Source organism: Kitasatospora sp. NPDC097643, from assembly GCF_040302625.1.
Classification (GTDB): Bacteria; Actinomycetota; Actinomycetes; order Streptomycetales; family Streptomycetaceae; genus Kitasatospora.
Genome location: NZ_JBEOSA010000015.1, coordinates 1 through 57,303, shown reverse-complemented (window position 1 = coordinate 57,303; position 57,303 = coordinate 1). Strand labels below are relative to the sequence as shown.

Genomic DNA, 57,303 nt, shown 5'->3' with positions numbered 1-57,303 from the left:
GGGGTGGTGCCGGGGGTCGCCGAGCCCGGGCCGCTCGCCCTGCGGGCGGGGCCCGGGTGCGCCCCGGCGGCGGGGGAGCGGCCCACCCGGGGCCTGCGGCTCGGCCGGGCGTCGGCCTGCGCACCGGTCGGCGGCCGGGCCGCCGCGGGATCCCGCCGGTGCCGGGGCGTCCGAAAGCCGGCTCGGGGAGGCCGTCATGCGCGCTGAGCTCCTGGGGCTCCGGGCGAGGGCGGCCGGGTGCCCGGTCGCCCCGCCCGGCCCGGGCCGGCTACACCTCGCCGTGCGCCATCTTGATCAGGCGGTCGAGCACCTTGCCGCCGCTCACCCGCAGGCCGTCGTGCTCCCACTCGTTGGTGATCCAGGTCCGCAGACCGCGCACCGCGCGGGCGGTCGCCAGCGAGTCCTCGGTGTCCACGTACATGTCGTCGTGGTAGACCGCGGCCACGACGGGCACGGCGTTGGCGGCCAGCCGCGCCGGGTCGTAGAGGTCGGGCCAGTCGGTGCGGGCGGCCAGCAGGTCCGTGGTCTCCTTCAGCGGACGCAGCGCCGGATCGGTGTCGAACATCCAGGGGTAGATCATCTCCCCGGTGAACAGCACCGGCGCACCCGAGTCCAGCGCGGCCCGGGCGTCGAACTCCGGGAACTCCTTGCGGACCCGCTCGGCCGACCAGGCGGTGCCGCCCTGGTCCACCGAGCGCTGGCCGTAGATCGACTCGTGCAGGACGGCGTAGAGCGGTCCCTCGGCGAAGGAGAGCTTGGCCTGGACGCCGGCCAGGAAGGTGTCGGAGAGCTCGGGTCCGGCCACGCCCTCCACCCAGGCCTCCTCCAGCAGGTAGTGCAGGCTCCCGGAGCCGCTGCCGCCGCCGAGCATCAGCCCGAGCGACTGGAACGCCTCGAGGGTGAGCAGGCCGCCGCCGGGCAGGGTGGCCGGGGTGTCCGCGAGGTGCGCGGCGATCCGCCGGACCGCCTCGACGTCCTGCGGGAACCGGGCGTAGTGGTCCTCGTTCTTGCGGACCACCCGCGGGTAGGCGGCCCGGTAGACGTCGTCCGCCGAACTGCCGAGGCCGGACAGGCCACCGGTGATGAAGGCCTCGGTCAGTCCCTCGGGAGCGAACGAGAGGTAGGTGAGGGTGCAGAAGCCGCCGAAGCTCTGTCCGAGCACGCTCCAGCGGCGGTCCGCGCCGAGCAGGCGGTGGCGGATCAGTTCGGCGTCCCGGACGATCGAGTCCGCCCGGAAGTGCGCCAGGTAGTCCGCCTGCTCCTGGGCGCCGCCCCGCCGGGCGAGGCTCTGCCGGGTCGCGGGCGTGGACCGCCCGGTGCCGCGCTGGTCGAGCAGGAGTACCCGGTAGTCGTCCAGGGCCCGGTCCAGCCAGGCGTCGCGGCCGAGCGGGCGGGCAGCCTTGCCGCCGGGGCCGCCCTGGAGGAACAGCAGCCAGGGCAGGTCGTCCTGCTCGCGGCCGCAGGCCACCACCTCGCGGGCGTACACCTCGATCTGCTCGCCCTGCGGAGCGGCGTGGTCGAGGGGGAGCTGGAACAGGTGGTCGGTCGTGACAATCCCGGGCAGCCGGCTGGCGGTGGACATACAACTCCTCGGTTTCTGCTGGTCACAGGGGTCACGTCGCGGTTCACGGGGTCACCGGGTGCGGGGGCCGCGACCCCCGCACCGTATCCTGGCGGCGTTCGGCCACCAGATCGACGGCTGACGTCCACCTGATCCGCACACCGCACCGGCCGCCGCAGGCCCGGTCGGCCCGAGGTGAACGGGCCATCACGGGGCCGGGCGCGAGGTCGAAGCGGGGCCGGGCGCGGCGCCGCCGACCTGGGGAACGGTCGGCCGACGGCTCGACAGCTCGACGGTTCGACGGGAGGCGTCACGACCGGCCGACGGGCGGGGTGTGACGGGTCGTGGCCACCAGGGGGCGTGACCTGAGGGTGGTGCGCGGCGTTCACCCCGGGGGCCCTGCGCCCGGGCGGTGCCCGCCGCCGGGCGGGGCGCCGGACCGTGCGGCGGCCGACCGCCAACCGCGCGCGGCACCGCGTCCGGCCACCGACGGGGCGCCGCCGGACCGCCCGGACGGCCCGACCCGGCATCCGGCGTCGGCCCGGCCCGGCCCGGCCAGGCGTCGGCCGACGGGGCGGGGCGCCGGACCCGAGGACGTGCCGGGCACAGCGGTGTGCCCGACGCAACGGCGCGGCGCGCCGGTACCGGCCCGGTACCGCGCACCGCATGGCACGACCCGGCACCGGGTACGGCCAGACACGGCACACCTGCCGACGGGTAACCCCGTCGGCCCGGCACCATCAGCACGCGAACGAGCATGCTCGCGGCCCACCGGCCTGACCCGGCCACCGGACCGCCGAGGGGAGGAGAGTCCGGTGACCGCCATGAGGCCGCCACAGGCCATGCCGGCCGAGAGCGTGGTCGGCGCGCCGAGACCGGTCGGCCGCCCCGACCAGGTCCCGGCGGGCGGACCCACGGGTGCGCCCGCCGGCCCGGGGCGGCCGGTGGCCCCGCCGCGCCCGCAGCCCCCGGCCGTCCACCAAGCGGTGCTCTGCGTCAACGCCCCCGCGATGGCCGCCTCCGGACCGGACGGACAGCTGCGCGGCCACGGGCTGCACGGCTTCTACCGCAACGGCGTCCGGGTGCTGGCCCGGATGGAGCTGCGCCTCGGCGGCATGGAGCCGCTGCCGCTCCAGGGCACCTCGACCAGCGCGGCGCAGGCCCGGTTCCTCGGGGCCGTCCGGCTGCCCGGCGACCTCGACCCCGATCCGGCGCTCACCGTCGAACGGCTGCGGCACGCGGACGGCGTGGAGACCGTCATCGTCCGCAACACCGGCAGCCGGCCCGCCCGGCTGCCGCTGGAGATGGCCGTCGGCACCGACCTCGGTCCGGTCGCCGAGATCGCCGCCGGGCACCGCCCGCCCGACCTGCCGGGCCAGGTGCAGTCCGCCGGGCTGCGCTGGGCCGGCCCGGCACACAGCGCCACGGTCAGCGCCAAGCCCTCACCGCACGCCGTCCTGGCCGGCGCCGGGGTGCTCCGCTGGGACCTGGAGGTCCAGCCCGGCGCCCGCTGGTCGGTCGAGCTGCGCACCGAGCTGGAGAGCACCGCCCCCGGCCCGCGCCCGCCGGGCGGCCGGGGCACCGGTGTGCCGCTGCCCTGGGCCGAGCCCGAGGTGCGCTGCGACGACGCCCGGGCCGGACTGCTGGTCACCCGTTCCCTGGACGCCCTCGGCGGGCTGCTGTTCGCCGACCCGGACCGCCCGACCGACCTCTACCCCGCCTCCGGCGCGCCCTGGCGCTTCGGCCTCGCCCCGGCCGACGCGCTCTGGGCCGCCCGGCTGACCCTGCCGCTCGGCACCAGGCTCGCCGCCGGCACCCTCCGGGCGCTGGCCCGCCGCCAGCAGCTCACCCCCGCCCCCGGCCGGACCGAGGGGCTGCTGCCCGGCGCGCTGCGGCACGGCGGGCCGGAGCTGCCGCCCACCTGCACGGCCACCGAGGCCACCCTGCTGTTCGTCACGGTGCTGGCCGAGGCCTGGCGCTGGGGCCTGCCCAGTGCGGAGGTCGCCGAGCTGCTCCCGGCCGCCGAGCGGGCCCTGGCCGCCCTCCGCGACGGCCTGACCGACGGCTTCGTCACCGACCTGAGCCGCCCGGTGGAGGAGCGGGCCGCCCATCCGGTGGCCGCCCGCGCCGAGGTCCAGGCCCAGGCCCACCGCGCCGCCCTGCACGGCGCCGAGCTGCTGGCGGCGTTCGGCCGCCCGGGCGCCGAGGAGTGGCGCGACTGGGCCGCCGGCCTGCGCGGCCGCTTCCGCGAGCGGTTCTGGATCGACGACCTCTCCGGCGGCCGGCCTGCGGCCGGTCTGGCCCCCGGCGGTCAGCCGCTGCCGGCCGTCGCCTGCTCGCTGGTCCACCTGCTCGACACCGGGCTGTCCGCCGACGGCGGCCGGCACGAGAACCTGCTGGACCGCGAGCAGACCCGGCTGCTCGCCCAGCGGCTGGTCGCGCCGGAGCTGGACAGCGGCTGGGGCCTGCGCACGCTCAGCGCCAAGTCCCCCCGGTTCAACCCGCTGGGCCACCGCGGCGGCGCGGTGCGGGTCCACGAGACCGCCCTGGCGATCGCCGGACTGGCCGAAGCCGGACACGAGAACGAGGCCGGCACGCTGCTGGAGGGCTTGCTGGCCGCGGCCGCCCACTTCGAGGGGCGGCTGCCCGAGATGTACGCGGGGGAGCAGCGCATCCCCGGCAGCCCGCCGGTGCCGCACCCGGCCGCCTGCCGTCCGGCGGCGGTGTCGGCGGCCGGGGCCGTGCACGCCGTGTTCGCCCTGGCCGGGGTCCGGCCGGACGTTCCCGGTGGCCGGGTGCTGGTCCGCCCGGCCAGCACGGCGCCGCTCGGCGAGCTGGAGCTGACCGGCCTGCGGGTCGCCGGCGAACCCTTCTCGGTCCGGGTGAGCCGGATCGGGGTGGCCATGGTCGAGGAGGCCTCCGCGCACCTGCAACTCGTCGCCCGCTGACCGGCCGCCCGGCGGCGCCCGGCGGCCGGGGCCCGGTCCGTGCCCGGGCCTGTGCTTATCGTCAGAGAGACGACTATGATCGTCGCCATGTCGCGCTACGATCCGTCGGCCTTCCCCCCGTTCGCAGTCACGGTTGACCTGGTGGTGCTGACGGTGCGCGACCATGCGCTCTGCGCCCTGTTGGTCAGACGGGGTGAGCCGCCGTTCCAGGGGTACTGGGCCCTGCCCGGCGGCTTCGTCCGCCCGGACGAGGGCCTGGCCGAGGCGGCCTCCCGGGAGCTGGCCGAGGAGACCGGCCTGCGCGCACACTCCGCCCCCGGCCACGAAGCGGTCGGTCCCGGTGCGGCCGGCGCCCACCTGGAACAGCTCGCGACCTACGGCCACCCGCAGCGCGACCCCCGGATGCGGGTGGTCAGCGTCGCCTACCTGGTGCTCGCGCCCGACCTGCCGACGCCCCGGGCCGGCGGCGACGCCAGCAGCGCCCGCTGGGCCCCGGTCGGTGAACTGCTCGGCCAGAGCCCGGCCGACGGCGTCCCGCTCGCCTTCGACCACGGACTGATCCTCGCCGACGGTGTGGAGCGTGCCCGCTCCAAGATCGAGTACTCCTCCCTCGCCACCGCCTTCTGCCCGACCGAGTTCACCGTCGGCGAGCTGCGCCGGGTCTACGAGGCGGTCTGGGGCGTGGTGCTGGACCCGCGCAACTTCCACCGGAAGGTCACCGGCACGCCCGGTTTCCTGCTGCCCTCCGGCGGGACGACGACCCGTCAGGGCGGTCGCCCGGCCCAGCTGTTCACCGCCGGCGGGGCGACCGTGCTCAACCCGCCGATGCTGCGTCCGGAGTCCTGACCCGGCGCGACCCGCCGAATGGCCCAGGCCCGCTGCGGGGCCGACGGCGCCGACGCAGAGTGTCGCTGGACGCTTCGGCCGCCGGGGCCGAAGGCCTCCGGACCCCTGGGAGTCGCGTGATGGTCAACGAAACGGACTGCGAGCACCAGCTCTTCGGCATCAAGCAGGACGCGGACCGCTACCGGCAGGTCGAGGCCGGGATCGCCGCCACGCAGAAGGAGCTGGACCGGTTGACGGCCATGCACGCGCCGGCCGCCGAGATCGCCTTCGTGCAGGGTGAACTGTCCGACCAGCTCGACCAGTTGGAGCAGATCTCCCGTGAGGGCCAGGCCGCGGTCGACGAGTTCAGAGGCGAGTGCGGGGGGCATCACCTCCCGGTGCTCCCCTGGGAGTAGGCGCGCCGGCCGGCCCCCGTTCCACCCCGTCCCGCGAATCGCAGGATCGGATTGTCCCCTGATCGGGTGAGGTGGGCGGGCGGCGGGCCGCGCCGTTCCCGTAATGCCCGGAATCACCGCCACTGCCCCCTAATGTGCTGGCGCGGGTCCGTGCGGCCGTGGTCCCGCTCCGCGTCGAGCAGCCGGGCCGAGGGCATGGGAGCAGGCAGCGATGATCCAGATCACCGGACTGACCAAGGTCTATCGCAAGGGCGCCCCGCCCGCCGTCCTCGATCTGACCTTCGACGCCCGGCCCGGCATGGTGACGGCCCTGCTCGGCCCCGAGGAGTCGGGCAAGTCCACCGCGCTGCGGCTGATGCTCGAACTCGAACGCGGCCAGGGCGTCACCCTCTTCGGCGGCCGCACCTACCGCCGCATCCGCCGCCCCGAACGCGAGATCGGCGTGCTGCTGCCCGGCCCGGGGGAAGGGGCGGTCACCGTGGCGGGCCACCCGGGGCGGAGGGCCGACAGCCATCTGCGGATGCTCGCGGCTGCGGTCGGCGCCCCCCTCCGGCGGGCCGACGAACTGCTCGAGCAGACCCGGCTGGCGGCCGTCGCCGGACAGCGGCTGCGGAGCTTCTCGCCCGGCATGCACCGCCGGCTGGCCCTGGCCGCCGCCCTGCTCGGCGATCCCGGCACGCTGCTGCTGGACGCGCCGACCGAGGGCCTGTCGCCCCGCAACGTCGAGTGGTTCCACTCCTTCCTGCGCTCCTTCGGCGTGGCCGGCGGAACGGTCCTGGTCACCACCCGCACCCCGCAGGAGGCCGCGCAGCTGGCCGACCGGGTCGTCACGCTGGACCGGGGCCGACTGGTGGCCGACCAGCCGGTCACGGAGTTCCGCCGGACCCGGCTCAGCCCCGAAGTGGCCGTCCGCGGGCCGCAGATGGCACGGCTGGCCGACCTGCTGGTCGGCCAGGGCGCCGAGGTGCGGCGGGACGGCGGCGCCGGTCTCGCGGTGGCGGGCATCGAGCGCACCGAGATCGGTGAACTCGCCTACCGCCACGGAATCCTGTTGCACGAGCTGGCGGACCGGGTGGTCGAGCAGCCGGCGCCCCGGGCCGCCCTGCCGGTCGCCTCGGGCCGCTCCGGCCACCTCCGCGTCCAGCCGCCGCCCGCCGCCCACCCCGGCCCCGAGCCGACCCCCGAACCCGCCGCCGTCACCGCTCCCAGGCCCCCCGAGGACGCGGCGCCGCCCACCGTGGCGCTGCCCGTCGTCGAGGGGGTCGCCGTCACCGCCCCCAGGCCCGCCGAGGACGCGGCGCCGACCGTGGGCCTGCCCGTCGCCGGGGTGGCGGACGCGCCGCGCGTTCGGGCCAGGGGACCCCGGCGGGCGGAGCCCGTCGAGGACGCGCCGGTCGTCGCCGTGGACCGGCTCTTCCGGGACGGGTACGGGGACAGGGACGGCATCGGCCCGGTCCGGGCCGATGCCGTCCCCGCCGCCACGCGCCCGGCGGAGGGCGCCGCCGGCCTGCTGAGCGACGACACCGTCCGCCTCGGTCGCCTCAACTCCGCTGCGACCACCCCCGCCACCTCCGCCACCCCCGACGACCACCGGAGCGAGTGAACCGTGCGTGCCCTGGCCTACGAGCTGCGCCGCCTGCGCGGCCTGCGTTCCACCTGGCTGCTCCTTGCCGTCGTGCTGCTCGGCGACGCCGTCGTGGCCGCCGTCCTGGCGAGCCAGGCGCCGCCCGGTCCGCTCGGCGGCCCGGCCGCGGTGCGGCTGCTGACCGCCACCGTCCCGCTGATCCCGCTGCCGTTCGCAGCGCTCGGGGCCGGGGTGCTGGGCGCCCTCGCGTACGGGCACGAGGTGCGCCACCCGGGCCTGTCGGCCGTCCTGGTGTCGTACCCGCGCCGGGTGCGGCTGCTGCTGGCCAAGCTGCTGGTGGTGGCCCCCCTCGCGGCGGTGCTGGCGCTGGCCGGCCTGGTGATCGACGCGGTGGCGGTGCGCCTCGCGCTGCCGGACGGGGTGACGGTGGCCGCCTGGGCCGAGCCCTCGGCGCTGTCGGACCGGGTGTCCGGGCTGCTGGGCGCCGTCGGGCTGTCCGGGCTCGCCGACCTGCCGGGCGGGTTCGCCCCGGTGGCGCTGGTGGCCGGCCACGGGGTGCCGGCCGCCCTGCTGGCGTTCGTCCTGGTGACCGTCGTGGCGGGCTGGACCGGGGTGCTGACCGCCGCGCTGACCCGCAGCGCGGCGGCCGGGGTGCTGGTGCTGTGCGCGCTCCCGCCGCTGCTGGAGTCCGGCGTGGCGCTGGTGCTGCGGCAGACCGGCACGCCGTGGCCGGTGCGGGCGGCCGAGCTGCTGCCCTTCCAGTCCGGCATCGAGTGGGCGTACGGCTGGGTGTACCGCGGGGGCGGCGAGGTGGCGGTCGGGGGCGCGGCGTTGACGGATCCGGCCCTGCTCGCGGCCGTGGTGGCGCCCGCGGTGGTCCTGCTGCTCGCGGCCCTGCTGGTCCAGGCCCGCCGCCGCGCGCTCTGAACGGGTGCCCGGGGCGACTCCGCGCGGCCCCAGTTCACCGGCGGGCGTCCCGAACTCGCCCCGGATCCGCCCCGGATCCGCCCCGAACCACCAAGATCGACCAGCAGTGACCGTAATGCACTGTTCTTCCTGATATGAAGTCAATTATCCAGTCACGGCCGATCACCCTTTCGTGTGCTTTTCACGAGAATTCTCAAGCTGCGCCTGCCGATCGCCGACAAAGGAGCTGTGAGTACCCTTGCGCACCCCACCATGACCCCCGCCCGTTCCGCCGAAGGGCCCATCCACGGCTCCGGCGATCTGGACCGCTTCTCGTACGCCGACCGGCCGACGCCGCCGGCGCCCCGCTGGGAGGGCGCCGAGTCCGAGCTCTCCCGGGTCGGCCGCAAGACCACCAGCAGCCGCGGTCGCGGTCTGCACGGCCAGCTGGTCCAGCAGCTCGGCCAGATGATCGTCTCCGGCGACCTCGGGGCCGACCGGCCGCTCGTGCCCGAGGAGATCGGCCAGCGCTTCGAGGTGTCCCGGACCGTCGTCCGCGAGTCGCTGCGCGTGCTGGAGGCCAAGGGCCTGGTCAGCGCCCGGCCGAACGTCGGCACCAGGGTCCGCCCGGTCGGCGACTGGAACCTGCTGGACCCGGACATCATCGAGTGGCGCGCCTTCGGTCCGCAGCGCGACGAGCAGCGCCGGGAGCTGTTCGAGCTCCGCTGGGCGATCGAGCCGCTGGCCGCCCGGCTCGCCGCCGGCCACGGCCGCGAGGACGTCCAGCAGCGGCTGGTCGAGCTGGTCGAGATCATGGGCCACGCCGCCGCCCAGGCCGATCTCGCCACCTACGCCCGGGCCGACGCCGAGCTGCACGGGCTGGTCCTGCAGATGGCCGGCAACCGGATGCTGGAGCACCTGTCCGGGATCGTCTCCTGCGCGTTGCAGGTGTCGGGCGGCCCGGCGACCGCCTGCGAGCGGCCCTCCGAGTCCTCGGTCAGCCTGCACGCCCGGCTGGTGGACGCGCTGGGCACCGGCGACGGCACCGCGGGGGAGGCCGCGATGCGGGCGCTCCTCACCGTCCACCCCGAGATCGAGCCGTCCGTGCCGGCCCCCCGGGAGCACTGAGCGGTCTGGTTCGCTCCGCCGGCCCACGGCCCTCCGGTTGCACCCCCCCCGGTGCCGCGGGAGGGCCGTCCTGTCGGCCGGGGCGGCCGGGGCAAGGGTGCCCAGGGGCGGCGGTCCGCTCCCGGGTGGCGCGGGTCCGCCCGGGCGGCTCGACGTGTCTCGGCATGTCCATGGCGGCAGACTTCGGGGCGAGTGCGCGATGATGGAGTCCGGCCCGGTGGCCGCGGGCGCCGAGCGGTGTGACCCGCGACACGAAGGCCATGCGTAACACTTGACGAGTAGCAGCGATGTGTCCTGAGCGGAAGCAGCTCCGGAATACACCAACATGTCAGAATGCTGTGTTGGTCCGCGGCGCTGCTGCCGTCCTGCAAACCCAGTCCTCAAGCCCGAGTCGGTCGGAATCGACACCGCGCGTCCGACGCGCGATCTCCTTCCCCGCCCGCTCGGGCGGCCGGTACGGGTTCGAGTCCACTCATCGTCCGAGAGGTTGTTCGTGTCGGCCAGCACATCCCGTTCGCTTCCCCCCGAGATCGCCGAGTCCGCGGCTCTGCTGGCGCTCATCGAGCGGGGCAAGGCCCAGGGGCAGATCGCCGGTGACGACGTGCGCCAGGCGTTCGAGGCGGACCAGATCCCGGTCACCAAGTGGAAGAACGTCATGCGCAGCCTCAACCAGGTGCTGATTGAGGAGGGGGTGGACCTCATGGTCAGCGCGGCCGAACCGGCCGGCGCCAAGCGCAAGAGCGTTGCTGCCAAGAGCCCCACCAAGCGCACCGCCACCAAGGCTGTCACCACCCGGACCCCGGCCGCCCCGTCGGCCCCGACCAAGCCGCCCGTGCGCATCGCGCCCGGCGCGCCCGTGGCGGCTCCCGCCGTCGCGGCCGCCGCCGCGCCGGCCCCCACGGTCTCCGCCGAGATCACCGCCGAGGAGACGGTCGTCGTCGCCGAGGCCAAGGCCGCGCCGGTGAAGAAGGCGGCCCCGGCCAAGAAGGCCGTGGCCAAGAAGGCCGCGGCGCCGGCCAAGAAGACCGCCGCCAAGAAGACCACCTCCGGCAAGGCCGGCAAGGGTGGCGAGGAGGAGCTGCTCGGCGAGGAGGAGCTGCTCGAGGACGTGGCGCTGCCCGGCGACAAGGCCGGTGCCGAGACCGAGGGCGGCCCGGAGGAGGAGTCGGAGGGCTTCGTCCTGTCCGACGAGGACGAGGACGACGCGCCGGCCCAGCAGGTTGCCGTCGCCGGTGCCACCGCCGACCCGGTCAAGGACTACCTGAAGCAGATCGGCAAGGTCCCGCTGCTCAACGCCGAGCAGGAGGTCGAGCTCGCCAAGCGCATCGAGGCCGGCCTGTTCGCCGAGGACAAGCTGTCGGCCGCCGACAAGCTCGCCCCCAAGCTCAAGCGCGAGCTGGAGATCATCGCCGAGGACGGCCGCCGGGCCAAGAACCACCTGCTGGAGGCCAACCTCCGCCTGGTGGTCTCGCTGGCCAAGCGCTACACCGGCCGCGGCATGCTCTTCCTGGACCTGATCCAGGAGGGCAACCTGGGTCTGATCCGTGCGGTCGAGAAGTTCGACTACACCAAGGGCTACAAGTTCTCCACCTACGCCACGTGGTGGATCCGCCAGGCGATCACCCGCGCCATGGCGGACCAGGCCCGCACCATCCGCATCCCGGTGCACATGGTCGAGGTCATCAACAAGCTGGCCCGCGTCCAGCGCCAGATGCTCCAGGACCTGGGCCGCGAGCCCACCCCGGAGGAGCTGGCCAAGGAACTCGACATGACCCCCGAGAAGGTCATCGAGGTCCAGAAGTACGGCCGCGAGCCGATCTCGCTGCACACCCCGCTGGGCGAGGACGGCGACAGCGAGTTCGGTGACCTGATCGAGGACTCCGAGGCGGTCGTCCCGGCCGACGCGGTCTCCTTCACCCTGCTCCAGGAGCAGCTGCACTCGGTGCTGGACACCCTCTCCGAGCGCGAGGCCGGCGTGGTCTCGATGCGCTTCGGCCTGACGGACGGTCAGCCGAAGACGCTCGACGAGATCGGCAAGGTGTACGGGGTCACCCGTGAGCGCATCCGCCAGATCGAGTCGAAGACCATGTCGAAGCTGCGTCACCCGTCGCGTTCCCAGGTGCTGCGCGACTACCTGGACTGATCCGCGGGATCCTCCAGCACTGACGAGGAGGCCCGGAGCCGTTTGGCTCCGGGCCTCCTCGGCTGTCCGCCCCCGGCCGCGTCAGCGTCCGGGTGGTGGTTGTCGCTCGTCCGGGTGGCGGCGCGACCGGAAGCGGTCGCGCCGCGTAGCCGATCACCTACGCTGTGCCGGTTGCCTGCTGCCGAGCCGACTGGAGTCACGGTGCTGCCCAACCCGGACCGCGCTGACCTGCCGACCCCCGCCCCGCCCCCGGCCCGCCCGGCCGTCCGGGGGGCGCGCCGCCGCCGGGCCGCCGCACTGGCGCTGCTGGCCGCCGTCCCCGTCCCGCTGGTCGCGCTCGGGACGGCCGCACCGGCCGAGGCGAAGCGCCGGGTGGTGGGCGGCACCGCCGAGAGCACCGCCGACCACCCGTGGGTGGTGGGCCTGGCCAGCCGCCAGCAGTTCGGCGCCGGCCGCTCCGGCCAGTTCTGCGGGGGAGCGCTGGTCACCCCGACCAAGGTGGTCACGGCCGCGCACTGCTTCTACGACGAGTCCAGGGGCGTCCGGGTGGAGCGGCCCGGCCTCAGGGTGATCCTCGGCCGGGACGACATGCGGGGCTCGGCCGGTCGCGAGGTGCTCGTCCGGACGGTCTGGATCCACCCCGACTACTCCTTCACCGCCAACATGAACGACGTCGCGGTGGTCACCCTCGCCGATCCGCAGGGCTCCCGGCCGGTGATCGACCTGGTCGGCCAGGGCGAGACCGAGCCGTACGCGGCCGGGACCAGGGCGCAGGTCTTCGGCTGGGGCGACACCACCGGGCGGAGCGACTACTCGCCGACGCTGCGTGGCGTGGACGTGCCGGTGATCGCGGACCAGACCTGTGCGCACGCCTACCCGGGCGGTCCGGACGGCAAGTTCGACGCCCGGGGTATGGTCTGCGCGGGCGAGGAGAAGGGTGGCAAGGACGCCTGCCAGGGCGACAGCGGTGGCCCGCTGGTCATCGGCGGACGGCTGGCCGGCCTGGTCTCCTGGGGGACGGGTTGCGCGGAGGCGGCCCACCCGGGGGTCTACACGCGGGTGGCCTCGGTCGCGGACGCGGTGCGCTCGGTGCTCTGAACGCCCGGGCGGGAAGCGCGGTCGGACCCGGCCGGCGCCACGGGTGACGGTCCGGTCACGATCTGACGCGGGATCGGGTCGGGGAGGGGGCGGTTTCCGGCCACCCGGCCCGTTCCGGGATTCCACCACCCCCGGGTACAGCAGAGCCGGGCGACCGGCCCCCGAAGGGGCTGGTCGCCCGGCCCACCGGTCGCACGCGGTGTGCGACCGGACACAGCTCGACGCTGGCTGCTGGTGTGGCGCCCGGACTCAGCGCTCGTCGTCGGCGGCCGTCGTGGTGGTGCTGGTGGTCAGGCGGCCGCTCTCGTCCTGTATCTCCACGGCGATCTTCTTGAGCTCGGGCTCGAACTTCCGGCCGTGGTGGGCGCAGAAGAGCAGCTCTCCGCCGCTGGCGAGCACGACGCGCAGGTAGGCCTGGGCGCCGCAGCGGTCGCAGCGGTCAGCCGCGGTGAGCGGGCTCGCAGGTGTCAGAACAGTAGTCACGTCGCCTCTTCTCTAGCTCGACGAGCTGTCGTACCAGGGTCAACATCCAACCAGGCCGAAAACGTTCCCGCTCGTGGCTTTTCTTCTCTGAGGATTCTGCTGTGTTGATGAGGACGTGCCCCGGGTGGTGGTGGTTCATGCGTACCGAATCCCAGGATGCACCCCTCGCTCGAACGCCCGATCGGTGAACGGGTCCGAGGTCCGCGTAGCATAATCCTCTGCCGGGTTGGAGCATAAGCCCCGTCTCAGGCCCCGGTAGCCTGCATAACGGCAGTTCCGGAGCCTGCGCCGGGCCCCACGATCCGCCAGGACCGGTGGTACCGGGAGGAGATGGCGCCCCGGGGCGCCGGAAACCGGCACGGCCCTTGTTCGCGCAGCGCGTACAAGCTGCGCGGGACCACCCGGTCGTGCTGTGCACCCAGCGGAAGGCCGTGCACACGCTGGGAGACGGATGTCGGTGCGGCGTGCTGCACTGGCGGACGGTCCGGATGCGTCCGGATGTGACCGATGAGACAGAACTTCACCGAGGAGAGTGCCGCGTGAGTGCCGAAACGACCGTGCCGTCCGCACTGCTGGCCGGCGACGACGGTTCCAACTACACCGCTCGGCACCTGCTCGTCCTGGAGGGCCTGGAGGCGGTCCGCAAGCGCCCCGGCATGTACATCGGCTCCACCGACAGCCGCGGCCTGATGCACTGCCTCTGGGAGATCATCGACAACTCCGTCGACGAGGCCCTGGGCGGCTACTGCGACCGCATCGAGGTCGTGCTGCACCCGGACTCCTCCGTCGAGGTCCGCGACAACGGCCGCGGCATCCCGGTCGACGTCGAGCCGAAGACCGGGCTGTCCGGCGTCGAGGTCGTGATGACCAAGCTGCACGCGGGCGGCAAGTTCGGCGGCGGCTCCTACGCGGCCTCCGGCGGTCTGCACGGCGTCGGCGCCTCCGTCGTCAACGCGCTCTCCGCCCGGCTGGACGTCGAGGTCGACCGCGGCGGCCACACCCACGCGATCAGCTTCCGCCGCGGCACCCCCGGCATCTTCACCGAGACCAGCCCGGACGCGCCCTTCGAGCCGGCCAACGGCCTGACGAAGACCCGCAAGGTGGCGAAGGCCCGCACCGGCACCCGCATCCGCTACTGGGCCGACCGGCAGATCTTCCTCAAGGACGCCAAGCTGTCGCTGGAGAACCTGCACAGCCGCGCCCGGCAGACCGCCTTCCTCGTCCCCGGCCTGACCATCCTCGTCCGTGACGAGCGGCTCACCGAGAGCGAGCAGGTCGAGGAGAGCACCTTCCACTACGACGGCGGCATCGCCGAGTTCTGCGAGTTCCTGGCGCCCGACAAGCCGGTCTGCGACGTGCTGCGGCTGCACGGCGAGGGCACCTTCAAGGAGACCGTGCCCGTCCTCGACGAGCTCGGCCACATGACGCCCACCGAGGTCACCCGCCACCTCGGCGTGGACATCGCGCTGCGCTGGGGCACCGGCTACGACACCACCCTGCGCTCCTTCGTCAACATCATCGCCACCCCCAAGGGCGGCACCCACGTCACCGGCTTCGAGCGCTCGCTCGCCAAGACCGTGAACGAGGCGTTGCGCGCCGCCAAGCTGCTGCGCGTCGCCGAGGACGACATCACCAAGGACGACGCCACCGAGGGCCTCACCGCGGTGGTCACCGTCCGGCTCGCCGAGCCGCAGTTCGAGGGCCAGACCAAGGAGGTGCTCGGCACCTCGGCGGCCAACCGGATCGTCGCCGCCGTCGTCGCCAAGGAGCTCAAGGCCTTCCTCACCTCGGCCAAGAAGGACCAGAAGCTCCAGGCCCGGGCCGTCCTGGAGAAGGTCGTCGCGGCCGCCCGCACCCGGGTCGCCGCCCGCCAGCACAAGGAGGCCCAGCGCCGTAAGACCGCGCTGGAGACCAGCTCGCTGCCGGCCAAGCTCGCCGACTGCCGCAGCGACGACGTCGACCGCAGCGAACTCTTCATCGTCGAGGGCGACTCCGCGCTCGGCACCGCCAAGCTCGCCCGCAACTCCGAGTTCCAGGCGCTGCTGCCGATCCGCGGCAAGATCCTCAACGTGCAGAAGGCCTCGGTGAGCGACATGCTCAAGAACGCCGAGTGCGCCGCGATCATCCAGGTGATAGGGGCCGGTTCGGGCCGCACCTTCGACATCGACCAGGCCCGCTACGGCCGGGTCATCTTCATGGCCGACGCCGACGTCGACGGCTCGCACATCCGGACCCTGCTGCTGACCCTCTTCCACCGCTACATGCGGCCGATGGTCGAGCAGGGCCGGGTCTTCGCCGCGGTGCCGCCGCTGCACCGGATCGAGCTCACCAGCCCCAAGCGCGGCCAGGAGAAGTACCACTACACCTACTCCGACGCCGAACTGCGCTCCACCCTGCTGGAGTTCCAGCGCAAGGGGATGCGCTGGAAGGAGCCGGTGCAGCGCTACAAGGGCCTCGGCGAGATGGACGCCGACCAGCTGGCCGAGACCACCATGGACCCGCGCCACCGCACGCTGCGCCGGATCAACCTGGGCGACCTGGAGCAGGCCGAGAAGATCTTCGACCTGCTGATGGGCAACGACGTCGCCCCGCGCAAGGAGTTCATCGTCGACTCGGCGGCGACCCTGGACCGCTCCCGCATCGACGCCTGACGCCCGTCCGCGCGAGGGCCCTCCACCCACGGGTGGAGGGCCCTCGCGTCGTCGTTCCACCCGCGTTCCACCCCGGCTCCGATCAGCCGCGGGCGCCGGATCCGTAGCGTCGGAGAGGTCAGCCCAAGCCTCCCGTCGGGACGGAGAAGTTCGATGAGTGCGTTCGTCAACGTCGTTCTGGTCGTTGCCGTGATGGCCCTGGTGGTCGGCCGCCAGATGCGCGCGCAACGCCTGGACAGCGAGCGCCGCTTCTGGGTGCTGCCGCTGATCCTCGGGGCGCTCGCGCTGCGCGATCCGCAGCTGATCGACCACCGGCACACCGCGTTGTCCGTCACCCTGCTCGCCTGCGGGCTGGTCGCGGTGCTCGCGATGGGCTCCATCTGGGGCTGGACCGTCCGGCTCTGGCGGGCCGAGGACGGCGCGCTCTGGGCCCGGGGCACCAGGGCCACGGTGGCCGCCTGGGCCGGGATGCTCTTCATCCGGTTCAGCATCTACGAGACCGGCGAGGCCCTGCACGTCCACCAGGCGAGCAGCGCGCTGCTGCTGAGCCTGGCGGTGCTGCTGCTGGTCCGCTCGCTCGTGGTGAACTGGAGGGCCCGGACGCTGGAGGCCCCGGAGCCGGCCGCAGAGCTGCGCTGACCCACCGACCTGAGCTTCGAGGAGGCACCCGTGGCCGGGTGGTACTGGACCCGCTGGCCGTCCCGCGAGGGGCTGGAACGCGACGCCGAGAGCCGGCCGCGGCGGATCCTCACCGGGCTCGGCCGGGCCGTCCTGCTGGCCGTCGTCTGCGGGGGAACCTTCGCCGGTGGGAAGTACGCCGGCTGGGCGGTGGTGGCCGCGGCGGCCGGACTGGTCGTGGCCATCGCACTCTATGCGGGGTACCTGCGGGCCACCCGGGAGCAGCGCCCGGCGGCCGCGTACCTGCTGGGCGCCACCCTGGTGGGCGTCGCCTGGCTGGCCAACTGGGGGCTGGCCTACACGCTGGCCGACGTGCTGTGGATCGGGCTGGCCGTGACGGCCCTGATCCGGTTGCCGCCCGCGCCCGCGCTGCTCGCCGCGGCGGTCGCGTTGGGCTCGTACACGGCGGCCTCCCCGGCGGGCTGGTTCAGCAACGCCGCCACCATCGGCGGGACCGTTCTGTTCGGCTTCCTGCTGCGGCTGGACGCCGAGGCGCGCGGCACCGCCCGTCGGCTGCTCGCCCAGGAGCGGGCCGCCCGGGCGGCCGAGGCGGAGAGCGCGGCGCTCGCCGAACGGGCCAGGATCGCCCGGGAGATCCACGACGTGCTCGCCCACAGCCTCTCGGCGCAGCTCGTCCACCTGGAGGCTGCCCGGCTGATGCTGGACGCCGGCACCGACCGGGAACAGATCCGCGAACGGGTCGTCGCCGCCCGGCGGATGGCCCGGGACGGGCTGGCCGAGACCCGGCAGGCACTGTCCGCGCTGCGCGGCGAACTGACCCCGGTCGGGGAGTTCCTGGTCGAGCTGACCGGCCGGGAACGGGCCGCCCTCACCGTCACCGGCACGCCCCGGCCGCTGCCCGCCGAGGCCTCCCTCGCCGTCCGGCGCACCGCGCAGGAGGCGGTGACCAACGTCCGCAAGCACGCGCCGGGCGCCCGGTGCTCCGTCGAACTGCGGTACCTGCCGGACGCGGTGGAGCTGGAGGTGCGCAACACCCGGGCGCCGCGGGGCCAGTCCGCCGCTGAGCTGTCCGCCCCGGAGCTCGCGGGCAGCGGCAGCGGGTACGGTCTGCTCGGGATGCGCGAACGCGCGGAACTGCTCGGCGGCACCCTGCTGGCGGGCCCGGAGGACGGAGGATGGCGCGTGCTGCTGCGGGTGCCGGCATGACGGCGGACACCACCAGGGTGCTGGTCGCGGACGACCAGACGGTGGTGCGCGAGGGCATCGTGATGCTGCTGGGGCTGCTGCCCGGGATCGAGGTGGTCGGCGCGGCGGCGGACGGCGAGGAGGCCGTCGCCCTGGTGGCGCGGCATCACCCGGACGTGGTGCTGATGGACCTGCGGATGCCGCGCTGCGACGGCGTCGAGGCGACCCGGCGGATCCGGGCGGCGCATCCGGAGACCGAGGTCGTGGTGCTCACCACCTACGCCGACGACGACTCGCTGTTCCCGGCGTTGCAGGCCGGGGCGCGCGGCTACCTCACCAAGGACGCGGGCGGCGAGGAGATCGCCCGGGCGATCGCGGACGTCCGCTCGGGTGCGGCCGGGCTCTCGCCGCAGGTCCAACTCAGGTTGCTGGAACGGCTGTCGGAGGCGCCGGGCGGCGCGGCCGGACCGGTCCCCGAGACGCCCCGGGCGTCGACCGCGCCGGCCGGCCGGCCCGCGGAACTGCCCGACGGGCTGACCGCCCGGGAGGCGGAGGTGCTGGCGCTGATCGCCGAGGGGCTCTCCAACGCGGAGATCGCCCAGCGGCTGTTCGTCAGCCAGGCCACCGTGAAGACGCACATCAACAACCTGTTCGCGAAGACCGCCGTCCGGGACCGGGCGCAGGCGGTCGCGTACGCGTTCCGACACGGAATCACCGGTATGCAGCAGTAGTCGCATGAGTGTCTGTCGGATCATCGACCACCTCATCGAGTGAACGTATCTGCAATGGTCAGAGGCGGTGTCCAGCGGCCCCCATCATGGGTCGGGTCAGAGTGCCCGCCGGTCCAGGAGCAGCAGTGCCACAGCAGCAGACGAGCAGTCCCGGGCAGGGGCAGCGATTCGACTGGTGGGCCGCTCCGGCCGCCGCCAACGCCGCCGACCGCCCGGCCACGCCCGGGCGGTCGGCGGGTCCGGCGGGGCCGGCGGTGCCCGCCCAGCCGTCCTCCGTCCGTCCGGTGCAGTCGGCCCAGCCCACCCAGGCCCCGGCCCGGGTCGAGCCGCCGGCCGCGCCCTCCGCCGCCCCGGCGAGGGCCCTGGCGCCGGCCACCGACCGCACCGAGGTGTACCGGACGGTCCAGGCCAGCGAAGCCTTCCAGGACATCCGGCGCAGCTACCGGGCGTTCGTCTTCCCCACCAGCGGTGCCTTCCTCGGCTGGTACCTGATGTACGTCGCCGCGCAGGCCGCCGCCCCCGGCGTGATGCGCAGCCAGGTGGCCGGCCCGCTCAACGTGGCCTGGCTGCTGGGCCTGCTCCAGTTCGCCTCCACCTTCCTGCTCACCTGGCTCTACGCCCGCAACGCCCGCACCAAGCGCGACCGCGCCGCCCTGGGCCTGCGCTGGGACACCCAGGACCAGCTGCGATGACCACCGCGACGGCCACCGCCACCCCGCCCCCCGTCGCCCCCACCGGCGACCACCACGACCTGGCGATCGTGCTGTTCGCCGTCATCGTCCTGGTCACCCTGGCGATCACCCTCTGGGTGGGCCGCCGCGGGAGCGCCGCCGAGGACTTCTACGCCGGCGGCCGCGACTTCACCCCGCTGCAGAACGGCTTCGCGCTCTCCGGCGACTACCTCTCCGCCGCCTCCTTCCTCGGCGTGGCCGGGCTGATCGCGCTGTACGGCTACGACGGCGTGCTCTACAGCATCGGCTTCCTGGTCGCCTGGCTGGTGGTGCTGATGCTGGTCGCCGAACTGGTCCGCAACGCCGGCCGGTACACCCTCGCCGACGTCCTCGCGCTACGGCTGCGCCGCCGCAAGGTCCGGGCCGCGGCGGGCGGCGCCAGCGTCGTGGTCACCCTGCTCTACCTGGTCGCCCAGATGGTCGGCGCCGGCTCGCTGGTGGCCCTGCTGCTCGGCACCAACAGCGCGCAGGCCCGGACCTGGACCATCGTGGCGGTCGGCGGTCTGATGATCGTCTACGTCACGGTGGGCGGAATGCGGGCCACCACCTGGATCCAGATCGTCAAGGCGTTCCTGCTGGTGGCCGGCTCGGTCCTGCTCACCGTGCTGCTGATGGTCCGCTTCCACGGCGACGTGGGCGAGCTGATGCGCCAGGCCGCCCAGCACAGCGGGGCCGGGCGGCGCTACCTCGAACCGGGCCTGAAGTACGGAGCCACCTTCACCAGCCGGCTGGACTTCTTCAGCCTCGGCCTCGCCCTGGTCCTCGGCACCGCCGGGCTGCCGCACATCCTGTCCCGCTTCTACACCGTGCCCACCGCCCGGGCCGCCCGCCGCTCCACGATGTGGGCGATCGGACTGGTCGGCGGCTTCTACCTGATGGCCATCGCGCTGGGGCTCGGCGCGACCGCCCTGGTCGGCTCGGCGGCGGTGAAGCACGCCAACGCGGCCGGGAACACCGCCGTCCCGCTGCTGGCCCTGGTGCTCGGCGGCGGCAACGGCAGCACCGGCGGGGTGGTGCTGTTCGCGGCGATCTCGGCGATCGCCTTCGCCACCATCCTCGCCGTGGTCGCCGGGCTCACCCTGGCCTCCTCCGCGGCCTTCGCCCACGACATCTGGGCCGGCGCCTGGCGCGGCCGGCCGCGCCGCCACCTGCTGCGGCTGCGCGCCGCGCTGCCGGGCGCCCGGCCGGCCGCGGGGCAGTCCGGGGCCGGGAGCGCGGAGTCGGCCGGGGAGGCGAGCGAGCACCAGGAGGTCGGGGTCGCCCGGATCGCCGCGGTCGGGATCGGTGCGGCCGCGATCGCGATCAGTCTGTTCGCGCAGCAGCTGAACGTCGCCTTCCTGGTCGGCCTGGCCTTCGCGGTGGCCGCCTCCGCCAACCTGCCGGTGCTGCTGTACAGCCTGTTCTGGTCCCGCTTCACCGCCCGGGGCGCGGTCTGGTCGGTGTACGGCGGGCTGATCCCGGCGATCGTGCTGGTCACCTTCTCGCCGGTGGTCTCCGGGACGAAGGTCGCGCTGTTCCCCGGCGTCGACTTCCACTGGTTCCCGCTGGAGAACCCCGGCCTGGTCTCCATCCCGCTCGGCTTCCTGGCCGGCTGGATCGGGACGATCACCTCGCCCGAACCGGCCGACCCGGACCGCTTCGCCGAGCTGGAGGTGCGTGCCCTCACCGGTGCGGGCGCGGCCTGAGTGCCGCGCCCGGGGAACCCCGGCGGGCCTGGGGCCGCCGGGGTTCCCCCTTGCCCGGCCCACGCTCCCTTGTCCGGCCCACGCTCCGGCCCGGCCCAGGCTGCGGCCCGGTTCAGCTCCGGACCGCCAGGCCGTACCGGTGCTCCGGGCGGCCGGTGTCGCCGTAGCGCAGGGTCAGCCGCAGCCGGCTGTCGCGCTCCAACTGCTTGAGGTAGCGCTGCGCCGTCGAGCGGCTCAGCCCGGTGGCGTCCGCGACCTCCTGCGCGGACAGCGGCCGGCCCGCCCGCCGCAGCACCCCCAGCACCAGGTCGGTGGTGGGCGCCGAGTGCCCCTTCGGCAGCGCGCCGGCCGGGGCGGCGGCACTGCGCAGCGTCGCGAACAGCCGGTCCACCTCGTCCTGGCCGGCCTCCCGGGCCGCCGGGCCCGCCAGCGCGTGCCGCAGCTGCGCGTACGCCACCAGCTTGTCCCGCAGCCCGGCGAAGGTGAACGGCTTGACCAGGTACTGCAGCGCGCCGTGCTGCATCGCCGCGTGGACGGTCGACACGTCCCGGGCGGCCGTCACCATCATCACGTCGCAGGCCACCTGCCGTTCGCGCAGCCGGCGCACCAGCGCCAGGCCGGTCTCGTCCGGCAGGTGGTGGTCCAGCAGCAGCAGGTCCACCGGGCGGCGCTCCAGGGCGGCCAGCGCCTCCCCGGCCGAGTGCGCGGTGCCCGTCACCCGGAAGCCGGGCACCCGCGCCACGTAGGCGGCGTGCACGTCGGCGACCCGGAAGTCGTCGTCCACCACGAGTACGTCGATCATCACGCCTCCACGAGCCGATGGGTGAGCAGGGCCTCCGGCAGCTCGACGGTGAACCGGGCGCCGCCGAGCGGCCCCGCGTCGAGCACGATCCGGCCGCCGGTCCGTTCGACCAGCCGCCGCACCATCGCCAGGCCCAGCCCGCGCGGACGGTGCGCGGGCGCGTCCTTGCTGGTCCACCCCTCCTCGAAGACCCGCTCGCGCAGCTCCTCCGGCACGCCCGGGCCGCTGTCCGCGACCTGGAGCAGCAGGGTGGAGCCGGACGCCGCCAGCGTCACCGCCACCCGCCCCCCTCCGGCGGGCGCCAACGCGTCCACCGCGTTGTCGATCAGATTGCCGAGCACCGTCACCAGCGCCCGCGGGTCCACCACCGCGTCCGGCAGGTGCGCCGCCGGGGCCAGCGCCAGCCGCACCCCGCGCTCGCCCGCCACCGCCGTCTTGCCCGCCAGCAGCGCGGCCACGTGCGGGTCCTGCACCTGCTCGGCGATCCGGGCGGCGACCACGGCGTGCGAACCGGACTGCTCCGAGATGAACGCCACCGCCTGCTCGTGGCGGCCCAGCTCCAGCAGGCCCAGCAGGGTGTGCATCCGGTTGGCGTGCTCGTGGTCCTGCGCCCGCAGCGCCTCGGTCAGGCTGCGGGTGGTGTCCAGCTCGCGGACCAGCGACTCCAGCTCGGTCCGGTCGCGCAGCGTCACCACCGCGCCGGATCCGGCGGTCGTCATCCGGTTCACCACCAGGACCCGGTCGTCCCGGACGGCGGGCAGGTCGGCGCCGGTGATCCGCCCGGTCAGCACGTCCGCCAGCCGGCCCGGCGGCAGCACCTCGTCGATCGGGCGGCCGGTGCAGTCCGGCGGCAGGCCGAGCAGCCGCAGCGCCTCGTCGTTGGCCAGCCGGATCCGGCCGCGTTCGTCCAGCGCCACCATGCCCTCGCGGATGCCGTGCAGCATCGCCTCCCGCTCCACCAGCAGCGCCGAGATGTCGGCCAGCGCGATGTTGTGGGTGCGGCGCTTCAGCCGCCGGGCCAGCGCGAGCGTGGCGACGGTGCCCGCGGCCAGGCCCGCCGCCGCGCACAGCAGGATCCCGGTGAGCATCTTCAGCAGCCGGCGGCGGATCGAGTCGTCGCTGATGCCCACCGACACCTCGCCGACGATCCGCCCGTCCGCGAGCCGCAGCGGGACCTTGCCGCGCGCGGTGCGGCCCAGCGTGCCCTGCTGGATCGCGGTGACGCTGCGGCCGCTGAGCGCCGGCTCCGGGTCGGTGGAGACCCGGTGGCCGATCCGCCCCGGGTCGGTGTGCGAGAGCCGGATGCCGTCCAGGTCGGTGACCACGACGAAGCTGGCGCCGGTGGCCAGCCGGATCTGTTCGGCGTTGCGCTGCGCGGTCGCCGAGTCCCGGGCGTCGGCGGCCCGGGCGATCACCTCGTCGGTGGCGGTGGCCTGGGCGATCGACAGCGCGCGCTGCATCGCGTCGTGGTCCAGTTCACTGCTGACCGGGGCCAGGAACAGCCCGGCGGTCACCGCGGTGACACCGACGGTGACGACGGTCTGGCTCAGCAGCAGCTGCGCGAAGACCCGGCGGGGCCAGCGGGGGAGCTTCATCCGGGCCTCCTCTCGGCGGCTGCGGCGGTGTTGCGGTGGGGCGGGGCGCTCGGGGCCCGGCAGGTGGAGGTCGGGACACCCTATGTTTCCGGCGTGTTTCTGTCAGCCGCCGTCCCCGAAGTTGTAGCGGAAGCAAAACGAGCAGAACAGCCCTCAACGCGGAGAACCCGCAGTACGCGCAGATGGCTGCCGCGGCGGCCCGGCCCGCTCCTACCTTCCTGGGGCAAGCACTGACCCGGGAGGATCAATGAGCGAGCGCAGCGAGCGAATCATCAAGAGCTGCCAATTGTGCGCAGCGCCTGCCGAGCGAAGCGAGGCGGGGGAATGAGCACAACCCCGGCGATCGAGCTGACCGGCGCGACCAAACGGTTCCGCACCCCCTCCGGGGCCCTGCACACCGCCGTCCGCGATCTCGATCTGACCGTCGCCCAGGGCGAGTTCGTCGCCGTCGTCGGGCCCACCGGCTGCGGCAAGTCCACCACGCTGACCCTGGTCAGCGGCCTGGAGGAGCCCACCGAGGGCGAGGCCCGGGTGTACGGCGAGCCGGTTCGCGGGATCGATCCCCGGGTCGGTTTCGTATTCCAGCAGGACGCCGTGTTCCCCTGGCGCACCGTGCTGTCCAACGTCATGGCCGGCCCCCGCTTCCGGGGCGTGCCCGCCGCCGAGGCCAGGGAACGGGCCCGGGACTGGCTGAACCGGGTCGGCCTCGGCGCCTTCGAGGACCGCTACCCGCACCAGCTCTCCGGCGGCATGCGCAAGCGCGTCGCGCTCGCCCAGACCTTCGTCAACGACCCGGACATCCTGCTGATGGACGAGCCGTTCTCAGCCCTGGACGTGCAGACCCGGGCCCTGATGTCCGACCAGCTGCTGGAGCTGTGGGCCGGCACCGGCTCGTCGGTCGTCTTCGTCACCCACGACCTGGACGAGGCCATCGCGCTCGCCGACCGGGTCGTCGTGATGACGGCCGGACCGGCCACCGTCAAGGAGATCTTCACCGTCGACCTGCCGCGGCCGCGCACCGTGGAGGCCGTCCGGCTGGAGCCGAGGTTCGTCGAGCTGTACCGCGAGATCTGGGCCTCGCTCGGCGAAGAGGTACGCATCACCCGGGAGAGAGGAGCGGGTCGTGCCGCTTGAGACCGCCCCCGCCGCCGGCACCGCCCCGGCCGCCACGACCACCACCAGAACCGCGGCCCGCGAACGGGCCGCCCGCAACCGGAGGTTGAGCGTCTACGGGGCCCGCATCGCGGTCCTGCTCGGCTTCCTCGGGCTCTGGGAGCTGTGCGCCCGCACCGAGGTGATCGACCCGTTCAACTTCTCCCAGCCGTCGAGGATCTGGGACCAGATCTGGCAGTGGGTCACCCACGGCACCGCGCAGGGCTCACTCGGCGAGCAGATCGGCTACACCCTGTACGAGGCGCTCACCGGCTGGGTGATCGGCGTCACCGGCGGTGTGCTGCTCGGCATCGCGCTCGGCCGGATCCGCTTCCTGGCCGACGTGTTCGGGCCCTACATCAAGGTGCTCAACGCCATCCCGCGCATCGTGCTGGCCCCGATCTTCCTGATCTGGTTCGGCCTCGGCCCGGCCTCCAAGGTCGCCTCCGCCGTGGTGCTGGTGTTCTTCCCGGTGTTCTTCAACGCCTTCCAGGGCGCCCGCGAGGTGGACCGCAACCTGGTCGCCAACGCCCGGATCCTCGGCGCGAACAACCGCAAGGTCACCGTGCAGGTCGTCATCCCCGCCGCCACCACCTGGATCTTCACCAGCCTGCACGTCAGCTTCGGCTTCGCACTGATCGGCGCCATCGTCGGCGAGTACATCGGCGCCACCAAGGGCCTCGGCCTGCTGGTCGCCGCCGCCCAGGGCACCTTCAACGCGGCCGGCGTCTACGCCGCCATGACCATCCTCGCCGTCGTCGCGCTGCTCACCGAGGGGCTGCTGACCTTCGCCGAGAAGAAGCTGTTCCGCTGGAAGCCCGCCGACTCCGGCGACGGCCGCTGAAACCCCCCACCCCGCAGAGAGGCACCCCCACCCATGCGCCCGAACTCGACCAGCAGAGCCGCTGCCGTCGCCCTCGCCGCCGCCCTGCTCCTCCCGCTCACCGCCTGTGCCAACGACGCCGCCACGACCACCCACGGCGCCGCCGCCCCGGCCGGGCAGCAGGTGGACGGACCCAAGGTCAAGATCATGGTCGGTGGCCTGGACAAGGTCATCTACCTGCCCGCGATGCTCACCCAGCGGCTCGGCTACTTCGCCGACGCCGGCGTCAACGTCGAGCTGATGAGCGAGCCCGCCGGCGTCAACGCCACCACCGCCCTGCTCGCCGGTGACGTCCAGGGCGCCGTCGGCTTCTACGACCACACCATCGACCTCCAGGCCAAGGGCAAGAACGTCGAGTCAGTCGTCCAGTTCTCGCAGGCCCCCGGAGAGGTCGAGATCGTCTCCACCAAGCAGGCCGACGCCGTCAAGTCCGGCGCCGACTTCAAGGGGAAGAAGCTCGGCGTCACCAGCATCGGCTCCTCCACCGACTTCCTCACCAAGTACCTCGCCGTCAAGAACGGCACCGCCGTCAGCGAGTTCAGCCCGATCGCGGTCGGCGCCGGTCAGACCTTCATCGCCGCGCTCCAGCAGGGCAGCATCGACGCCGGGATGACCACCGACCCCACCGTCGCCAACGTCCTCGACAAGGGCCTCGGCAAGATCCTCTACGACATGCGCACCCCCGAGGGCTCCCGCCAGGCGCTCGGCGGGCTCTACCCCTCGTCGTCGCTCTACATGAACACCGACTGGGTGGCGAAGAACAAGGACACCACCCAGAAGCTCGCCAACGCCTTCGTGAAGACCCTCAAGTGGATGTCCACGCACAGCCCCGAGGAGATCGCCGCGAAGATGCCCGCCGACTACGCGCAGGGCGGCGCCGAGCAGTACGCGGCCGCCATCAAGGCCACCCTGCCGATGTTCACCACCGACGGCGTGATGCCCGCCGACGGCCCCAAGACCGTCCTCGCGGTGCTCGCCGCCTTCCACCCGGACGTCAAGGGCAAGGAGGGGTCGATCGACCTGTCCAAGACGTACACCACGGAGTTCGTCGGCAAGGCCACCGGCTGAGGCCCCGACGCCGCCGCGGTCCCGCGCTCACCCCCACGGGCGCGGGGCCGCTGCGGCGTTCGGATCTCCGGACTTCGGATCCGCCGGACTCCAGACCCCCCGGAGTTCAGACCCTTCGGACGTCAGACCCCTCGGAATTCAGACCCCCCGGACGCTGAGCACGTCCATCCGCGACGGCGTCGCCGCCGCCTTGCCGCAGCTCTCCGGACGCGCCGGCTCGCTCACGCCCTCGATCACGTCCACCTCCCAGGCCCGGCCGTCCTCGTGCAGCACCGCCACCAGCCAGCGGCCCTCGCCGTCCGGCCGCTGCGCCAGCGTCAGCGCGTCCACCCGGGTCTCGCCGATCGCCAGCCGCACCGCGTGCTCGGCCGCCTGACCCGGGCGGTCCCAGCCCGAACAGCCCCGTGACCACTCCGGCACCATGTGCCCCGCCGCCGTCGCCGCCAGCACCTCCTTGGCCGTCTCCGGCGTCAGCCGCCCGTACGCGTAGCCGTACGGCAGCACCAGCATCGTGGGGGAGAACCGGTGCCCGCCCAGGTGCGTGACCTCCCACACCTCGCTGTGCCCGGCCGCCGCCAGCTCCGCCGCCAGCGGGCGGCCCAGCAGCGCGCAGCAGCGGTCCCGGCGCCCGTTCGTGCACACCAACGCCACCGGGCCGCCCACGTGCTCGACCCCGAAACCGCCGTGGTCACCGACGCCCAGCGCGGCGAAGTCCAGCGCCAGCAGCTCCGCCGGATCGGCCACCGCCGTCCGGCGCACCCAGCCCCGGCCCGGCACCGTGTGCGCCACGATCACCTCGTGCCGCGCCGACGGCAGGCAGTCCGCGTGCCGACCCGGCCGCCGGATCAGCGCCACCCGCACGCCCGTCCCCGCCGCGGCCGCCTCCAGCGCCCGGCCCAACGCCACGTCCAGATGGCTCTCGACCAGCGCCTTCGCGCCCCACGGGCCGGCCTGCTCCAGCAACAGCCAGGTGGTCGCCGTCGCGGCCGTGGCGGCCAGCGGCTCCGACAGTTCACGCGACGCGGTCGCACAGGTGCTCACCCGGGCAAGGCTACCCTCACCAAAAACCCGGAGGGGGTGCCACCTGGCACCCCCTCCGGACGGGCTCACCGCTACGCCGGGCCCGCGACCACCGCGATCGGCGTCGTCACCGGCGTCCCCGAACCGTCCCGGCGCGGGTCGCGCTCCGGCAGGACCACCGGCGCGCCCTTCTCCGTCGCCGCCCGGGCCGGCGCCGCACCCGCCCAGGCGAAGGACAGCGCGTCCTCACCGCGCAGGAACCGCTGGCAGCGCACCCCGCCCGTCGCCCGGCCCTTGCGCGGGTACTGCTCGAACGGCGTCACCTTCCACGTCGACTGCTCACCGCCGGACAGCGTCCCCGAAGCGCCGGCCACCGACACCACCACCGCGTCCGCCGCCGGATCCACCGCCGTGAACGACAGCACCCGCGCCCCGTCCGCCAGCTTGATGCCCGCCATGCCACCCGCCGGACGGCCCTGCGGACGCACCTGGCCCGCCGGGTAGCGCAGCAGCTGCGCGTCCGAGGTGATGAAGACCAAGTCCTCCTCGCCGGTGCGCAGTTCGACCGCGCCCACCAGCTCGTCACCCTCCTTGAGGGCGATCACCTCGAACTCGTCCTTGTTCGCCGGCCACTCCGGCACCACCCGCTTCACCACGCCCTGCACGGTGCCCAGCGCCAGCCCCGGCGAGGACTCGTCCAGCGTGGTCAGCGCCAGCACCCGCTCCCCGGCCTCCAACCGCAGGAACTCGCCCACCGCCGCGCCGCCCGCCAGAGTCGGCGACGGCGTCGGCGGCAGCGCCGGCAGATCGATCACCGGCAGCCGCAGCACCCGGCCCACCGACGTCACCACACCCACGTCCGCCCGCGCCGTCGCCGGCACCGCCGACACGATCACGTCGTGCTTCGACCGCTGCTCCGACAGCTCGAACGGCTCGCCGTCCGCCGTCCGCGCCAGCAGACCCGTCGAGGACAGCAGCACCCGGCACGGGTCGTCCGCCACCTCCAGCGGCACCGACAGCGCCGCCGACGGCACCGCCCCCGCCTCCAGCAGCACCGTCCGCCGCTCCGTCCCGAACTGCTTCGCCACCGCGCCCAGTTCGGACGAGACCACACTGCGCAGCCGGGTGTCCGACTCCAGGATCTCGGTCAGCTCCGCGATCTCCGCGGTCAGCTTCGCCTTCTCCTGCTCCAGCTCCACCCGGTCGAACCTGGTCAGCCGCCGCAGCGGCGTGTCCAGGATGTACGCCGTCTGCGTCTCCGACAGCGAGAAGCGCTCCATCAGGCGCTCCTTCGCCTGCGTCGCGTTGTCACTCGACCGGATGATCGCGATGACCTCGTCGATGTCGACCAGCGCCACCAGCAGACCCTCGACCAGGTGCAGCCGCTCCTCGCGCTTGCGCCGACGGAAGTCGCTGCGCCGGCGCACCACGGTGAAGCGGTGGTCGACGTAGACCTCCAGCAGCTCCTTCAGGCCCAGCGTCAGCGGCTGGCCGTCCACCAGCGCCACGTTGTTGATGCCGAAGGTCTCCTCCATCGGCGTCAGCTTGTACAGCTGCTCCAGCAGCGCCTCCGGCACGAAGCCGTTCTTCACCTCGATCACCAGCCGCAGCCCGTGCTCGCGGTCGGTCAGGTCCTTGACGTCCGCGATGCCCTGCAGCTTCTTCGCGTTGACCAGGTCCTTGATCTTCGAGACGACCTTCTCCGGGCCGACGTTGTACGGCAGCTCGGTGACCACGATGCCCTTGCGGCGGGCCGTGACGCTCTCGATCGACGTCGTCGCCCGGATCTTGAACGTGCCACGACCCGACTCGTACGCGTCCCGGATCCCCGACAGGCCCACGATCCGCCCGCCCGTCGGCAGGTCCGGCCCCGGCACGAACCGCATCAGCGTGTCCAGGTCCGCGTTCGGGTGCTTGATCAGGTGCCGGGCCGCCGCCACCACCTCGGACAGGTTGTGCGGCGGCATGTTCGTCGCCATGCCCACCGCGATGCCCGTCGCGCCGTTCACCAGCAGGTTCGGGAACGCGGCCGGCAGTGCCAGCGGCTCCTGCTCACTGCCGTCGTAGTTCGGCCCGAAGTCGACCGTGTCCTCGTGGATCGACTCCACCATCGCCATCGACGCCGCGGTCAGCCGCGACTCCGTGTAGCGCATCGCCGCCGGCGGGTCGTCGTTGCCCAGCGAACCGAAGTTCCCGTGACCGTCGATCAGCGGCAGCCGCATCGAGAACGGCTGCGCCATCCGGACGACCGAGTCGTAGATCGAGGCGTCACCGTGCGGGTGCAGCCGGCCCATCACCTCGCCCACCACACGGGCGCACTTCACGTGCGCGCGGTCCGGCCGCAGGCCCATCTCGTTGGCCTGGTACAGGATCCGCCGGTGCACCGGCTTCAGACCGTCCCGCGCGTCCGGCAGCGCACGCGAGTAGATCACCGAGTAGGCGTACTCCAGGAAGGAGCCCTGCATCTCGTCCACGACGTCGACATCGAGGATCCGCTCCTCGAAGTCTCCGGGCGGCGGGGTCTGCGAACTGCGGCGGGCCATCGCGGCGGGGCTCCCTTACGTGTCGCTTGCTGTGTCTCGGTCGGACTCTGTCGGGCCGTGCGCCGGACCCGTCAACAGGGTGCGGTCAACAGGGCGCGGCGCCCCCATTGTGGACCCTCGCACCGACACACCCGGCCAGCGGCCCTCTTCCGCCCCTGGCGAACGCCGTGTCCGGCCGGACCCAAACACACCCCCCGCGCGTTGCACCACAATGGGGGACGCCACACGAACCCCCGACATCGACGACGGGAAGGACCCGAGCGCATGGCCAACCCGGCCCCCGCCTCCAGCCGAGGCATCGCCATCACCGAGCACCGCCTGGCCAACGGCCTGCGCGTCGTCCTCTCCGAGGACCACCTCACCCCGGTCGCCGCGGTCTGCCTCTGGTACGACGTGGGCTCCCGGCACGAGGTCAAGGGCCGCACCGGCCTCGCCCACCTCTTCGAGCACCTGATGTTCCAGGGCTCCGCCAACGTCTCCAACAACGGACACTTCGAGCTCGTCCAGGGCGCCGGCGGCTCGCTCAACGGCACCACCAGCTTCGAGCGCACCAACTACTTCGAGACCATGCCCGCCCACCAGCTGGAGCTCGCCCTCTGGCTGGAGGCCGACCGCATGGGCTCGCTGCTCGCCGCCCTCGACGAGACGTCCATGGAGAACCAGCGCGACGTCGTCAAGAACGAGCGCCGCCAGCGCTACGACAACGTCCCGTACGGCACCGCCTTCGAGAAGCTCACCGCACTCTCCTTCCCCGACGGCCACCCGTACCACCACACCCCCATCGGCTCCATGGCCGACCTCGACGCCGCCACCCTCGACGACGCCCGCGCGTTCTTCCGCACCTACTACGCGCCCAACAACGCCGTGCTGTCCGTCGTCGGCGACATCGACCCCGAGCAGACCATCGCCTGGGTCGAGAAGTACTTCGGCTCCATCCCCGGCCACGACGGCAAGCAGCCCCCGCGCTCCGGCGAACTCCCCGAGACCATCGGCAGCGAACTGCGCGAGGAGATCCACGAGGACGTCCCCTCCCGCGCCCTGATGGCCGCCTACCGCCTCCCGCACGACGGCACCCGCGAGGCCGACGCCGCCGACCTCGCCCTCACCATCCTCGGCAGCGGCGAATCCAGCCGCCTGTACAACCGCCTCGTCCGCCGCGACCGCACCGCCGTCGCCGCCGGCTTCGGCCTGCTCCGCCTCGCCGGCGCCCCCAGCCTCGGCTGGCTCGACGTCAAGACCTCCGGCGACGCCACCATCCAGCAGATCGAGACCGCCGTCGACGAGGAGCTCGCCCGCTTCGCCGCCGAAGGCCCCACCCCCGCCGAACTCGAACGCGCCCAGGCCCAGATCGAGCGCGAGTGGCTCGACCGGCTCACCACCGTCGCCGGCCGCGCCGACGAACTCTGCCGCTACGCCGTCCTGTTCGGCGACCCCAAGCTGCTCAACGACGCCCTCCCCAAGGTCCTCGACGTCACCGCCGAGGAGGTCCAGGCCGTCGCCAAGGCCCGACTCCACCCCGACAACCGGGCCGTCCTGGTCTACGAGCCGACCGCCGCCGACACCGACGACACCGACGACTCCGACGCTGCTACCGAAGAGGAGGGCGCGGCCGCATGAGCACCGACTACGTCCCCGCCATGACGTTCCACCCCCAGCCCCAGCCCGGCACCCCCAGCCCCTGGGCCTTCCCCGCCCCCGAGCGCACCGCCCTCGGCAACGGCATCACCGTCCTGCACTGCCACCGGCCCGGCCAGCAGCTCGTCGCCGTCGAGGTCCTCCTCGACGCGCCGCTCGCCGCCGAACCCGACGGCCTCGACGGCATCGCCGCCATCCTCGCCCGCGCCTTCAACGAGGGCACCGACACCCTCACCGCCGAGGAGTTCGCCGCCGAACTCGAACGCGCCGGCGCCACCCTCGACGCCCACGCCGACCACCCGTGCATCCGCGTCTCGCTGGAGGTCCCCGCCTCCCGCCTCCAGCGCGGCCTCACCCTGCTCGCCGACGCCCTGCGCGCCCCCGCCCTCCCCGAGGACGAGATCGAGCGGCTGGTCGCCAACCGCCTCGACGAGATCGTCCACGAGCAGGCCAACCCCGCCCGGCGCGCCGCCAAGGCCCTCTACGCCGAGCTCTTCGACGCCGCCGACCGCCTCTCGCGGCCCCGCAGCGGCACCGCCGACACGGTCAAGTCCATCGACCGCGCCGCCGTCAAGGCCTTCTACGACGCCCACGTCCACCCGGCCACCGCCACCGTCGTCGTGGTCGGCGACCTCACCGGCGTCGACCTGTCCGCCCTGCTGGAGAGCACCCTCGGCAGCTGGACCGGCCCGGCCGCCCAGCCCTCCGCGCACGCCCCCGTCACCGCCGACGACCGCGGCCGCGTCGTCATCGTCGACCGGCCCGGCTCCGTCCAGACCCAGCTCCTCATCGGCCGCATCGGCCCCGACCGGCACGACCCCGCCTGGGCCGCCCAGATCCTCGGCACCTACTGCCTCGGCGGCACCCTCACCTCCCGCCTGGACCGCGTCCTGCGCGAGGAGAAGGGTTACACCTACGGCGTCCGCGCCTTCGCCCAGCCGCTGCGCTCCGCCGCCGACGGCAGCGGCCGCTCGCTGCTCGCCATCAGCGGCTCGGTGGACACCGCCTCCACCGCCCCCGCCCTGGCCGACACCTGGACCATCCTGCGCACCCTCGCCGCCGAGGGCCTCACCGACGCCGAGCGCGACGAGGCCGTGCAGTTCCTGGTCGGCGTGGCGCCGCTGAAGTACGAGACGGCCGGCTCGGTCGCCGGGACCCTGGCCGACCAGGTCGAGCAGCACCTGCCCGACGACTACCAGGCCGAGGTCTACCGTCTGCTCGCCGAACTGCCCACCGCGGCCGCCACCGAGGCCGTGGTCGCCGCCTTCCCGCCGGACCGCCTGGTCACCGTGCTGGTCGGCGACGCCGCCGCGATCGCGGACGACGTCCGGGCGCTCGGCATCGGCGAGGTCACGGTCGTCACCACCTGACGCCCGCGGTCCGCGCACGGCCCGGTGGAGCAGCTGCTCCGCCGGGCCGTCGCGTTTTAAATCCGTTGCGGGCCGGGCCGGTTCCGTGGATAGATGGTCCCCGGCACACACGTGCGAACTGCGACAGTTGCGAAGGGAGGCGGTCACCATGCGGGTCGAGCGAGCCATACGACGACGCTCCCCAAGGCCGTACTCCCCCTGTGTCGCCCTGGGCGCCTGAGCCCCACCCCCCGAACTTCCCCGAGCCACGCCGGGATTCCTTTTCGCGTGGCGCCTTCCTTCCTCGAACTCCCCGACCCCTGGAGGTCGTTCACCCATGTCGTACACCGAAGTCCCCGGCGTCCGGGTCCCGATCCGGATGTGGACCGACCCGGCCACCGTCGAGAGCCAGGCCATGGACCAGCTGCGCAACATCAGCTCCCTGCCGTGGCTGCACGGCCTCGCCGTGATGCCCGACGTCCACCTGGGCAAGGGCGCGACCGTCGGCTCCGTCATCGCCATGAAGGGCGCCGTCTGCCCGGCGGCGGTCGGCGTCGACATCGGCTGCGGAATGAGCGCGGTGAAGACCTCGCTCACCGCCAAGGACCTCCCGGACGACCTGTCCGGCCTGCGCAGCAAGATCGAGCAGGCCATCCCGGTCGGCCGCGGCCTGCACACCGACCCGGTCGACCCGACCAAGCTGCACGGCTTCCGCGCGGCGGGGTGGGACGACTTCTGGCACCGCTTCGACGGGGTGGCGGAGGCGGTCAAATGGCGTCGCGAAAGGGCCATGCAGCAGATGGGAACGCTCGGAAGCGGCAACCACTTCTCGGAAGTGTGCCTGGATGAGACCGGTTCTGTTTGGTTGATGTTGCATTCCGGATCGCGCAACATCGGCAAGGAACTGGCGGAGCACCACATGGGCGTCGCCCGTTCGCTGTCGCACAACCAGGGCCTGATCGACCGGGACCTCGCGGTCTTCCTCGCGAAGACCCCGGAGATGGACGCCTACCGGCAGGACCTCTTCTGGGCGCAGGAGTATGCGAAGCACAACCGCGCGGTGATGATGGCTCTCTTCCAGGACGTCGTCCGCCGCGAGTTCGCCAAGACGCAGGTCACCTTCGACGAGGTGATCAGCTGCCACCACAACTACGTGGCGGAGGAGCGGTACGACGGCGTCGACCTGCTCGTCACCCGCAAGGGGGCGATCCGGGCGGGCTCCGGCGACTACGGGATCATCCCGGGCTCGATGGGCACTGGTTCCTACATCGTCCGCGGCCTCGGCAACGCGGCGGCGTTCAACTCGGCGTCGCACGGCGCCGGCCGCAAGATGAGCCGCAACGCCGCGAAGAAGCGGTTCACCACCCGCGACCTGGCCGAGCAGACCAAGGGCGTGGAGTGCCGCAAGGACAGTGGCGTGGTGGACGAGATCCCGGGCGCCTACAAGAACATCGAGAAGGTCATCGAGCAGCAGAAGGACCTGGTCGAGGTGGTCGCCCACCTCAAGCAGGTCGTCTGCGTCAAGGGCTGACGGCCGTCAAGCTCTGACGGCCGTCAGGGGCTGATCAACGCCGACAGGGGTGTGCCAGCACGTGGCACACCCCTGTCGGCCGTCCGCCGGGTTCGCTCAGGCGGCGGCGGGGAGTTCGTCGAGGCCTTCCTGGACGAGCTTGGCGAGGCGGTCGAGGGCCTCGTCGGCGTTGGGGGCGTCGGAGGCGAGGACGATCTCCTCGCCGCCCTGGGCGCCGAGGCCGAGCAGGCCGAGCATGGAGGCGGCGTTGACGGGGCTGCCGCCGGGCTTGGCGATGGTGATCGGCACGCCGGTGGCCGTGACGGCCCGGACGAAGATGGAGGCGGGACGGGCGTGCAGGCCCTCGGCCCAACCGATGGTGACGCGGCGCTCAGCCATGAGACGTGCCTTTCCGGTGAAGCTGGTCACGGCCGTGCTCGGGGAAGCGGCCATGTTGTCTAGACCAGTGTCGCATGCAGGCGGCCCCTTCGAGCGGCTGCGTTCGGGACTTGTGATTGTTTCTTTTCGGGGCATAAGGCCCGGTCGGAGGCCCTGTCCACCCTGCCGTGAGCGCAGGCCAGGCGCCATTCGGCCCGCCGCCGGATAACCTGACGAACGTGGACGACTCCGCGGTGGCGAACCCCGATCAGCCGGACGACCAGCAGGCCGACTATCCGCAGCACTGGGAGGCCGACGTCCTGCTGCGCGACGGTGGGACGGCCCGGATCCGGCCGATCACGCCGGCCGACGCCGGTCGGCTGGTGGAGTTCTACGAGCAGGTCTCGGAGCAGTCGAAGTACTTCCGCTTCTTCGCGCCCTACCCCCGGCTGTCCGACCGGGACGTCCGTCGCTTCACCCACCACGACTTCGTGAACCGGGTCGGCCTCGCGGTGGTGATCCGGGACCGGTTCATCGCCACCGTCCGCTACGACCGGATCGACGCCGACGGCCGTCCGTCCGACACCGGCACGGACGCCGAGGTGGCCTTCCTGGTGCAGGACGCCCACCAGGGGCGCGGGGTGGCGTCCGCGCTGCTGGAGCACATCGCCGCGGTGGCGCGGGAGCGCGGGATCCGCCGGTTCCAGGCCGAGGTGCTGCCGGAGAACCGGAAGATGGTGAAGGTCTTCACCGACGCCGGCTACACCCAGCACCGGAGCTTCGCCGACGGCGTCGTCCACCTGGAGTTCGACCTCGAACAGACCGAGCGGTCGCTGGCGGTGATGCGCGCCCGCGAGCACCGCGCCGAGGCCCGGTCGGTGCAGCGGCTGCTGACCCCGCGGTCGGTGGCGGTGATCGGGGTGTCCCGCAACCCGCAGACGGTGGGCCGGGCCCTGCTGCGGGACCTGCTGGGCAGCTTCGACACCGAGTTCGCGAGCCGGTACGAGGCCGGGGACGCGGTCCGGCCGGTCTACGCCGTCAACCGCAACGCCCCGCCGGGGGCGGAGCTGGACGGCGTCCCGGTGCACCGCTCGATTCTGGACATTCCCGGGCCGGTGGACCTCGCGGTACTCGCGGTGCCCGAGGGCGCCGTCCCGGCCGCCGTCGCCGAGTGCGGGGCGCACGGGGTGCGCGGCCTGGTGGTGGTGACGGCCGGGTACGCGGAGACCGGGCCGGAGGGCCGGGACCGGCAGCGGGCGCTGGTCCGACAGGCCCGGGCGGCCGGGATGCGGGTGATCGGCCCGAACGCGTTCGGCCTGATCAACACCGATCCGGAGCGCCCGTTGAACGCCTCGCTGGCGCCGCACCTGCCGCGGCGCGGCGGATTCGGGATCTTCTGCCAGTCGGGCGCGATCGGGGTGGCGCTGCTGGAGGCGGCCCACAAGCGCGGCCTCGGCGTCTCCTCCTTCGCCTCGGTCGGCAACCGGGCGGACGTCTCCGGCAACGACTTCCTGCAGTACTGGGCGGAGGACGACGCCACCGAGGTGGTGCTGCTCTACCTGGAGTCCTTCGGCAATCCGCGCAAGTTCACCCGGATCGCGCGTCGGCTGGCGGCCGTGAAGCCGGTCGTGGTGGTGAAGGGCGCCCGGCACACCGGCAGCCTGCCGCCCGGCCACGCCGTCCCGGCCACCGCCACCGGTCTGCGCGACGCGACGGTGGACGCACTGTTCGAGCAGGCCGGGGTGACCAGGGTGGAGACGATCACCGAGCTGTACGACACCGGCGAGCTGCTGGCCCTGCAACCACTGCCGCCGGGGGACCGGGTCGCGGTGGTCGGCAACTCGGACTCGCTCGGCCTGCTGACCTACGACGCCTGCCTGAGCGCCGGCCTGCGTCCGCGCACGCCCGTCGACCTGACCACCGCCGCGACCGGCGAGAACTTCCGGATCGCGCTGGACGTCGCGCTCTCCGACTCCGCCGTGGACGCGGTGATCGCGGTGGCGATCCCGCCGATCGGCACCTCCGCGCACGCGTTCATGGGCGGCCGGCTGACCGGCCCGGACGACCCGGAGATGGGCTCGGACGATCCGGAGATCGCCGCCGCCCTGCTCGAAGCGGGCGCGCGAGCCCGGGAGTTGGGCAAGCCGCTGGTGCTGGCCCACCTGGCGCTGACGGACCTGCCGACCCGGCTGCGGCCGGGCCGCATCCCGGCGTTCGCGGCGCCGGAGCGGGCGGTGCGCGCCCTCGCGCACGCCGTGCACTACGCGCGGTGGCGCCGCCGGACGGCCGAGGCGGAGGAGACGGCGCGCGTCCCGGAGCTGGACCGGATCGACGAGCCGGGCGCCCGCGCGCTGGTGGAGGCGGCGCTCGGCACCCGCGCCGCCATAGCCGCCCGCACCCAGCCGGGCGGGGCCCGGATCACCCTGCCGGACGCCGAGGCCCGCGAGCTGCTGGCCCGCTACGGCATCGACGTCGCGCCGACGCTGCCCGCGCCGGACGAGGAGAGCGCCGTCCGGGCGGCCGAACGGCTCGGTTACCCGGTGGCGCTCAAGGCGACCGCCCCGCACCTGCGCCACCGCCCGGACCTGGGCAGCGTGCGGCTGGACCTGACCGGCGAGCCGGGTCTGCGCCGGGCCCACCGGGAGCTGGACGCCCTGCTGGGCGGCGCGGCGCAGGCCGAACTGGTGGTGCAGCGGCTGGCGCCGCGCGGGGTGGACACCGTGATCGGCGCCACCGTGGACCCGGCGGTGGGCGCGATTCTCTCCTTCGGCCTGGCGGGCGCGCCGGCCGAGCTGCTGGGCGACGTCGCGCACCGGCTGGTGCCGGCCACCGACCAGGAGGTGGCGGCGCTGGTGCGGGAGGTGCGGGCGGCGCCGTTGCTGTTCGGCTGGCGGGGCGCGGAGGCGGTGGACACGGACGCCCTGGAGGAGCTGCTGCTGCGGGTGTCGCAGCTGGTGGACGACGTGCCGGAGATCGCCTCGGTGGACCTCGAACCGGTGGTCGTGGCCCCGCACGGGCTGGCGATCCTGGGGGCGCGGGTGCGGATCGCGCCGCTGCCCGTCCGCAGCGATCTGGGCCCGCGCGCCATGAGCACCCTGTAACCTTCCTTGGTTGCGCCCTGTCCGGGGGCGCTGTTGTCCGAAGCTCGGCGCCGCGCCGCCCGCTTCGTCGGCGGACCATGCCAGGATGGAGTTATGGCGAAGACCGGTACCACCACCACTCAGGACCTGCGCTCGGCGATCGAGCGCAGCGGCTACTACCCGGCCCTGGTGTCCGAGGCGGTGGAGTCCGCGGTGGGCCCGGAGCCGATCAGCTCCTACCTGGTGCACCAGGAGACGACCTTCGACGCCAACGAGGTGCGCCGGCACGTGACGGTGCTGGTGCTGACCCCGACCCGGTTCGTGGTGAGCCACACCGACGAGCAGTCCGGGGACGCGGGCACCCCGGCGGTGCCGTTCGCGACGACCTCCACGGAGAGCGTCCGGCTGGACCGGATCGGCTCGGTGGTGGTGAGCCGCATGGTGGCGAACCCGGAGACGTACACGCCGGGGACGCTGCCGCGCGAGGTGGTGCTGACCATCGGCTGGGGCGCGGTGCAGCGGCTGGACCTGGAGCCGGCGGGCTGCTCGGACCCGAACTGCGAGGCGGACCACGGCTACACCGGTTCGGCGACGGCTGACGACCTGTCACTGCGGGTGAGTGAGGCCGGTGACGGCCCGGAGACGGTCGCGCAGGCGCTGGTGTTCGCCCGTGCGCTGTCCGACGCGACGATCAGCAACGGCCCGCGGGTCTGAGCGCGGCCGCCCGAGAAGACGCTACGAATCCGGATCCATGTCCTTCGCACCTGCCGACGGCTACGACGCCTTTGAGGTCCTTGACCCGGCCGAGGCCCCCGCACCCCCGTACGGCGGCGGTTCGCTCTGCGACCTGCTGCCCTCGGTGGCGGCGGGGCTCGGTGTCCCGGGGTTCTCCGCGACGCTGCCGATCGCCCCGGCGGACCGGGTGGTGGTGTTCCTGGTCGACGGGCTCGGCTGGGAGCTGCTGCTGCGCCACCCCGAGTACGCGCCGTTCCTGTCCTCGCTGGCGGGCAGCTCGCTGGGCGGCAGTGGCCGTCCGCTGACGGCGGGCTTCCCGTCCACCACGGCGACCTCGCTGGCCTCGGTCGGTACCGGTACGCCGCCGGGCCTGCACGGGCTGGCGGGGTACACGGTGGCGGTGCCGGGTGCCGGTTACCTGATGAACCAGCTGCGCTGGCAGCCGCACACCGATCCGCAGGTGTGGCAGCCGTACCCGACGGTCTTCGAGCGGACGCAGGACGCGGGGGTGGCGACCGCGCAGGTGTCGTCCCCGCTGTTCGCGCAGACCCCGCTGACCCGGGTGGCGCTGTCCGGCGGCACCTTCATGGGCCGCAGCACCGGCGAGGAGCGGATGGACCAGGCGGCCGCCTGGCTGGCCGAGCACGACCGGGCGCTGGTGTACACCTACGTCAGTGAGCTGGACGGTGCGGGCCACCGGTTCGGGGTGGACTCCGACGAGTGGCGGATGATGCTGGACGCGGTGGACCGCCTGGCGCGGCGCCTGGCCGAGCAGCTGCCGCCGCGCTCGGCGATGTACGTGACGGCCGACCACGGCATGATCGACATCGCGCCGGAGGACCGGATCGACTTCGACGAGGACTGGGAGCTGGGCGCCGGTGTCGCCCTGCTCGGCGGTGAGGGCCGGGCCCGGCACGTGTACGCGGTGCCCGGTGCGGCCGCGGACGTGCACGCGGTCTGGAGCGAGGTGCTGGGCGACCGGATGTGGGTGGCCACCCGGGACCAGGCGATCGCGGCGGGCTGGTTCGGCCCGGTCGTGGACGAGCGGGTGTACGGGCGGATCGGCGACGTGGTCGCGGCGGCGCGGGACGACATCGCGGTGATCGCCTCCCGCAACGAGCCCGGCGAGTCCGCGATGATCGGTCTGCACGGTTCGATGACCCCGGTCGAGCAGTTCGTGCCGCTGCTCGAAGTGCGCGGCTGAGCCCGGTCTCCGTCCTCCTCCGTGCCCGAACCCCCTTGATGTGAAAGGCCTTTGCTCCACCCATGGCTGAACTGGTGTTCTTCTCGGGCACGATGGACTGCGGTAAGTCAACGTTGGCGCTGCAGATGGACCACAACCACGCCGCGCGTGGCCGGCAGGGGATCATCCTGACCCGGCACGACCGGGCCGGTGCGGCGACCATCTCCAGCCGGCTGGGCCTGCGTGCCGACGCGGTCGAGGTGACGGACGACTTCGACTTCCACGCCCACGTGGTGCACCGGCTCTCGGCCGGCGGCCGGGTGGACTACCTGATCTGTGACGAGGCGCAGTTCTTCGCCGCCGAGCAGGTCGACCAGTTGGCCCGGGTGGTGGACGAACTGGACATCGACGTCTACACGTTCGGCATCACCACGGACTTCCGGACCCGGCTGTTCCCGGGCTCGCAGCGGTTGATCGAGCTGGCCGACCGGGTCGAGGTGCTCCAGGTCGAGGCGCTGTGCTGGTGCGGCGCGCGGGCCACCCACAACGCCCGGACGGTGGGCGGGGTGATGGTGGTCGAGGGCGCCCAGGTGGTGATCGGCGACATCGCGGTGAGCGAGGGCGAGGTCGGCTACGAGGTGTTGTGCCGCCGGCACCACCGCCGCCGCCTGACCGCCGCGACCGCGCACGCCTCGGTGCTCTCCCCGGACGTCCTGCCCTTCGAGGAGCAGCAGGCCTGACGGGGCCCCGCCCTTCGAGGAGCAGGCCTGGGGCGGGCAGCGGCTCTAGCCGAGTTCCAGTACGGAGAAGTGGCCGCCCTGCGGGTCGGCCAGCCGGGCGGCGAGGCCGCGGGTGGTGTCGTGCGGCTCCACCAGGACCCGGCCGCCGAGTTCGACGGCCCGACGGGTGGTCAGTTCGGCGTCGCGGACGGTGAAGTGGACCCGCCAGCGCGGCGGGTGGCCGCGCAGTTCGGCGCGGTGCCGGATGCCGGCGACCGGCCGGCCGTGCACGAGCAGTGCGGACTCGCCGTCGGCGGGGCGGACCGGGCGGTCGAGCACGGTGCCGTAGAAGGCGACGGCGCCGTCGGTGTCGGGGGTGAGCAGTTCGGTCCAGGCCGGTCCGCCGGGTTCGGGTCCGGCCTCCCGGCCGGTGTGCTCCTCGCCCTGCCAGAGGCCGAAGACGGCGCCGGAGACGTCGGCGGCGATGGCCATCCGCCCGGCGCGTTCGGCCTGGAGCGGGCCGACGGCGACGGTTCCGCCGCACTCGCGCACGAGTTGGGCGGTGCGGTCGGCGTCGTCGACGGCGAAGTAGGTGGTCCACTGCACCGGGAAGCCGGTGGCGGTGGAGACGCCGAGGCCGGCGACCGGCTGGCCGTCGAGCTCGGCCCGGACGTAGGCGCCGAGTTGGCTGGGGCCCGGCGTGTAGGTCCAGCCGAGCAGGTCGCCGTAGAAGGCGCGGGCGCCGGGCAGGTCGTCGGTCAGCAGGCTGACCCAGCAGGGCGTGCCCTGGGCCAGTCGGAGTTCCACCGCTTGCAATGCGGGCCTCCTCACGGGCGGTTGGCGCACGGAAGTCCTCGGGCGGAAATCCTCGGGCGCGAGGGTGATGCTTCCACTCTGGCGCGCGCCGAACCCTCGGGCCGCGCGGAAAGTCCGGCAAAGAGCGCACAAAGAGCGGCGGTGTGGCGGCGCTGCGCGACAATGGCCGCCATGACCACCTATCACGACGGTTCTCCGCTGATCTCCGCGGCCGAGTTGAGCGGGGCGCTCGGCTCGGCGCGCCCGCCGGTGCTGCTCGACGTGCGCTACGTGCTCGTCGGTGCCGCCCCCACCGGGCCGACCGCGATCGAGCAGTACCGGGCCGGGCACCTGCCGGGCGCCCACTTCGTCGAGTTGGACCGGGACCTGGCGGCCCCGCCCGGTGCCCCCGGGCGGGGCGGTCGCCACCCGCTGCCGGATCCGGAGGAGTTCGGCGCGGCGATGCGCCGCTTCGGGGTGAGCGGGGACCGCCCGGTGGTGGTGTACGACGGCGCGGCCGGGCTGTCGGCGGCCCGGGCCTGGTGGCTGCTGCGCTGGGCCGGGCATTCGGACGTGCGGGTGCTGGACGGCGGGTTCGCGGCCTGGCGGGCGGCCGGGCTGCCGGTGACGACCGAGGTCCCGGCGCCGGAGCAGGGTGACTTCAAGCCGCTCCCGGGGCAGTTGCCGACGGTGGACGCGGACGGTGCGGCGGCCTGGGCGCGCAGCGGTCTGCTGCTGGACGCCCGGGCGGGGGAGCGGTACCGGGGCGAGACCGAGCCGGTGGACCCGCGCGCGGGGCACATTCCGGGTGCGGTGTCGGCGCCGACGGCGGAGAACGTGGGACCGGACGGGCGGTTCCGGCCGGCGGCGGAGCTGGCGGAGCGGTTCCGCGGGCTGGGCGCGGGTGAGCGGGAGACGGCGGTGTACTGCGGCTCGGGGGTGACGGCGGCGCACCAGGTCCTGGCGCTGGAGGTGGCGGGTCTGCCGGCGACGCTGTACCCGGGCTCGTGGAGCGAGTGGTCGAGCGACGCGGGCCGCCCGGTGGCGGTGACCGAGCAGCCGGGCTGAGCCCGGACACGTCGAAGGGGCGGGAGGCACCGGGCCTCCCGCCCCCTCGACGTACGGGCTACTCCTGCTTCTTGCGCCGGCTGCCGAAGACGATCTCGTCCCAGCTGGGCACGGTGGCCCGGCGGCCGGGCCGGACGCCGTCCGCCTCGGCCTGCCGGTCGGTGGTGCCGACCAGGCGCTCGCGGTGCGGGGCGACGGCGCGCGGCATCAGGATGTCGGCGTAGGCCGAGCCCGCGCCGACCGCCGGGGCGGCCGCCGCGGCGGACTCCTCGCTCTCCTCGGCGACCTCGGCGGGCACCGGCTCGATCGATGGCGGACCGCCGACGGCCAGGTCGCCGCGGAAGGCGGGGACCACGTCGAGCAGGCTGGTCAGCGAGTCGCGGGATTCGGCGGTGGCCTCGCGGGCCTCCCGGACCTCGCGGGCCGACATGATGCGGTCGGCGGACGGTCGGTCGATCATCGGGCGGGGCGGCCGGTCCTGGGGGAGCCGGGCGATCCGCGGGATGAACGGGAAGACCGACTCCTCCTCGCGCTCGACGTTCTCGCCGATCAGCGCGCGGGCCTCGTCGTCGTTGGGCTGGACCAGGCGGCGCGGCGGGTCGTACGTCCAGGAGGCGCTGCGGCCCTCGCCGTCGGCCCGGTAGGAGAGGATGACCTCCCAGGTGCCGTCGTCGCGCCGCCAGGAGTCCCAGCGCTCGGTGTCCTTCTCGGCGCCGCGCAGCGCGAGCCGCTCGGCGACGGCCTCGCCGAGCTGCGGCCCGGTGGACTCGCCGTTGCGGCGGATGGCGGTCTTGCGGGCGCGTTCGGCCATGAAGGCGCGCTCGGCCAGGACCGGCCCCTCGAAGCGGCGGACCCGGTCGACGGAGATGCCGGCGGCCTGGGCGACCTCCTCGGCGGAGGCACCGGCTCGTATCCGGGCCTGGATGTCCCGGGGGCGCAGGTGGCTCTCGACCTCGATCTCGATCTGGCCGAGGCGCGGCCGGTCGCCGCGGATGGCGGCGCGCAGCCGCTCGTCGATGGGGAGGGTGTACTCCGTGCTGTCGGCAGCCTTGAGCACCAGCCGTGTGCCGTCGTTGCTGACGGCCACAACCCGCAGTTCGGGCACGGTTACCTCCCGGGTGGTGCCTGCCGACGTCACCTGCGTCGCTGCTCCCGTACTGAGTGTGGCCTGCCCGCTCGCGACTGGCCACAACCTTGCTGAGTTCCCCGGCGTGTCGGGCCTGCGCCCGGTCACGCCGCTGTGGCACGGTTGCCTTTTTGCCACGTCATCCGTCGACGTCGCGCCTGGGTGTCCCGGCCGTCCTCGCACGCGGAGTGTTCGCGACGATCCGGGACCGGCGTCGCCGTGCGTGCCCATTCCGTGGCTCTTCGTCAGGCTGCCGGTGAAGGCGCAGTCGACAAGTCGACCCAAGGCTCGGGCTTTACGAACAGTACTCCATTCGTGGCATCCGGAGGGGCGGCTCGCCGCTCAAGTCTCCCGCGATTCACGGGAATCTCAAGAGTGCGCGCCCCCAATGGCGCGCCACCGTCGGGTGAACGGTGATCATCTTCACATATATTGCCGGAGCGGAACCGCATTTTCGTCCCTTGTGTCCTTCTTTGGGCAAGATGGGGGGTCTTGTTCGAGAAACAGTGGAACGGACGTACGGACCGAGGGATGGCGATGCCGGAGCGGAGCCCCGACACGGAGGGCGCGAAGGACGAGCGCAGGCGGATCGATCTGAGTGTGGCTCAGGTCGCGGCGAGTGCCCTGGCCGCGGTGGTCGGGGCGGTGCTCGCCTCCGAACTCGGCGTGTACGGAACGATTCTGGGCGCCGCGGTGGTCAGCATCGGGGCGACCACCGGCGGCGCGGTGTTCCAACACGTCTTCAAGCGCACCGGTGACCAGCTGCGCGAGGCGGTGGACCGCGGGCCGAACCGGACCGTGAACGGGCTGCGCCAGGTGCCGGCCGTACCCGGCGGACCGGCCGGACCGCCGGTGGTCTCGGCGGAGTGGAACGAGCCGCGGGTGGTGCGGGCGCGGCGGCGGTGGACGTGGCAGGGCTACGCCGTGGTGGCGGGGCTGGTGTTCGTGCTGGCGATGACGCCGATCGTGGCGTTCGAACTGGTCACCGGGCAGCCGGTGTCGGCGACGGTGCAGGGCGGGTCCGGCCACGGCACCTCGTTCGGCGGCACGGTGAGCCGCACGCCGGCCCCGCCGGAGGGCCCGGAGCGCGAGCCGGCGGGTCGTCCGTCGTCCGGTGGCGGGCACGGTCCGGACGCCGCGCCGTCCGGCGGTGCCTCGGCCCCGGCCACCACCGCGCCGAGCCGGGAGCCGTCCGGCGGCCCGAGTGGACGCCCGAGCGCGAGCCCGGGCGGCGGTACGGCCTCGCCCTCCGCGGATCCGAGTCCGAGCGCGAGTCCGAGTGCGAGCGCGAGCCCGAGCCCGACGCCGTCGGCCGGACCCTCGTCCGCGGCCGGGGGCAGGCCGACCGGCGGGGCCGGCACCCCGCAGCCGCCCGTGCCGGGCGCCGCCACGGTGCCGCAGGGGCCGACCGGGTCGGCGGGGTCGGCCGGTTAGGCGCCGAGGACCCGGCGCAGGTAGTCGTTGCCGAAGACGCGCTGCGGGTCGACCTCGTCGCGCAGGGCGGTGAAGTCGGCGAAGTGCGGGTAGACGCCGGCCAGGTACTCGGCGTCGCGGGTGTGCAGCTTGCCCCAGTGCGGGCGGCCCTGGTGAGCGGTCATCAGCTGTTCGACGCCGGTGAAGTAGCCCTGGTCGGCGGTGCCCCGGTAGAGGTGGACGGCGATGTAGGCGCTGTCCCGGCCGGAGGCGGTGGAGAGCCAGAGGTCGTCGGCGGGGGCGAAGCGGACCTCCACCGGGAAGCTGATCCGCCAGTCGGACCGTTCGACCAGGGCCTTGAGCTCGCGCAGCACCTCGGCGACGGCCGCGCGCGGCACCGCGTACTCCATCTCCACGAAGCGGACCTTGCGCGGGCTGGTGAACACCCGGTGCGCGGTGTCGGTGTAACTGCGGTCGGACCAGGCGCGGCTGGCCAGCGCGGCGATGGTGGGGATCGAGCCGGGGAAGCGCCGGCCGACCCGGCAGGCGCCCTCCCAGACGGTGTTGGAGAGGAAGTCGTCCTCCAGCCACTCCTTGAACCTGGGCAGCGGGGCGGCCGGGCCCTGGCTGCGGTTGTTGCGCTTGGTGGAGCAGCGGTCGGTGTGCGGGAACCAGTAGAACTCGAAGTGCTCGTTGACGGCGGTGAGGTCGTCCAGCCGTTCCAGCACCTCGTCGAAGGTCATCGGCTGTTCGTGCGCGGTGAGCAGGAAGGCCGGTTCGACGCCGAAGGTCAGCGCGGTGATCACGCCGAGGGCGCCGAGGCCGAGCCGGGCGCCCTGGAAGAGCCGGGGGTGCTCGGTGGGGGAGCAGCGCCGGACGGTGCCGTCGGCGAGGACGATCTCCAGGGCGCGGATCTGGGCGGCGAGCGAGCCGGAGTCGCGGCCGGTGCCGTGGGTGCCGGTGCTGGTGGCGCCGGCCACGGTCTGCACCTCGATGTCGCCCATGTTGGTGAGGGAGAGGCCCTCGGCGGCGAGCAGCCGGTTGAGCCGGTGCAGCGGGAGGCCGGACTCGACGGTGACGGTGCCGGCCTCGCGGTCGATCTCGCGGACGGCGGTCAGCGCGTGCGGCCGGACCAGCAGGCCGTCACCGGCGGAGGCGATCGAGGTGAAGGAGTGGCCGGAGCCGACGGCCTTGACGGTCTGGCCCTGTCCGGCGGCGCGCAGGATCTCCTTGGCCAGTTCCTCCGCGGTGCCCGGGGCGGCCGTCCGGGCCGGGTGGGCGCTCTGGTTGCCGGCCCAGTTGGTCCACCGGGTGCGGGTCGCGGTACTGGCCTGGGGCATTGCGGCTGCCTCCTGCTCCGTGGTCCGGCGGGAACCGCCCGGACACGCCCTACCCGCGGGTAGGCCGCGGGTAGGGAGAGATTAGTCAGTTCACCGTTCGAGGTCTACGGGTTGTCCGAGCTCTTCGGCGGCCTCGGTCGCGGCGACTCCGGCCCGCAGCCGGCGCAGGCCGACGAGGGCGACGAGGACGCCGAACACCCCGGCGACCAGCGGCACCCAGTAGCCGGCGGCGGCGCCGGAGGCGTCGACCACCCAGCCGCCGGTGGAGGAGCCGAAGGCGACGCCGAGGGCGAGCCCGGTGGTGGTCCAGGACATGCCCTCGGTGAGCTGGGCGGCCGGGACGAGCCGTTCGACGAGGGCCATCGCGGAGATCAGGGTGGGGGAGATGGCGACGCCGGCGAGCAGCAGGGCGGCGCCGGCCGCGACCAGCCCGCCGAGGCCGTGCACGGACGAGGCGACGAACAGGATCGGGACCATGCTGAGCGCCATCATCAGCACACCGGTGAAGAAGCGGGTGGCCAGCGTGCCCTTGGGCTTGAGCGCGCCGTAGACGACGCCGGCCAGGCCGGAGCCGAGCGCCCAGACGGCGAGGACGACGCTGGAGAGGCCCTTGTGGCCCTGCGCGTCGGCGAAGGCGACGGTGACGATCTCGACCGAGCCGAAGATCGCGCCGGTGGCGATGAAGGTGAGCACCAGGACGACCAGGCCGCCGTTGAGGATGGCGCTGCGGCCGCCGTGGGCGGCCGCCGGGTGGACCGGGGGCTCGGTGCGCCGCTGGGCGGTGAACAGGACGATGCCGACGGCGAGCGCGATGACGGCGGCGAGCGCCCCCGCCTCGGGGAAGGCGTTGGTGGCCAGGCCGATGGCGAGGATCGGGCCGACGATGAAACAGACCTCGTCGACCACCGCCTCGAAGGAGTAGGCGGTGTGCAGCTTGGCGGGCTCGTCCCGGTAGAGGTGGGCCCAGCGGGCGCGGACCATGGCGCCGGCACTGGGCATCACGCCCATGCCGATGGCGAACAGGAACAGCGTCCAGGACGGTGCGTTGAAGTGGGCGCAGAGCAGCAACCCGGCCGAGGCGAGGACGGTGAGCGCGGCGGCGGGGAGGGCGACGCGGCGCTGCCCCTGCCGGTCGACCAGCCAGGAGACCGCCGGTCCGAGCGCCGCGGCGGCCAACGCCAGCGTCGCCGACACCGCGCCCGCCACTCCGTACGACCCTCTCAGCTGGGAGAGCATGGTCACGATGCCGATGCCGGCCATGGAGATCGGCAGGCGGGCTATGAAGCCGGTGGAGGAGAAGGCCAGCGAGCCGGGGGCGGCGAAGATCTGGCGGTAGCTGGACAGCACGGGGGAGCTCCGTGGGGTAAGGAACAAGGCTGATCAAGACAGCTTACGTACCTTGGCAAACGGTATTTTCCGGACACCCGAGCGGCCCCACCGCCGGTCTCCGGCCCCTCAATGGCAGGATCGGTGCCATGTCCGACGCGCGCAAACCCTCACCCTCCGGCGCCGCCCCCTACGACGCCCTGCTGCTGCTCTCCTTCGGCGGGCCCGAGGCCCCCGAGGAGGTCGTCCCGTTCCTGGAGAACGTCACCCGCGGCCGCGGCATCCCCAAGGAACGGCTGACGGAGGTGGGCAAGCACTACTTCCTGTTCGGCGGGGTCAGCCCGATCAACGAGCAGAACCGCGAGCTGCTCGCCGCGCTGCGCAAGGACTTCGCCGAGCACGGGCTGGACCTGCCGGTCTACTGGGGCAACCGGAACTGGGCGCCCTACCTGGTCGACACCCTGCGCGAGATCGCCGCCGACGGCCACCGCCGCGTCGCCGTCCTCGCCACCAGCGCCTACGCCGGCTACTCGGGCTGCCGCCAGTACCGGGAGAACCTGGCCGACGCCCTGGCCACCCTCGCCGAGGAGGGCCTGCCCGCGCCGCGGGTCGACAAGCTGCGGCACTTCTACAACCACCCGGGCTTCGTCGAGCCGATGATCGACGCCACCGTGGCCGCCCTGGCGCAGCTGCCCGCCGGGGTGCGCGACGGCGCCCGGCTGGCGTTCACCACCCACTCCATCCCGGACGCCATGGCCGAGACCTCCGGCGCCCCGGACGACCCGGCCCGCGGCCGCCCCGGCGGCGCGTACGTCGCCCAGCACCTGGACGTCGCCCGGCTGATCGCCGAGGCGGTCGCCGCCCGCACCGGCGTCGCGGACCGCCCGTGGGAGCTGGTCTTCCAGAGCCGCAGCGGCGCCCCGCACATCCCGTGGCTGGAGCCGGACATCTGCGACCACCTGGAGGCCCAGCAGGCCGACGGCGCACCCGCCGTGGTGATGGTCCCGATCGGCTTCGTCTCCGACCACATGGAGGTCAAGTACGACCTCGACACCGAGGCCGTCGCCAAGGCCGCCGAACTCGGCCTGCCGGTGGCCCGCGCCGCCACCGTCGGCGCCGACCCCCGCTTCACCGCCGCCGTGCGCGAGCTCGTCCAGGAGCGGGCCGCCGTCGAACGCGGCGAGGACGTGACCCGCTGCGCCCTCGGGGCGCTCGGCCCCAGCCACGACCTGTGCGCGGTGGCCTGCTGCCCCAACCCGCGCGCCCCGCGCCCGGCCGCCGCCGAGCGCTGACCCCGAACCGGCACCCCGGAGGAGAACCCCGTGTCCAGCCCCGCCCTGCCCGACGACCGGCTGCTCGACGACCTGCTCGACGTCGCCCTGGACGCGGCCCGGCAGGCCGGCGCCCTGCTGCGCGACGGCCGGCCGGCCGACCTGGGCGTGGCCGGCACCAAGAGCAGCCCGGTCGACGTGGTCACCGAGATGGACCTCGCCTCCGAGAAGCTGATCGTGGAGCTGATCGGCGACCGCCGCCCGGACGACGGCTACCTCGGCGAGGAGGGCACCGAGCGCCGCGGCACCAGCGGGGTGCGCTGGGTCGTCGACCCGCTCGACGGCACGGTCAACTACCTGTACGGGCTGCCCTCCTGGGCGGTCAGCGTGGCCGCCGAGGTGGACGGCCGGGCGGCCGTCGGCGTGGTCTACGCCCCGGCGCGCGGCGAGCTGTTCCAGGCCGTCGCGGGCCGCGGTGCCCGGCTCGACGGCCGCCCGCTCGCGGCCCGCCCGGCCCCGCCGTGGGGGCAGGCGCTGATCGGCACCGGCTTCAACTACGTGCAGTCCGTGCGGGTGCGCCAGGCCGAGGTGCTGCTGGCCCTGATGCCCGAGGTGCGTGACATCCGCCGGGGCGGCGCCGCCGCCGTGGACCTGTGCGACGTCGCCGCCGGGCGGCTGGACGGCTACTACGAGCGCGGCCTCGCCCCCTGGGACCGGGCCGCCGGCTGCCTGATCGCCACCGAGGCGGGCGCCCTGGTCGGCGGCCGCCCCGGGCACGGCCCGGACGGCGAGCTGACCGTCGCCGCCGCCCCCGGGGTGTACCAGCCCCTTCAGGAGCGACTGGCCGCGCTGCGCGCCTGGGCGGACTGAGGCCCGGGCCGCCCCGGGCGGGCGGCGGATCCGGGCAAGCGAAGAGCCCTGGCATACGGGGGATGCCAGGGCCTGGGTTCTCGCACGGCCCCCGCAGGGCCGCTGGTGCCGGAGGACCGGCGACGGGTCGGTTGGGACGGGCGGGTCAGGCGGCGGTGCGGTGGCGCTCCAGCACCGTGTCCACGCCGTGTTCGGCGGCGAGCCGGCGGAGGTCGTCCAGCTCGGACTGCTCCACCTCGGCGAGGAACTCGTCCCCGGCCTCGATCGCGCGGTGCAGGTCCTGCTCGGCGTTGGCTATGCGCTGCAGGATTCCGGCCTTGAAGGCGTCCATACGGGCCCCCTTACTGTGTCGGACGTGCACGGTCGTGCGTACTCCGCCCCGAGGTGGCGTGGCCAGCGGAAGCGTCCGGGCCGGCAGGTCGTGAAATCTCCGGTCGGGCGCGGAGACGGCCCTTGGCCGCTCCCGGTGACGTCCCCAGCCCCAGGGCCGGCGCGGATGAACGCACGGCGGGTGGGTGCGACCGACCTACAGGCCAGATCGCGGGTGTGCAGCTGTCCTCCCCGCCGGGGAGCCGGGGAAACCTCCCGGCCCGAGAAAGTTGCCCGTGTCACAGTCCAACCGGACTGCTCCCGGTGCGAACGGTCGCCCCCACGGCCTCCGGACCCGTGCCCGAGAGGCAGCTTATCGCTGCTTTACCGAAGGACCAGGCAGGATGGGAGGCACCGTCGGAGCCGCGCGTCCGCTTCCGGGGCCGGCCTGGGAGAAGGGACAACGATCGTGCGGGTTCTCGTCGTCGAGGACGAGCAGCTGCTCGCCGAGGCTGTCGCCACCGGCCTGCGCCGCGAGGCGATGGCCGTCGACGTGGTGTACGACGGGGAGGCCGCGCTCCAGCGCATCGCGGTCAACGACTACGACGTCGTGGTGCTGGACCGGGACCTCCCGCTGGTCCACGGCGACGACGTCTGCCGCAAGGTGGTCGAACAGGGCCTGGCCACCCGGGTGATCATGCTGACCGCCTCCGGTGACATCAGCGACCGGGTCGAGGGCCTGGAGATCGGCGCGGACGACTACCTTCCGAAGCCGTTCGCCTTCAGCGAACTCGTCGCCCGGGTCAGGGCGTTGGGGCGTCGCGCGACCATCCCGCTGCCGCCGGTGCTGGAGCGCGCCGGCATCTCGCTCGACCCCGGCCGCCGCGAGGTGATCCGCGACGGACGCACCGTCCAGCTCGCCCCCAAGGAGTTCGCCGTCCTGGAGGTGCTGATGCGCGCCGGCGGCGCCGTCGTCTCCGCCGAACAGCTGCTGGAGAAGGCCTGGGACGAGCACACCGACCCGTTCACCAACGTCGTGCGCGTCACCGTGATGACGCTGCGCCGCAAGCTCGGCGACCCGCCGGTGATCGTCACCGTCCCCGGCTCCGGCTACCGGATCTGATCCGGCACCGCCCGGCCCCCACCCACCCCGCGCCCGCCCCGGCGGACGCCCCGAGAGGACCGTCATGACCACCCCGCCCCCGGCCGGCGGGGCCTCCGGCGCGCCCGCCGGCGGCCCGCGCGCCGTCCCGCCCAAGCCCGCGCACCCCCCGGGCCCGCCCCGGAACCAGTCGCGCCCAGAGGCGTACGTCCCCGGCGACGGCATGCTCGCCTGGCTGCCGTTCCGCCCCACCATCCGGATGCGGCTCACCCTGCTGTACGGCGGCATGTTCCTGATGGCCGGCGTGGTGCTGCTGCTGCTGATGTACGTGTTCTTCCAGGACGCGGTGCAGTACCTCGCCCCGCGCAAGTTCGACTTCGCCAACAACTTCCAGGTCAACGGCGTGCCGATGAACAGCGCGCAGTTCAACCAGGAGCAGGCCAACGACTACCTGCTGCGCTCCAACTCCGCGCTCAACACCCTGCTGCGCAAGTCGCTCACCATGCTGGTCTGCCTCGCCGTGATCGCCTTCGCGGCCGGCTTCGCGATGGCCGGCCGGGTGCTGCGCCCGCTCGGCCGGATCACCCGTACCGCCCGCGACGTCGCCTCCTCCGACCTGCACCGGCGGATCGAGCTGGACGGCCCGGACGACGAGCTCAAGGAGCTCGCCGACACCTTCGACGACATGCTCGACCGGCTCGACCGCTCCTTCGACTCCCAGCGCCGCTTCGTCGCCAACGCCTCGCACGAGCTGCGCACCCCGCTGGCGATCAACCGCACCCTGCTGGAGGTCCAGCTCTCCGACCCGGCCGCCTCGCCCGACCTCCAGCAGCTCGGCAAGACCCTGCTGGCCACCAACGAGCGCAGCGAACAGCTCGTGGAGGGCCTGCTGCTGCTCGCCCGCAGCGAGAACGAGCTGACCGACCGCCGCCCGGTGGAGCTCTCCGAGGTGGCCACCCGGGCGCTGGAGCAGACCCGCACCGAGGCCGGCCGGCGCGAGGTCGAGCTCCGCTCGAAGCTCGATCCGGCCGTGGTCGCGGGCAACGGCGTGCTGCTGGAGCGGCTCGCGCTCAACCTGCTCCAGAACGCCGTGCGCTACAACACCCCGGGCGGCTGGGTGGAGCTCACCACCGCCGAGGTGCCGGGCGGCGGCGAACTGGTGGTCTCCAACACCGGCCCGGTGGTGCCCGGCTACGAGCTGGAGCACATCTTCGAACCGTTCCGCCGGATCAAGGGCGCCGACCGCACCCGCAGCGACAAGGGGGTCGGACTCGGCCTGTCCATCGTCCGCTCGGTGGTGCGCGCCCACGCCGGCACCATCGAGGCCACTCCGCGCGCCGGGGGCGGCCTCACCATGCGGGTGCGCATCCCCGGCCCCTGACGCCCCTCCTGGGGCCCTCCCGGGCTCCCTCCGGGGGCCGCCCGCGCCACGCCCGGGTCCGCGTCCCGCTCGCCGCGTTCCGTGAGCGACCGTTTCCAGCCGCTCCCGTCAGGCCTGTCAAGACGACATAAGGCCTGGCGGGGGCGGCTTGTCTTTTCTGGACCGGGCAACCTACGGTGTCGTAACCTACGGAACCGTAAGTGCGTCCGCCGACGTGCCCGCCCAACGCGCCAGTCCCAGCGCGTGTCGTCCCCCAGGAGCAAGCCCGTGACCATCGCCCCTGTGCAGAGCAGCACCTCGCTCGGATCGAGCGGCTGGACCGACACGCGGCTGATCCTGGCCCTCGAAGAGGTCGTGGAGAAGGAGCTCAACCGCCACCTGGCCATCGCCAAGGAGTGGATGCCGCACGAGTTCGTCCCGTGGAGCCAGGGCCGCGACTTCGACGGCGTGCTGGGCGGCGAGGCCTGGTCGCTGGAGCAGTCCCAGGTGACCCCGCTCGGCCGGGTGTCGCTGGTGGTGAACCTGCTGACCGAGGACAACCTCCCCAGCTACCACCACGAGATCGCGACCATGTTCGGCCGCGAGGGCGCCTGGGGCACCTGGGTGCACCGCTGGACCGCCGAGGAGGGTCGGCACGGCATAGCCATCCGCGACTTCCTGCTCGCCACCCGGGCCGTCGACCCGGTCGAGCTGGAGCGGGCCCGGATGAACCACATGTCCGAGGGCTTCGAGTCCGACAACGCGCACAGCATGCTGCACTCGGTCGCGTACGTCGCCTTCCAGGAGCTCGCCACCCGCATCGCACACCGCAACACCGGCAAGTACGCCGGCGACCCGCTCTGCGACCAGCTGCTGGCGAAGATCGCCAACGACGAGAACCTGCACATGGTCTTCTACCGGAACCTGCTGAAGGCCGCCCTGGAGATCGCCCCCGACCAGGCCATGCGGGCCATCGCCGACGTGGTGACCGGTTTCCGGATGCCCGGCCACGGCATCCCCGGCTTCGAGCGGGCCGCGGCGCAGATCGCCCTCGGCGGGGTCTACAACCTGCGCATCCACCACGACGACGTGCTCCAGCCGGTGCTGCGCCACCTCAAGGTGATGGAGCTCGGCGGCCTCGGCCCCGAGGGCCTGCTGGCGCAGAACGAGCTCGGCGTCTTCCTCGACGGGCTGGACGCCCAGGCGCGGAAGTTCGACGAGCGGCAGGCCGCGCTGCTGGCCCGGCGGGCGGCCCGGCAGAACGCCGGCTGAGCGGCCGCCCGGACTGCTGACGGGCCGGTCGGAGTGGGTGGATTTTCCGTGGTTTGCCCCGGAAGATTCTGAACGTGACCAAGCTCACATCGTGTCGCTGCGTGACGTGGGTCAACCCCGGAGAGTGATCATGCCCTCCGGGGTGTTGATCGCCGTCCGTGACCGGATTTCCGACCCCCTCCGGCGGGTAGGGTTGGCGGCCGCCCCTGGTGGGCAAGGGAGAGGGCGGGTACCCGCACGGCCCGTGCTCACTGTGAGTGGTCGCCGCGCGGGGCCCGGCGGAGGCCGACGATGGCCCAGCGTGAGGCCTCGCGCGCCTCGGAGGATCACCCCAACGGACCCCTGGCTGAGTGTCGATTGAGTAACAGGGCTTGAAGTAAGGCAAAATCTCCGCCTCGGGTCGGGCACAAGACCGGCCCCCCATGCGTTACGTGCGCTGGAGATACCGCACACACCGCACAACCCGGAGGGGGAGAGCGAAAAATGGCAACGGACTACGACACCCCACGCAAGACCGATGACGAGCTCAACGAGGACAGCATCGAGGAGCTCAAGGCTCGTCGGAACGACAAGGGCGGCGGCTCTGTCGACATCGACGAGTTCGACGCCGCCGAAGGCATGGAGCTTCCCGGCGCCGACCTCTCCAACGAGGAGCTCGCGGTTCGCGTGCTGCCGAAGCAGGCGGACGAGTTCACCTGCATGAGCTGCTTCCTGGTGCACCACCGCAGCCAGCTGTACAGCGAGAAGAACGGCAACCCGATCTGCCGGGACTGCGGCGCCTGAGCACCAGGGCGGACACGGTCCGGTACCCGCGGCCCCCGCGGGACCGGCACACCACCCCTTCCGGCCCCGGGCAGCGGGGCCGGACGGCAGTACCGGGGGCCGTCCGCACGGGCGGCGCCGGTAGGACGGAGTCGGCCGGGTCGGCATCGGCCAGGACAAAGTCGTAGGGACGGTCCCGCAGTAGCGGAACCGTCCCTCTCCGTTTTGTTCGACCGATTTTTCGACCGTGGTGTCCGACGCTGTCCGACCCCCGGCCTCAGGTGCGGGCGCCCCGGCGGGCCTCCTCCAGCGCCTCCGCCAGCTTCACCGGCGAGCGGGTCGACAGGTAGAGGTACGGCGTCGGGTCGGCCGGGTCGGTCACCTCGACCCGCAGTGCCGTCGGGACGTAGCTGCGCAGCAGCATGAAGGCGCGCGGGTTGGCCTTCGGTCCGCGCCAGGCCGCCGCCTCCTTGGGGCTCAGCGGCTGCGCGGCGCCCAGGGCGTCCACCGGGATCCGGGCCGGGCCGGCCACCAGGGAACCCTGGACCACCCGGATCCGGACCGAACCGTAGCTGCTGATCGCGGCCGCGCCGGCGGCGATGCCGACCACCAGCCCGATCAGCGCGCCCAGGGGGCTGACCCGCAGGAGGATCAGTGCGAGCGTCAGCCCGGTCGCGACCGGGAGCAGCCACCAGGAGCGCGGCACCGTGAGGCGTTCGTCGTACATGCCCCCCATTGTGGGCGTCCTGACGCCCGGGACCGGACGGCACCCCCACCGGCCGCCTCCCTACCGATCGGTAGGGTTGGGCCCCGTGACCGGTTCGACCACCCCCACCACCCCCGCCGACCGGCCGGCCCCCGTCCTGCCGCCGTCGCCCACCACCCCGCCGCCGGACGCCGTGCTCCCGCCGCGCGCCCCCGAGGCGCCGGCCCCCGGCACCCGGCTCGGCTCCCACTACGAACACTGCTTCGGCTGCGGCCCGCAGCACCCCGGCGGCCTGCGGATCGACGCGGTGGCCGGCGAAGGGCTCGACGTCACGGCGGAGTTCACCGTCCGGGACGTCCACCAGGGCGGCCCCGGCCTGGCCCACGGCGGCGTGCTGACGACAGCCATGGACGAGACCCTCGGCACGCTCAACTGGCTGCTGCACGCCCCCGCCGTCACCGGCCGGCTGGAGACCGACTTCCTCTGCCCGGTGCCCGTCGACTCGGTGCTGCACCTGCGTGCCTGGGTCACCGGTGTGCACGGCCGCAAGATCTACAGCGCCGCCGAGGCGCGGATCGGCGGCCCCGACGGACCGGTCGCGGTGCGTGCTCAGGCGCTCTTCATCCAGGTGAAGCTGGAACACTTCACCACGCACGGTCGTCCCGAGGACATCGACAAGGTCCTCGACGACCCGGATCTGATGAAGCGCGCACGAGCCTTTGAGGTGAACCCTTGAGCAGCCCCCGCCAGCCCCTGGACGTCCTGATCAGGCGCATCGACCCCGAGCTGCCGCTGCCGGCGTACGCGCAGCCCGGCGACGCCGGGGCCGACCTGCGGACCACCGTCGACGCCGAGCTGGCGCCGGGCGAGCGGGCGGTGCTGCCCACCGGCATCGCCGTCGCGCTCCCGGACGGCTACGCGGCCTTCGTCCACCCCCGTTCCGGGCTGGCAGCTCGTTGCGGAGTTGCGCTCGTGAACGCCCCGGGGACGGTCGATGCCGGGTACCGTGGAGAGATCAAGGTGATCGTCGTCAATCTGGACCCGCGCGAGGGGGTCAGCTTCCGCCGAGGGGACCGGATCGCCCAGCTGGTCATCCAGCAGGTCGAGAAGGCCCGCTTCCACGAGGTGGCCGAGCTGCCGGGGTCGGCACGCGCCGAGGGTGGGTTCGGGTCGACCGGCGGCCACGCCGCGGTCTAGCATGCCCGCGGCCTCGCAGGAAGCCGAGCAGGTATTCGCATCGGTCTTGGACCGGGAAGGACAGTGACCGTGTTCCGTCGTCGCCAGAAGAGCGAGGACGCTGTCGAGCAGCTCGCCGACGACGCCATCAGCGCCGACGAGACGGCCGATGACGTCGAAGGTTCCGCCGAGAGCGAGAACGTGACCGAGCTGGACCCGGCCGACAGGGTCGGCCTGCCTCCGGCCCCGCGGCCGGACGGCCCGTGGGACCACTCCGAGCTCGAGAACCCTGAGGAGGGGCGAGTCGACCTCGGGGGTCTGCTGGTCCCCGGTGTCGAGGGCATGGAACTGCGCGTCGAGGTCGCCGGAGACGCGATCGTCGCCGCGACCCTGGTCCTCGGCAACAGCGCCGTCCAGCTCCAGGCCTTCGCGGCCCCCAAGTCGGAGGGCATCTGGGGCGAGGTCCGCGAGGAGATCGCCAACGGCATCACCTCGCAGGGCGGCCTCGTCGAGGAGGAGGAGGGCCCGCTCGGCTGGCACCTCCGCGCCCAGGTCCCGGTGCAGCTGCCGGACGGCACCCAGGGTGTGCAGCTGGTGCGCTTCGTCGGTTGCGACGGTCCGCGCTGGTTCCTGCGCGGTGTGATCTCGGGCCAGGCCGCCGTGCAGCCCGAGATGGCCGGCATCCTGGAGCAGGTGTTCCGGCAGACGGTCGTCGTCCGCGGCGAGGCCCCGATGGCGCCCCGCGACCCGATCGTGCTGAAGCTGCCCGAGGACGCCCAGATGGTCGCCGACGGTGGCGGTGCGGTGGCGGCCGCCGGCGAGGGGGACAGCCGTTTCGCCGGCACCTCGCTGGACCCGTTCGCCCGCGGCCCGGAGATCACCGAGGTCCGCTGATCGCGCGCCCGCCAACCAGCCTGTCGCCCCCGCCCGGATCCCGGGCGGGGGCGATTTGCATGTGGCGGGCCCGGCCCCGTACAGTTCCGGAGTCGCCGCGAGAGAGCGGTGGCGGGAAACGGAAAGCAAATCCGATGAATGAAACT

The 57,303-nt window shown here is 73.6% G+C and carries 49 protein-coding genes (1 of these 49 only partly in view); 36 read left to right on the top strand and 13 right to left on the bottom strand.

The annotated features are described in order from the left end of the window. Positions 1-207, top strand: partial view of a DUF4192 domain-containing protein gene (locus ABTY15_RS12955; protein WP_350581063.1) — the 3' end only. The gene continues 1,413 nt to the left of window position 1, outside the view; 207 of the gene's 1,620 nt are visible here — the last part of the coding sequence; its start codon lies off the left edge, out of view; the stop codon is at positions 205-207. 61 nt (positions 208-268) lie between these two features. Here ABTY15_RS12955 and ABTY15_RS12950 read toward each other — a convergent pair whose 3' ends face one another. After that, the gene (locus tag ABTY15_RS12950; RefSeq protein ID WP_350581060.1) at positions 269-1,582 is read right to left on the bottom strand and encodes an alpha/beta fold hydrolase; all 1,314 of its coding nucleotides are present in this window, start codon (positions 1,580-1,582) and stop codon (positions 269-271) included. 803 nt (positions 1,583-2,385) lie between these two features. Here ABTY15_RS12950 and ABTY15_RS12945 point away from each other — a divergent pair. The 8 genes from ABTY15_RS12945 (at position 2,386) to ABTY15_RS12910 (ending at position 12,610) form a co-directional block, all read left to right on the top strand. Further along, positions 2,386-4,509 carry an amylo-alpha-1,6-glucosidase gene (locus ABTY15_RS12945; RefSeq protein ID WP_350581329.1) on the top strand — a complete coding sequence of 708 codons (2,124 nt, stop codon included), beginning with the start codon at positions 2,386-2,388 and terminating at the stop codon, positions 4,507-4,509. An 87-nt stretch (positions 4,510-4,596) separates the two neighbouring features. After that, positions 4,597-5,355: an NUDIX hydrolase gene (locus ABTY15_RS12940; RefSeq protein WP_350581057.1), complete on the top strand. Its 759-nt coding sequence runs from the start codon at positions 4,597-4,599 to the stop codon at positions 5,353-5,355. 119 nt (positions 5,356-5,474) lie between these two features. Beyond that, positions 5,475-5,750, top strand: a complete 276-nt coding sequence (locus ABTY15_RS12935; RefSeq protein ID WP_350581054.1) for a hypothetical protein — start codon at positions 5,475-5,477, stop codon at positions 5,748-5,750. Between the two features lie 211 nt (positions 5,751-5,961). Next, entirely contained in the window at positions 5,962-7,353 is a 1,392-nt protein-coding gene (locus tag ABTY15_RS12930) for a DUF8746 domain-containing protein (RefSeq protein WP_350581052.1), read from the top strand. A gap of 3 nt (positions 7,354-7,356) precedes the next feature. Further along, on the top strand, positions 7,357-8,262 hold the full coding sequence (locus tag ABTY15_RS12925) for a hypothetical protein (protein ID WP_350581049.1): 906 nt from the start codon (positions 7,357-7,359) through the stop codon (positions 8,260-8,262). 174 nt (positions 8,263-8,436) lie between these two features. Further along, entirely contained in the window at positions 8,437-9,369 is a 933-nt protein-coding gene (locus ABTY15_RS12920) for a FadR/GntR family transcriptional regulator (RefSeq protein ID WP_350581047.1), read from the top strand. 487 nt (positions 9,370-9,856) lie between these two features. Continuing rightward, positions 9,857-11,512 carry an RNA polymerase sigma factor gene (locus ABTY15_RS12915; protein WP_350581044.1) on the top strand — a complete coding sequence of 552 codons (1,656 nt, stop codon included), beginning with the start codon at positions 9,857-9,859 and terminating at the stop codon, positions 11,510-11,512. A gap of 171 nt (positions 11,513-11,683) precedes the next feature. Beyond that, positions 11,684-12,610: a S1 family peptidase gene (locus ABTY15_RS12910; RefSeq protein ID WP_350581042.1), complete on the top strand. Its 927-nt coding sequence runs from the start codon at positions 11,684-11,686 to the stop codon at positions 12,608-12,610. Positions 12,611-12,859: 249 nt separating this feature from the next. On the opposite strand, the gene ABTY15_RS12905 is transcribed toward ABTY15_RS12910, so the two are convergent. Further along, positions 12,860-13,093: a DUF7455 domain-containing protein gene (locus tag ABTY15_RS12905; RefSeq protein ID WP_350581040.1), complete on the bottom strand. Its 234-nt coding sequence runs from the start codon at positions 13,091-13,093 to the stop codon at positions 12,860-12,862. Between the two features lie 539 nt (positions 13,094-13,632). Between ABTY15_RS12905 and ABTY15_RS12900 the strand changes: the two genes are divergently transcribed. The 6 genes from ABTY15_RS12900 to ABTY15_RS12875 all read left to right on the top strand — a co-directional run bounded on the left by ABTY15_RS12900 (position 13,633) and on the right by ABTY15_RS12875 (position 20,715). Next, positions 13,633-15,744, top strand: a complete 2,112-nt coding sequence (locus ABTY15_RS12900) for a DNA gyrase/topoisomerase IV subunit B (RefSeq protein ID WP_350581026.1) — start codon at positions 13,633-13,635, stop codon at positions 15,742-15,744. A 153-nt stretch (positions 15,745-15,897) separates the two neighbouring features. Further along, complete coding sequence (locus ABTY15_RS12895) at positions 15,898-16,383, top strand: DUF1453 domain-containing protein (RefSeq protein WP_350581021.1); 486 nt, start codon at positions 15,898-15,900, stop codon at positions 16,381-16,383. 30 nt (positions 16,384-16,413) lie between these two features. Continuing rightward, positions 16,414-17,589 (top strand): sensor histidine kinase, encoded by a 1,176-nt coding sequence (locus tag ABTY15_RS12890; RefSeq protein ID WP_350581019.1) that lies wholly within the window; start codon positions 16,414-16,416, stop codon positions 17,587-17,589. Further along, positions 17,586-18,299 (top strand): response regulator, encoded by a 714-nt coding sequence (locus tag ABTY15_RS12885; RefSeq protein WP_350581016.1) that lies wholly within the window; start codon positions 17,586-17,588, stop codon positions 18,297-18,299. The genes ABTY15_RS12890 and ABTY15_RS12885 overlap by 4 nt, the downstream gene beginning before the upstream one ends. Before the next feature lie 125 nt (positions 18,300-18,424). Beyond that, positions 18,425-18,991 (top strand): DUF485 domain-containing protein, encoded by a 567-nt coding sequence (locus ABTY15_RS12880; protein WP_350581013.1) that lies wholly within the window; start codon positions 18,425-18,427, stop codon positions 18,989-18,991. Beyond that, positions 18,988-20,715, top strand: a complete 1,728-nt coding sequence (locus tag ABTY15_RS12875; protein ID WP_350581011.1) for a solute symporter family protein — start codon at positions 18,988-18,990, stop codon at positions 20,713-20,715. Before ABTY15_RS12880 ends, ABTY15_RS12875 begins: the two co-directional genes overlap by 4 nt. Positions 20,716-20,827: 112 nt before the next feature. On the opposite strand, the gene ABTY15_RS12870 is transcribed toward ABTY15_RS12875, so the two are convergent. After that, positions 20,828-21,517 carry a response regulator gene (locus ABTY15_RS12870; protein WP_350581008.1) on the bottom strand — a complete coding sequence of 230 codons (690 nt, stop codon included), beginning with the start codon at positions 21,515-21,517 and terminating at the stop codon, positions 20,828-20,830. Beyond that, positions 21,517-23,112, bottom strand: coding sequence for a sensor histidine kinase (locus ABTY15_RS12865; protein WP_350581005.1), 1,596 nt, complete (start codon positions 23,110-23,112; stop codon positions 21,517-21,519). The genes ABTY15_RS12870 and ABTY15_RS12865 overlap by 1 nt, the downstream gene beginning before the upstream one ends. 324 nt (positions 23,113-23,436) lie before the next feature. Here ABTY15_RS12865 and ABTY15_RS12860 point away from each other — a divergent pair, with 324 nt between their 5' ends. The 3 genes from ABTY15_RS12860 to ABTY15_RS12850 are packed head-to-tail and all read left to right on the top strand — an operon-like array spanning position 23,437 to position 26,215. Beyond that, complete coding sequence (locus ABTY15_RS12860) at positions 23,437-24,246, top strand: ABC transporter ATP-binding protein (protein WP_350581002.1); 810 nt, start codon at positions 23,437-23,439, stop codon at positions 24,244-24,246. After that, positions 24,236-25,108, top strand: coding sequence for an ABC transporter permease (locus ABTY15_RS12855; RefSeq protein WP_350580999.1), 873 nt, complete (start codon positions 24,236-24,238; stop codon positions 25,106-25,108). Before ABTY15_RS12860 ends, ABTY15_RS12855 begins: the two co-directional genes overlap by 11 nt. Before the next feature lie 33 nt (positions 25,109-25,141). Beyond that, a complete protein-coding gene (locus ABTY15_RS12850) occupies positions 25,142-26,215 on the top strand; it encodes an ABC transporter substrate-binding protein (RefSeq protein ID WP_350580996.1) in 1,074 nt (357 codons plus the stop codon). A gap of 138 nt (positions 26,216-26,353) precedes the next feature. Here ABTY15_RS12850 and ABTY15_RS12845 read toward each other — a convergent pair whose 3' ends face one another. Both ABTY15_RS12845 and ABTY15_RS12840 read right to left on the bottom strand, forming a co-directional pair. Next, positions 26,354-27,256 (bottom strand): ferredoxin family protein, encoded by a 903-nt coding sequence (locus ABTY15_RS12845; protein WP_350580993.1) that lies wholly within the window; start codon positions 27,254-27,256, stop codon positions 26,354-26,356. A gap of 71 nt (positions 27,257-27,327) precedes the next feature. Continuing rightward, positions 27,328-29,778 (bottom strand): DNA gyrase/topoisomerase IV subunit A, encoded by a 2,451-nt coding sequence (locus tag ABTY15_RS12840; protein WP_350580991.1) that lies wholly within the window; start codon positions 29,776-29,778, stop codon positions 27,328-27,330. A gap of 264 nt (positions 29,779-30,042) precedes the next feature. Between ABTY15_RS12840 and ABTY15_RS12835 the strand changes: the two genes are divergently transcribed. From ABTY15_RS12835 to ABTY15_RS12825, 3 genes are all read left to right on the top strand, one after another. After that, on the top strand, positions 30,043-31,395 hold the full coding sequence (locus ABTY15_RS12835; protein WP_350580989.1) for a M16 family metallopeptidase: 1,353 nt from the start codon (positions 30,043-30,045) through the stop codon (positions 31,393-31,395). Next, on the top strand, positions 31,392-32,783 hold the full coding sequence (locus ABTY15_RS12830; protein WP_502893487.1) for a M16 family metallopeptidase: 1,392 nt from the start codon (positions 31,392-31,394) through the stop codon (positions 32,781-32,783). The genes ABTY15_RS12835 and ABTY15_RS12830 overlap by 4 nt, the downstream gene beginning before the upstream one ends. Positions 32,784-33,099: 316 nt before the next feature. Then, a complete protein-coding gene (locus ABTY15_RS12825) occupies positions 33,100-34,293 on the top strand; it encodes an RtcB family protein (protein WP_350580986.1) in 1,194 nt (397 codons plus the stop codon). Between the two features lie 96 nt (positions 34,294-34,389). On the opposite strand, the gene ABTY15_RS12820 is transcribed toward ABTY15_RS12825, so the two are convergent. Then, positions 34,390-34,671: an HPr family phosphocarrier protein gene (locus ABTY15_RS12820; RefSeq protein ID WP_350580984.1), complete on the bottom strand. Its 282-nt coding sequence runs from the start codon at positions 34,669-34,671 to the stop codon at positions 34,390-34,392. Positions 34,672-34,889: 218 nt separating this feature from the next. Between ABTY15_RS12820 and ABTY15_RS12815 the strand changes: the two genes are divergently transcribed. From ABTY15_RS12815 to ABTY15_RS12800, 4 genes are all read left to right on the top strand, one after another. After that, positions 34,890-37,751, top strand: coding sequence for a bifunctional acetate--CoA ligase family protein/GNAT family N-acetyltransferase (locus ABTY15_RS12815; protein WP_350580981.1), 2,862 nt, complete (start codon positions 34,890-34,892; stop codon positions 37,749-37,751). Between the two features lie 93 nt (positions 37,752-37,844). Continuing rightward, a complete protein-coding gene (locus ABTY15_RS12810) occupies positions 37,845-38,444 on the top strand; it encodes a DUF5998 family protein (RefSeq protein ID WP_350580978.1) in 600 nt (199 codons plus the stop codon). 37 nt (positions 38,445-38,481) lie between these two features. Beyond that, on the top strand, positions 38,482-39,669 hold the full coding sequence (locus ABTY15_RS12805; protein WP_350580974.1) for an alkaline phosphatase family protein: 1,188 nt from the start codon (positions 38,482-38,484) through the stop codon (positions 39,667-39,669). Positions 39,670-39,731: 62 nt separating this feature from the next. Further along, positions 39,732-40,388 carry a thymidine kinase gene (locus ABTY15_RS12800; protein ID WP_350580971.1) on the top strand — a complete coding sequence of 219 codons (657 nt, stop codon included), beginning with the start codon at positions 39,732-39,734 and terminating at the stop codon, positions 40,386-40,388. A 45-nt stretch (positions 40,389-40,433) separates the two neighbouring features. Here the strand turns inward: ABTY15_RS12800 and ABTY15_RS12795 are convergent, their stop codons facing one another. Next, positions 40,434-41,174: a VOC family protein gene (locus tag ABTY15_RS12795; protein ID WP_350581307.1), complete on the bottom strand. Its 741-nt coding sequence runs from the start codon at positions 41,172-41,174 to the stop codon at positions 40,434-40,436. 180 nt (positions 41,175-41,354) lie between these two features. On the opposite strand from ABTY15_RS12795, the gene ABTY15_RS12790 reads away from it, so the two are divergent. Continuing rightward, positions 41,355-42,230: a sulfurtransferase gene (locus ABTY15_RS12790; protein WP_350580969.1), complete on the top strand. Its 876-nt coding sequence runs from the start codon at positions 41,355-41,357 to the stop codon at positions 42,228-42,230. Between the two features lie 58 nt (positions 42,231-42,288). On the opposite strand, the gene sepH is transcribed toward ABTY15_RS12790, so the two are convergent. Then, positions 42,289-43,368 (bottom strand): septation protein SepH, encoded by a 1,080-nt coding sequence (sepH, locus tag ABTY15_RS12785; protein ID WP_350580966.1) that lies wholly within the window; start codon positions 43,366-43,368, stop codon positions 42,289-42,291. A gap of 525 nt (positions 43,369-43,893) precedes the next feature. Here sepH and ABTY15_RS12780 point away from each other — a divergent pair. Next, positions 43,894-44,790, top strand: coding sequence for a hypothetical protein (locus ABTY15_RS12780; protein WP_350580964.1), 897 nt, complete (start codon positions 43,894-43,896; stop codon positions 44,788-44,790). Here the strand turns inward: ABTY15_RS12780 and ABTY15_RS12775 are convergent. Together ABTY15_RS12775 and ABTY15_RS12770 are read right to left on the bottom strand one after the other, a co-directional pair. Continuing rightward, positions 44,787-46,109 (bottom strand): D-arabinono-1,4-lactone oxidase, encoded by a 1,323-nt coding sequence (locus tag ABTY15_RS12775; protein WP_350580961.1) that lies wholly within the window; start codon positions 46,107-46,109, stop codon positions 44,787-44,789. The genes ABTY15_RS12780 and ABTY15_RS12775 overlap by 4 nt on opposite strands. Before the next feature lie 90 nt (positions 46,110-46,199). After that, positions 46,200-47,456, bottom strand: a complete 1,257-nt coding sequence (locus ABTY15_RS12770; RefSeq protein WP_350580959.1) for an MFS transporter — start codon at positions 47,454-47,456, stop codon at positions 46,200-46,202. Between the two features lie 128 nt (positions 47,457-47,584). On the opposite strand from ABTY15_RS12770, the gene ABTY15_RS12765 reads away from it, so the two are divergent. Together ABTY15_RS12765 and ABTY15_RS12760 are read left to right on the top strand one after the other, a co-directional pair. Next, on the top strand, positions 47,585-48,727 hold the full coding sequence (locus ABTY15_RS12765) for a ferrochelatase (protein WP_350580956.1): 1,143 nt from the start codon (positions 47,585-47,587) through the stop codon (positions 48,725-48,727). A gap of 30 nt (positions 48,728-48,757) precedes the next feature. Further along, positions 48,758-49,576: an inositol monophosphatase family protein gene (locus ABTY15_RS12760; RefSeq protein WP_350580954.1), complete on the top strand. Its 819-nt coding sequence runs from the start codon at positions 48,758-48,760 to the stop codon at positions 49,574-49,576. A 145-nt stretch (positions 49,577-49,721) separates the two neighbouring features. Here the strand turns inward: ABTY15_RS12760 and ABTY15_RS12755 are convergent, their stop codons facing one another. Next, entirely contained in the window at positions 49,722-49,907 is a 186-nt protein-coding gene (locus tag ABTY15_RS12755) for a hypothetical protein (protein ID WP_030057688.1), read from the bottom strand. A gap of 447 nt (positions 49,908-50,354) precedes the next feature. Between ABTY15_RS12755 and ABTY15_RS12750 the strand changes: the two genes are divergently transcribed. The 4 genes from ABTY15_RS12750 (at position 50,355) to ABTY15_RS12735 (ending at position 54,402) form a co-directional block, all read left to right on the top strand. After that, a complete protein-coding gene (locus tag ABTY15_RS12750; RefSeq protein ID WP_030057689.1) occupies positions 50,355-51,008 on the top strand; it encodes a response regulator transcription factor in 654 nt (217 codons plus the stop codon). Positions 51,009-51,072: 64 nt separating this feature from the next. Then, a complete protein-coding gene (locus ABTY15_RS12745) occupies positions 51,073-52,368 on the top strand; it encodes a sensor histidine kinase (protein WP_350580950.1) in 1,296 nt (431 codons plus the stop codon). A gap of 267 nt (positions 52,369-52,635) precedes the next feature. Beyond that, positions 52,636-53,619, top strand: coding sequence for an acyl-ACP desaturase (locus ABTY15_RS12740; RefSeq protein WP_350580948.1), 984 nt, complete (start codon positions 52,636-52,638; stop codon positions 53,617-53,619). Positions 53,620-54,102: 483 nt separating this feature from the next. Next, positions 54,103-54,402, top strand: a complete 300-nt coding sequence (locus ABTY15_RS12735; RefSeq protein ID WP_350580945.1) for a DUF4193 domain-containing protein — start codon at positions 54,103-54,105, stop codon at positions 54,400-54,402. 256 nt (positions 54,403-54,658) lie between these two features. Here the strand turns inward: ABTY15_RS12735 and ABTY15_RS12730 are convergent, their stop codons facing one another. Then, the gene (locus tag ABTY15_RS12730) at positions 54,659-55,108 is read right to left on the bottom strand and encodes a DUF3093 domain-containing protein (protein WP_502893486.1); all 450 of its coding nucleotides are present in this window, start codon (positions 55,106-55,108) and stop codon (positions 54,659-54,661) included. A 136-nt stretch (positions 55,109-55,244) separates the two neighbouring features. On the opposite strand from ABTY15_RS12730, the gene ABTY15_RS12725 reads away from it, so the two are divergent. From ABTY15_RS12725 to ABTY15_RS12715, 3 genes are all read left to right on the top strand, one after another. Beyond that, entirely contained in the window at positions 55,245-55,823 is a 579-nt protein-coding gene (locus ABTY15_RS12725) for a PaaI family thioesterase (protein ID WP_350581304.1), read from the top strand. Next, complete coding sequence (dut, locus tag ABTY15_RS12720; RefSeq protein ID WP_350580940.1) at positions 55,820-56,284, top strand: dUTP diphosphatase; 465 nt, start codon at positions 55,820-55,822, stop codon at positions 56,282-56,284. Before ABTY15_RS12725 ends, dut begins: the two co-directional genes overlap by 4 nt. A 69-nt stretch (positions 56,285-56,353) precedes the next feature. Next, positions 56,354-57,157 carry a DUF3710 domain-containing protein gene (locus ABTY15_RS12715; protein WP_350580937.1) on the top strand — a complete coding sequence of 268 codons (804 nt, stop codon included), beginning with the start codon at positions 56,354-56,356 and terminating at the stop codon, positions 57,155-57,157. The last annotated feature ends 146 nt before the right edge of the window (positions 57,158-57,303 follow it).

Bases quoted from the DNA above. Each gene is read 5' to 3' on its own strand.
- ABTY15_RS12950 (WP_350581060.1), bottom strand. From the start codon at position 1,582: ATGTCCACCGCCAGCCGGCTGCCCGGGATTGTCACGACCGACCACCTG.
- ABTY15_RS12945 (WP_350581329.1), top strand. From the start codon at position 2,386: ATGAGGCCGCCACAGGCCATGCCGGCCGAGAGCGTGGTCGGCGCGCCG.
- ABTY15_RS12940 (WP_350581057.1), top strand. From the start codon at position 4,597: ATGTCGCGCTACGATCCGTCGGCCTTCCCCCCGTTCGCAGTCACGGTT.
- ABTY15_RS12935 (WP_350581054.1), top strand. From the start codon at position 5,475: ATGGTCAACGAAACGGACTGCGAGCACCAGCTCTTCGGCATCAAGCAG.
- ABTY15_RS12930 (WP_350581052.1), top strand. From the start codon at position 5,962: ATGATCCAGATCACCGGACTGACCAAGGTCTATCGCAAGGGCGCCCCG.
- ABTY15_RS12895 (WP_350581021.1), top strand. From the start codon at position 15,898: ATGAGTGCGTTCGTCAACGTCGTTCTGGTCGTTGCCGTGATGGCCCTG.
- ABTY15_RS12885 (WP_350581016.1), top strand. From the start codon at position 17,586: ATGACGGCGGACACCACCAGGGTGCTGGTCGCGGACGACCAGACGGTG.
- ABTY15_RS12875 (WP_350581011.1), top strand. From the start codon at position 18,988: ATGACCACCGCGACGGCCACCGCCACCCCGCCCCCCGTCGCCCCCACC.
- ABTY15_RS12870 (WP_350581008.1), bottom strand. From the start codon at position 21,517: ATGATCGACGTACTCGTGGTGGACGACGACTTCCGGGTCGCCGACGTG.
- ABTY15_RS12865 (WP_350581005.1), bottom strand. From the start codon at position 23,112: ATGAAGCTCCCCCGCTGGCCCCGCCGGGTCTTCGCGCAGCTGCTGCTG.
- ABTY15_RS12860 (WP_350581002.1), top strand. From the start codon at position 23,437: ATGAGCACAACCCCGGCGATCGAGCTGACCGGCGCGACCAAACGGTTC.
- ABTY15_RS12850 (WP_350580996.1), top strand. From the start codon at position 25,142: ATGCGCCCGAACTCGACCAGCAGAGCCGCTGCCGTCGCCCTCGCCGCC.
- ABTY15_RS12840 (WP_350580991.1), bottom strand. From the start codon at position 29,778: ATGGCCCGCCGCAGTTCGCAGACCCCGCCGCCCGGAGACTTCGAGGAG.
- ABTY15_RS12835 (WP_350580989.1), top strand. From the start codon at position 30,043: ATGGCCAACCCGGCCCCCGCCTCCAGCCGAGGCATCGCCATCACCGAG.
- ABTY15_RS12830 (WP_502893487.1), top strand. From the start codon at position 31,392: ATGAGCACCGACTACGTCCCCGCCATGACGTTCCACCCCCAGCCCCAG.
- ABTY15_RS12825 (WP_350580986.1), top strand. From the start codon at position 33,100: ATGTCGTACACCGAAGTCCCCGGCGTCCGGGTCCCGATCCGGATGTGG.
- ABTY15_RS12820 (WP_350580984.1), bottom strand. From the start codon at position 34,671: ATGGCTGAGCGCCGCGTCACCATCGGTTGGGCCGAGGGCCTGCACGCC.
- ABTY15_RS12810 (WP_350580978.1), top strand. From the start codon at position 37,845: ATGGCGAAGACCGGTACCACCACCACTCAGGACCTGCGCTCGGCGATC.
- ABTY15_RS12805 (WP_350580974.1), top strand. From the start codon at position 38,482: ATGTCCTTCGCACCTGCCGACGGCTACGACGCCTTTGAGGTCCTTGAC.
- ABTY15_RS12800 (WP_350580971.1), top strand. From the start codon at position 39,732: ATGGCTGAACTGGTGTTCTTCTCGGGCACGATGGACTGCGGTAAGTCA.
- ABTY15_RS12790 (WP_350580969.1), top strand. From the start codon at position 41,355: ATGACCACCTATCACGACGGTTCTCCGCTGATCTCCGCGGCCGAGTTG.
- ABTY15_RS12780 (WP_350580964.1), top strand. From the start codon at position 43,894: ATGCCGGAGCGGAGCCCCGACACGGAGGGCGCGAAGGACGAGCGCAGG.
- ABTY15_RS12775 (WP_350580961.1), bottom strand. From the start codon at position 46,109: ATGCCCCAGGCCAGTACCGCGACCCGCACCCGGTGGACCAACTGGGCC.
- ABTY15_RS12765 (WP_350580956.1), top strand. From the start codon at position 47,585: ATGTCCGACGCGCGCAAACCCTCACCCTCCGGCGCCGCCCCCTACGAC.
- ABTY15_RS12755 (WP_030057688.1), bottom strand. From the start codon at position 49,907: ATGGACGCCTTCAAGGCCGGAATCCTGCAGCGCATAGCCAACGCCGAG.
- ABTY15_RS12745 (WP_350580950.1), top strand. From the start codon at position 51,073: ATGACCACCCCGCCCCCGGCCGGCGGGGCCTCCGGCGCGCCCGCCGGC.
- ABTY15_RS12735 (WP_350580945.1), top strand. From the start codon at position 54,103: ATGGCAACGGACTACGACACCCCACGCAAGACCGATGACGAGCTCAAC.
- ABTY15_RS12730 (WP_502893486.1), bottom strand. From the start codon at position 55,108: ATGTACGACGAACGCCTCACGGTGCCGCGCTCCTGGTGGCTGCTCCCG.